The organism is Nocardia sp. bgisy134 (genome assembly GCF_965341865.1).
Lineage (GTDB): Bacteria > Actinomycetota > Actinomycetes > Mycobacteriales > Mycobacteriaceae > Nocardia.
Genome location: NZ_CBDQZP010000014.1, coordinates 112,819 through 170,489 on the forward strand (window position 1 = coordinate 112,819; position 57,671 = coordinate 170,489).

Genomic DNA, 57,671 nt, shown 5'->3' on the forward strand with positions numbered 1-57,671 from the left:
AGGACCACGCCGAGCGGGACACCCATCTGCCCGAAAGTCCCTGCGAATCCTCGCTTTTTCGGACTCGCGGATTCGGTGAGCAGCAGCACGATCCCACCCCACTGCCCGCCACATGCCATACCCTGCACGAAGCGCATCGCGACCAGCAGTATCGGTGCGGCGACGCCGATGGAGTGCGCACCGGGCAGACAGCCGATGAGGAAGGTCGCGAATCCCATCGCGAGCAGGCAGACGACCACGGCGGGCTTGCGGCCGTACTTGTCGCCGAAGTGTCCGGCCAGCACGCCGCCGAGCGGGCGAGCCACGAATCCCGCCCAGAAGGTGCTGAACGAGAGCAATGTGCCCATCAGCGCCGAGCTGTCCGGGAAGAACACCTTCGGAAAGACCAGTGCGGCGGCTGTTCCGTACAGGAAGAAGTCGTACCACTCGATCGAGCTGCCGACGAGTCCTGCGGCAAGGAGTCTGCGATGCCCGCGACTTCTTTCCTGTTCTGGTGTCGATGCCTTTTCGGTGGCGGGGCCTACCGGTTCCAGTGGCGGTGCGGTCATGCGCATACTCCTCGAGCTGGGGTGGATCACTCACAGACACGCAGAAAACAAACTTGACGTCAGATTCATGTGAGTGCGCCCAGTGTGGAGCAGCGAGAAAGTAATGTCAATCACACTTGTCAAGCAGCGCCTACGGCCGCCCACATAGAACCTGACGCCTTCCCGCGCCGCCGAGCAGAGCCGCCGATACCACCGCATTCCGAACGGCCGGTAGGCGCAATCCATCCCCCTTTCGCCGCAAAACGCCAGCTCATCGACATCATTGGGGCCAGTTCCGCAGAAAACATAATCTTGACGTCAGTTTCATATACGCTGACCGCGGTCCCCGCACAGTTCGTCTCGAAGGATCCGCCGATGGTCAATGTCGTCGACCCCGTCCGCCGTCACGCCGTAGCCACTCCCGACGCCGTCGCGCTCCGATCCGAGCGAGGCGAATGGAGCTACCGGCAGCTGTATTCGCTGAGTGCGCGGTACGCGGGCGCGCTCACGGCCGCGGGCCTGCGCGCGGGCGATCGAGCCCTGCTCGCCGCGCCATCGGTGCCGGAGTTCGTTGTGGCGTATTTGGGGATCCAGGCAGCGGGATGCGTTGTCGTGCCGGTGAACACGATGTCGACCCGCGCCGAAGTCGAATACGTCCTCACCGATGCGGGATGTTCGCTGGCCATCGGCTGGCACGGTCTCGGCCCGGCCGTCGCGGAAGCCGCGGAGAGCATCGGCATACCGTTCTGGTCTCTGACGGACGGTGCGCGCGTGGCCGCGCCTGCCGGCCCGTGTGTAGACCGCGACGCGGAGGAGACCGCGGCCATCCTCTACACCTCGGGGACCACAGGCCGCCCCAAGGGCGCCCAGCTCACCGTCGGAAACCTCTTGGCGGGCGGCGAGATCGGCGTGGCCTCCAGTCGCGGGACAGCGGCCGATCGCACCGGGACCGGGCTACCCCTGTTCCACGTGTTCGGGCAGTCCGCGGTGATGATGCCCTGCTTCACCGGCGGTGGATCGCTGTCGTTGCTCGGCCGGTTCGATCCGGTCGCGATGCTCGGGATGCTGCGTCGTGATCGACTGACCATCATGGCCGGCGTGCCGACCATGTGGAATGCCATGCTGCATGCGGCCGAGGCCGCGGACCCGGACGATTTCCGGCAGTTGCGGGTCGCCATCTCCGGGGGCGCGTCCTTGCCCGGCGAGATCGCGCGCCAGTTCGAGAAGACCTTCGGCTGCACGATCCTCGAGGGGTACGGGCTCACCGAGACCACCGCGTTCGGCACCTTCAACGATCTCGACCGCGGCGCGAAGATCGGCTACACCGGTCGTGCCGTCCCCCGGCTCCGCGTCGAGGTCCGAGACCCGGAGGGGAACGCATGTCCGCCCGGCCACATCGGCGAGGTGTTCATTCAGGGCGACACCGTGATGAAGGGCTACTGGGGCAGGCCAGAGGCCACCGCCGAGGCGCTCTCCCCCGACGGCTGGTTCCGCACCGGAGATCTGGGCGAATTCGATGAAGACGGCGATCTGCGCATCGTCGACCGCGTCAAGGACCTGATCATTCGCGGCGGCTACAACGTGTATCCGGGTGAAGTGGAGGAGGTCCTCTACCAACATCCCGACGTGATCGAAGCCGCCGTGGTCGGCGTGCCCGATCCGCATTACGGCGAGGAGGTCGCCGCGGTCATCGTCACTGTCCCCGATTCACCGTTGGACGCCGACGGCATCGATAGCTGGACCCGGGAACGCTTGTCCGCCTACAAGATTCCGCGGATCGTGAAGTTCACCGACGCCCTTCCGAAGGGCGCGACGGGCAAGATCCTCAAGCGATCCATCGACCGCGAATCGCTGCGAGGCGAATCTCGTCGGTGATCGCGCGCCTCGTTCACACCGGCGGCGCGCCGTGGACCAGGCCGATGCCACGCACCCACAGCGTGGACAGGGTGGCCGCGGCCGCGTCGGTGTCGATCTCGGCGTCGGTCTTGGCCCACTGGGCACAGAACTCGCGGACCATGCCGCACAGCGCCGTCGCCGCGTAGGCGGCGTCGATATCGACTGCGGCGAGACGGCTTTCCTGCAGCCGGGTGATCATCTGTGTGGCCCGGTCGATGAACAGTGCGATCTCGGCTTGGAGCAGTTCGTCGATCTCGGGGTTGAGCCCGGCGACCTCACCCCACATGAGCATCAGGCGGGCATGATCGCGGAACGCGAGCACGTAGGCGCGCACCGCCGCTTCGATCGCCTCGACGGCCGTGCGGGGCTCGGTGCCCAGCCGTGAGCGCACCTTCTGGCGCATGTCGGCGATGAGATTCAGCACCACCGCCTGAAAGATCGCTTCCTTGGAGTCGAAGTAGACGTAGAAGGTCCCGTGCGCGACGCCGGCCTCGGTGACGACATCGGCGACCCGCGTTTCCACGAACCCGAGCCGCGCGAAGACCAACTCGGCGGCCTCGATCAGTTTCGTGCGGGTCCGCTCCCCGCGGGCCGTCAATGCCGGCGCATGCTTGCCGGTCCGCGCGTTCACCGATTGCGACACGAGATCATCGTCCCAAACAGGTGCGGACGCCGATGACTACGGGCCCCGCGACCGGCCCCCGCCCGTATCCCCGGGGTCAGTCGAATTCGGCCCGGAGCAGATCGGTGAACACGCCGATCGGATCGTGCCAGCACGCGCTCACCCTCATCGCCGCGCTCGTGCACGCGGGCACGCCGCTCACCCCAGAGCACCTTGCCGTCGCGCTGGATCGGCCCCTCGACCAAGTGACTTCGGCGCTGCACGAAGCCGACCGCCACCCCGACCTCGCGGACCCGGTCGCAGTGCGCGGCAACAAGTCCGGCGCCTTCTATGTGGCCGCACGGCCCGATCGCCTCACCACCGCCCAGCGGCGAAGGCTTGCCCGGAACGCTTCGTAGATCGCGGGGCCCATGCTGTTACCGCAGAGGGGCGCACCACTCGCGGCGGTAGATGGCCCAATCTTCCGGTGTCGCAGCGAAATCGACGTACAGCGCCACACCGAAGGCCGGTCGCCGAGAGTCATTTCGGCTCAATGCCAATCGGATTGCGCGCACCGCGTTGGCAACCGTCTCCGCCGCGCCGTGATGCCCTGGATCGTCCGCCCAGAAAGCGGGCAGCCCCATCAGCAGGTCGACACTCGCCGGGGTGACCTCGAGCGCGAGCGCGGTCTGCTGAGCGACGTACCCGCCATACAGGGAACCCCACGGCATAGAGGTGTCATACGACATCAGCGCTATCTGATCTACGCGGCGCGCCACGTCGGCGAAATACCCTTGCGACCACCACTTTCCGTGATCGAACACAGTGATTCCGACCGAGTGCAGCCCCGGCAGTGGGTCGATCTGCGGAGCCGACACCGACAGCGGTGCGCCTCGGCTCGCGGTGACGGCGCGCACCTGGTCCAGCAATGTCAGGTAGCCGGACGTGCCCGACCGCACCGGCTCCAGATCGAGGTGGACACCGTCGAAACCGAGGTCGACAACCCTGGTGGCGGAGGCGGTGATGCGGTCGCGGACGGCGGCTTCGTCCAGATGCAGACCGTCGAATTCGGGGGCGACGACGTCGCCGAGCCAGGACTGCACCCGTATCCCGGGCAGTGCACGATGTACCGCATCGACGAACCACTGTGCCCGCGGGTGTAATTCGCCGCGCAGACTGCCGTTGTGCTCGAGCGGGCCGGTGTGCACGTAAAGGTCCTTGATGCCGGTGGCGGCCAACGTGGTCACCAATCCAGCCACGTCGGTGTCGGTTTTTCGGCTGTCGACCCAGGCGTGGCCGAGCCACACCGCGTCCCGCCCTCTGGTGCGCGCGTCCGCGCTGGGTTCACCGGCGAACTCGAATCGCAGTGCGACCGCGGCCGCTCCCACCGGAAGCAGCAGCATCGCAAGCACCAGCCCCGCGGCTACCGTGGCGCGGCGCCGCCGCGACCAACCCCGCCACCGAATCCCCGCGCTCAGCAACCAGCCCCGCACTTTTGTCCCTCCCCGAGCCACGACCCGAGCCGCCTGTCTTGCCTGCCGCTCGCCTCGGTCGATCCCGACACTACCAATTCGCGTCAGCCACAACGCAGACCCACGACCGACGGCTGCGGGCTTGTCTCACCGCACAAGAGAGGCACCACTCCACTTCCCTCCGACGACAAAGTCGGTAGCCCCCTTAACATCGAGAGCTGTCCCAGTAGACGAGACTGTCGGTAACAATCAACGCTCCCAGCCACGGCAGCCCGGGGTCTGTCGTGCAGCTGCCATACAGCGCAATTCTTCACCAAGAGCACCGGCGGGACCAGCGCCAACCCCGTCGACAGCCGCGTACGAGCACTCGTCGACGCGGACGGAAAACCGCTGAGATCAGCCACACCCCGAGCAGCGGGAAAACGCAAGCAACAAACCGAACATTTGGGATTTCTCCAGAACCCGTTCCGCAAGTTACTCCCCATTACTACCATTCAGTCAGATCGTGTCACTGTCCCAGTCAGCGACGCGCTATGACCGCGAACAAGGAAGTGGGGGATCGCAACGATGCACTCTCTGTCACGATTGCGCCGCATCAGACCGGTCGCACTGCTCACCGCTGCGGTGATCACCGCGATGATGGTGCCCGGCAGCGCCTCGGCCGATCTGCAATCCGATATCGCCACCGCCGTCCAGGAATTCCTGGATGTCGGGCGCAAATCGGTGCCACGCGCGGATTGCGGACCGGGCTCGATGCCGGAACCCGGTCTCCAGGGCGACGTGCCCGCTGCCGATCGCGACAGCGGACGCAGCACGCAGGGCTACCGGTGCAACATGTCGATGATCGGCCAATTCGCCGGGCGCGGAGCGAGTATCATATCCGCCAGCTTCGACCACTGCGCCTACATGGGCTCGTTCTTTCCCGGCGACCTGATCGGCGAGGGCCGCGGCGTCCAGGTGCTCGACGTCTCGGATCCGGCCAACCCGCGCCCCACGGTCACCCTCGCCGAACCCGCCATGCTCGCGGGCACGTGGGAGAGCCTGAAGGTCAACGCCGAGCGAAAACTGCTGGTAGGAACCGGCGTCCCGGTCGGCACCGGCGTAGGCTACCTGTCCGTCTACGACATCTCCGACTGTGCGCACCCGCGCCTGCTCAACCCGGGCCCCGGCACCAATCTGCTGATGCCCCTGCCGATCACGACCCACGAGGGCGGCTTCTCCCCCGACGGCCGAACCTACTGGGCATCCGGCATCGCCCCCGGTTTCGTCAGCGCGGTCGACCTCACCGATCCGGCGAGTCCGCGCGTCGTCTGGCAGGGCCTCACCGGCATCGAGGCCCACGGCTTCGGCATCAGCCCCGACGGCAATCGCATGTACCTGTCCGCGCTCGGCGGTTTCACCGTGCTCGACATCAGCGCCGTGCAGCGCCGCGACCCGAACCCGCAGGTGCACCACCTCGGCCGCACCTTCTGGACCGACGGCTGGGCGACCCAGCACAGCATCCCCGTCAGCTACGACGGCAAGCCGTACCTGTTCACTGTCGACGAAGGCGGTTCCGGCGGGGTGAAACTCATCGACGTCGCGAACGACAGCGCACCGAAGGTGGCCAACAAGCTGAAGCTCGAGATCAACCTGCCCCAGCACATCGACGCCAATATCGGCTCTTCGATGGGCGGTTCGGCCTTCTCCTACGAATCGCACTACTGCGCCGCCGACCGGCAGGACGATCCCACGGCGCTCGCCTGCGGCTGGACCTCCTCCGGCATCAGGGTCTTCGACGTGCGCGATCCGTTCGCGGTCCGCGAGATCGCCTACTTCAACCCGCCCGCGCGCACCGGACGCAATCTCGAGCTCTGGAACTCCCCGCACGCGCTGTCCTCGATCATCGGCGTTCCGCTGATGAGCGCACCGCCCGCGGCGCGCGCGGTGCTGGAGGGACAGTTCAACCCGGCCGACGCGCTCACCCCGCGCACCGGACGGCTCGCCTTCGGCGACGTCTCCACCGACTGGTGTTTCTCCCCGCCGGAATGGCGCGGCAACGAGCTCTACGTCGCGTGCTCGGACAACGGGTTCATGGTGCTGCGGCTGGACGACGTGGTGTACACCCCGCCCGCCGACCAGCGTTCGATCGTCGGCTCGTGAGAGTGCCGCGCGGGGCGCGGATCGCCGCGTTCGCCTCGGTCGCCCTGCTCCTGCTGGCGATCGGGGCGGCGCTGCGGCCCCTGGCATTGCCCGAGAAACACACCGCCGCACCGGTACTCGACATCGTCGAGATCGGTTTCGCCCAGGACATGACGGCCCATCACCAGCAGGCGCTGCTGATGACCCAGCGCCTCGATCCGGATGCGGGGCCAACCGTCCGCCGCGTCGCCGAGCAGCTGGCCGACACCCAACGGATCGAGATCGGCACCATGCTGGGCTGGTTGCGCTTGGCCGACGCGTCACCCCTGTCGTCGCGACCGATGACGTGGATGACGAATACCACTGCGGCGCATCAGCATTCGACGTACCCATCGGACGCGCCGATGCTGGGGACGGCGAGCACATCCGAACTCGACGCACTGGCCACGGCGCGGGGCCGTGAGGCCGAGATCCTGTTCCTGCAACTCATGATTCGCCATCACCAGGGCGGGATCACGATGGCCATGGCCGCCGATCGGCAGCTCGACGGCGGGCCGGTCAAAGAGACGGCGCGATCGATGGTGCAGTCCCAGGGCCAAGAGGTCGGCGTGATGAGCCTGCTGCTGACCCAGCTCGGGGGTGAGCTGCTTCCGCAGTGATCGCGCGGCCGCCGTCGGCGCCGTTCGGACCCGCCGGTATCGTCGGTGCCGATAGGGCCGGGAGAGGGTTTGGTGCGGTAGATGATTCAGGTGGACGAGATCACTGTTCCCGAGCACGTCCAAGGCTATCCGGACGTCGCCTTCGGCGGGTTCGTCGCCGGCGTCCTCGCGACTCGCTGCTCCGCTCCCACCGCGCGGGTCGACTTCCGCGCCAAGGTGCCGGTCGGCACACCACTCGCGCTGACGCGCACCGCCGTGAACGGCACCTCCCTCACCGACGCGGAGGGGAAGGTCCTCGCCGAGATCGGCGCGGCGACGCTGTCGCTCGACATTCCGCCCGCGCCGAGCTGGGCCGACACCGAGGCCCTCACGGCGGGCGTCCTCGCGTCGGGCGAACGCCCCGTCACCAACTGCTACGGCTGCGGCGCGGCGTGCGCCCCAGGCCGAGGCCTGCGCTTGTTCCCCTGGGTGCTGCCCGGCCGTGATCTCGTTGCCGCCGCGTGGGTCCCAGACCCGGCGCTGGGCGCGGCGGACGGCAGCGTCACCACCGAGAACGTGTGGGCCGCGCTCGACTGCCCCGGCGGCCATGCGGGATTCCTGCTGTCCGGCATGCGCCGCGGCGCGGTCACCGCCGCCCTCACCGCGACGCTGCTGCGGCCCATCCGCGCGGGCGAACCACACATCGCCCACGCCTGGCCGATCGAGCAGGACGGCCGCAAATACACCGTGGGCATCGCCCTCTCGACCGCGGCGGGCGAACTGTGCGCGATCTCCGAAGCACTCTGGATCGAGCCGCGCGACCGGTAGTCGACACCGCGCGCGAAAAGGAAAACCCCCGGCCGCGGGGGCCAGGGGTTATCGAACTCGATCAGCGCCGAATCACAGCGGAGGAAAACCCGCCGAGCCGGTGGCCAGCCAGTTCCAGAAGGCCGCGGCGCGGTTGGTGATCAGGGCGACAATGTCGAGAACGGTGCTTCCCATACTTTCCTTACCTCTCACATTTGTAAATGCTCGCCGACCCGGTTCCGTCGAGCCAGGTCAGAAGTAGTTTTCCCACTCCATGCTGAGCGGCGAGCACTGCCAGTGTGCCAACAGTGTGCCAACGTGCGGGAACCCGCCCCCTTCCCCGGGTCGCGACAGCGCTCTACCCGGCCGGTGCCGATTCTCCACCCATACCGTCGGTTTCGGCCACCAAACCGGCGCCTGCCTCCGCTCACCTCATGCGCAGTGGCGCGTGATACCAACGACCCCAGGTGCCCTAATCGGTCACGCCGCGCCATCGGGGCGCAGGCTGATCGGATCCATCTCCGACGGAACTGCCGCCGTCGGCGCGGGGTGAAGCACGGCCGTTCGCTGACCGACCACGGCCGCGGCTCGGCTTGCTGGTGCGGTTCGGTCCGTTCCGACCGAGGCCAGGCTCTATGGCGGTGCCGAGGTAATCGTTTGCGCGGGGCCAGTTCGGATCTAGTCGAAGGATCGGATGACGCGACCTGGACCACCCGCCCCACAGCACCTCCACACAACACCCACGGAGCCCCCACGACCGCGAACTATCGTGAGTCGTCATGATCAAGATCCGCCCAATCCCCGCGGCGCTTCTCTATATCCTCGGCTCAGTCCTCCTCGGCCCCACCATCTTCCTGGCCGGCTACCTCATCACCCCCGCAAACGGCGACTTCTGCGACGTAGGGGTCCATGGCTCTCGTGAACAACGCGATCGCGACTACACCCTGATCGACACAATCCAAACCACCGGCGCGATTGTCATGCTCCTGCTCGGCGCGCTCGCGCTCACCTACTTGTGGCTCAACCTCCGAAGGGTAGGCCCGCTCCCCATCGCAGTGCTCAGCGCTGGGATCGTGATCATCGCGTCCGGCTACCTCCTGATCCTGAGCGCCGCGCAATACGGAAACCCGAGCTGCTCCTGACCGCTCGGCCGATAGCCCCACGCGCCCCTATGGACCACCGGCGTAACCCCATCAACGACTCCGCCGTCCAGCTATCCTTGGTCAAAGGCTAGGGGGTTCAGGTGGCCGAGCGGGATTCTCTTGCCGAAACCATCAGGCGCCGTATCGATTACGGCCCACAAGGCGCGATCGGATATCTCGATGTAGGCACCGTCGTCGACGGGCTTCGATACGCCGAGATCCTTCGGAGCGAGGGCGGCACAACTGAGGAGTGGGGGCTGCTCGGTACTCTGCACTGGCAGCGGTTCCAGCATCCCGACGGTGGGCTTCAGCACGATCTCGTCAACGCGATTTGGGCGTTCGCCCACTGTTTCGTATGGGGCGCAGTCGATCTGCCCGAGCAACTGCTTCCGATCCTGGCCGATCAGGTCGAGGGTGAGGCACTCGCGTTCCTCGAGTCGGTCATCGGGTCGGCCGCTGATTCCTCCGATTTCACTGAGGCGGTCGAACTTTGGGAACGCATCCTGAGCGCGACGCCGATCGATCACCCAAACCGAGCTGCGCGGCTGAACAGCATGGGTGGCCTGATGCTGACACGATCAAAGCGGACCGGATCCGAGGAAGACTTCCTTCGTGCGCGCACGCTGTTCGAGGAGGCGATCTCGACACTCTCCCCGGACGATCCGCAGCGCGCCTTCATCCGCAACAACCTCGGCGTGGCACTCCACGACAAATTCGAGCTAACTGGATCGCCGGCCGATCTGGAGCTCGCCATCGAATCCCTGCACGAGGCCGAGACAGTCCTCCCGCTCGACGATCCGTATCGCGCCAGGGTCGTTCCCAACCTGGTGGACGCGCTCGACGCACGGTTCGTCCTGCTCGGCGACGAACGAGATCTGGACGCGGCTATCGAGTTCCGGCGGGAGCGGATCGATCGAACAGATCCTGGTGATCCGGACCGATACCGTCAGTTGGGGAATCTGGGTGCCGCGCTGAATCGCCGGTCCATGATCTCCGGGAGCAGCGCCGACCTCGATGAAGCGATCGACCTGCTGAGTACCGTGATGGCGAATTCCGCCCCGAACCCCCGTGCCGCGGGCAGAAGCGCCCTGCTCAACGATCTCGGAGCCGCGCTCGCGACGCGTGCTAGCCGGATCGACGCTCCAGGAGATCTCGATAGGGCCATCGCACTGTTCGACGAGGCCGCCGCGAGCGCCGACTCCGGACAGTTCCAGACTCTCTGCAATATAGGTGAAGCGCGGACCGATCGCTTTCTGAACCGCGGCGAGATCGATGACATCGACACCGCGGTGCGAGCCTTTCGAGACGCCTTCGCGCTGGACCCGGATCCGTTGTCGCACGCGAGCATTGGTTTGTCCATCGCGCTCTGGCACCGTTACGAACGCCTGGGCGCACTGGACGACCTGAACGCCAGCATCGATCTGCTCGATTCTCGGCTCGACAGCCTCCCCGACGACAACTTCCCACCGGTCGAGGAGCTGGCCAATCTGGGCACGATCCTCACAGCGCGGTTCGAGCACTTGGGCACAGTCCCCGACCTCGATCGTGCGATTCGAATCCACCGACAAGCCGAAACCCTTGCACCCATTGGCCATCCCGCGCGACCGAATGTTCTCAACAGCCTCGGAACAGCTCTCAGAGTGCGGCATCGACGGTTGGCTGTCCGATCCGACCTGGACGAAGCGATTCGATATCTCGTCGAGGCGGTGACCCTTGACACCGGATTCTTGAAGGGACAGATACTGCACAATCTCGCCACGGCACTCGTGTCGCGGTTCACGGTCACAGGCGAGATCGCCGACCTCGACGACTCGATCCGCGGCTATCGGGAAGCTCTGCATTCGGTCGCCGACCGGGACAGACCTGGGATTCTGAGCAGTCTGGGACAAGCCCTCGGCGACCGGTTCAAGCACCTGGGCAATCCCGAGGATTTGGATGCGGCGCTGGCCGCTGGCGCCGACGCCTTGGCCGAAGTGCCCGAAGACCATCCGGAACGATCACGCTTCCTCAACCATCTGGGAAATCTCTTCGAGATCCGATTCGAACGACTGCGCGATCTGGCCGACGCGGATGCCGCGATCCTTCGGCACCGGGAGGCGGTCGCCACCACACCCGACGATCATTTCGAGCGCGCGGGATATCTATTGAGCCTCGGGAATGTGCTCCTGAAGCGATATCAAGTGGCACACAATCGCGCCGACCTGGACGCCGCTGTGCGTACCGCGCGCGAGGCTGTCGACCTGGTGCCCGAGGACAGCGCCGAGCGCGCAGCTGTACTGAATCTGCTGTGCAGCACCCTGACCAAACAATTCCAGGAGTCGCACCACCGTAAGGACATCGACGAAGCGGTCACCGCCGCCAGCACCGCAGTGGACGGCACTCCACTCGGCCACTACAACCTCACCGCAGAACTCAATACCTATGCCACTGCTCTTCACGCCCGGTTCCAGCAATTCGGTAATCCCGACGACGCTGCGGCTGCGATGACCGCACTCGAGCGGGCCGTCGCGGAACCCTCCGCGGGTACTTGGGTGCGTATTCAGGTGGCCCACACTGGAGCCGATCTCCTTGCTGTGCACGAACCCGCCCGCGCCGCAGAACTTTTGGCCACCGCGGTAAGTCTCCTGACTGACGTCGCACCGCGTCGATTGAAGCGCGCCCATCAGCAACAGCAGATGGCGGAATTCACCTTCGTGGCCTCGGATGCGGCCGCGCTGCTGCTCGCCGACACCTCCCGTCCCGCCCACGAAAGGGCCAGCCGAGCCCTGGAGACGCTGGAGGCCGGCCGGGGTGTACTACTCAGCCAGACCCTCGAGACGCGCAGCGACATCACCGAACTGCGCGCGGCACCCAACTTTGGCTGCCCGGTTCGAGGAGATGCGGGACGCGCTGGACACACCCGCCGACCCGACCGCGCCCGCGGAGTACCGCGAGTCGCTAGCGTCCGATTTCGCTCTGCTGCTCAACCAGATTCGCGGACTACCACGCTTCGGCTCGTTCGGGCTTCCTCCGACTGCTGCACAACTGATCCGCGAGGCAGATCACGGCTCGGTAGTGACGATCAATGTGAGCAGATACCGCAGCGACGCCATACTGCTGACCGGTCACGGTATTCACTCACTCGAATTGCCCGCTCTCACACTGGAGGCGGTCTTCGAGCAGGTACGTGCCTTCCATACGGCTCTGGCTGATTCGCTGGAGGCCGAGTCGTCGATCACGGTCCGGCGCACTGCAGAAGCACGGCTACACGAGGTGCTCGCATGGCTGTGGGATGTCGCCGCCGAGCCGATCATGAATGCGCTGGATCTGACGTCCGCCGGCGAACCGCTTCCCCGTCTCTGGTGGGCACTGAGCGGGCTGCTCGGTCTCCTACCCATGCACGCTGCAGGACATCATGGCGAAGGTGACAATCGCACGGTCCTGGATCGGGCTGTCTCGTCCTACATTCCGACGATTCGCGCGCTCGGCTACGCCCGCCGGATGGTGAAACCTGGCACGAACTCCGACCAGTCACTGATCGTGGCCATGCCGAGCACGCCAGGCACCCTCGACGGCGATCTCCCCTCGGCGCTCGACGAGGCAGCCAAGATAGAGCAGTTGCTACCGCTGCCGATCACCCTGTTCGAATCGAACGAGCCCGCCGATCACCAGGATCGGACCCCGACGGTATCGACAGTCCTCCAGCACTTGACGGACTCTGCATACACCCACTTCATCTGCCACGGCTTCAGCAGCCCCGACGATCCGTCACAGAGCGGCCTGCTGCTCCACGACCACCAAGAGCAGCTGCTCACAGTCGGCAGCCTGGCGGGAACCAGACTCGCCAAGGCCCGGCTGGCCTATCTGTCCGCATGCGACACCGCGCTCAACAGCAATCTGAAGCTCCTCGACGAATCGATACATTTGGCCGGCGCCTTCCAACTCGCCGGATTCCCCCATGTCATCGGGGCATTCTGGGCGATCTCGGACGAGTACTCCGTGGCGGTGGCCGAATCCTTCTACCGCGCCTTGTCCACTGGTGAGGCCGGTCGATTGAATGCTGATCACGCCGCCAGGGCGCTACATCGAGTTGTACGCACCGCCCGTGATCGTTCACCGATGGCTGCCTCGAAGTGGGCCGCATACCTCCACACCGGCGCATGAGCTGTAACTGATACTGCGCGAGCGCGATTCGCGCAGCGCAAGCCAGACCGGTCGACGATACTGGTGCCATCGGATCGGGCGAATCGGAGGGCCGGTGGGGGTCGACATCAGAGTCAAGATCTCGGCCTTCTGCCTTCAACTGGCGGACCCGAGTTTGGAGTCACTGGCGCGTGACGCCGGTCAGTTGGAGATATACATGCGTGCGCGCACAGCCTTGGAATCCGGCACCATCGAGCCGACGCTCGAAGCCGATCTCGATGCTCTGCAAGCGATCGTGCTCGCAGCCACCGGACACGGCCTGTACCCAACCACGCAGCGTGGCTTCGGCTTCCTGCCTGGTGCCGCCCGTGGCCACTCGGCGCAGATATGGGTCTGTCCTCGTGCTGCCTGCGCCGGACGCGGACGAGTTCGCCCCGGCCAACACACTCCCACCTGCAATGCCAGCGGAGAGCCCTTGCAGCCGGAACAACTTGCGCCATGAACGGATTCCTCACCGAGGTGGCCAAACGACTGGCCGAGCGATGGGCTGTTCTCCTGGCCTTCCCCGGGCTCCTCTACCTGGCCACCGTCGCGATCGCGTACACGCTGGGTTGGGGGCACGCGCTGGATATGCGCCGATTGAATGATCAGATCGTCAGGTGGGCACAGGATCCCACCCTACGGTCGGTCGGCGGAAGCATCCTCATCATCGTCGCTACTCTGCTCGGCTCTGTCGCCCTCGGGCTTGCCGCGGCGACGCTGGGACGCGCGGTCTCCTTCGTCTGGACCATGCCGGGGCAACGCCCGCCAGCAGTGTGGCTGACCAGATGGCGACGAAATCGGTCCCAACAGGCCAAACGAGATGCCGACGAGCCATTTTCCAACGCCGACCAGATCCGCGCCGCCATCAGCCGAGCCGATCGCATCAGCCCCTTCGAAGCCGACCGGCCGACCTGGATCGGCGACCGGCTGCTGGCCAGTCGCCTCCGCATCGACCGCGTCTACGGCCTCGATCTCGACGCGATCTGGCCGAGGCTCTGGCTGATCGTCCCCGAAACGACCCGAACCGAACTGAACGGAGCACGCGACGCCTACACAGCATCTGCCCGTCTCATGGGTTGGGCGTTGCTCTACGCGGTGTTGACGTTCCGATGGTGGCCCGCGGCCCCACTGGCCCTGATCATTTCGATCACCGCCCAGGTGCGCGCTCGCGAGGCAACCGCGATGCTGGCCGATCTGCTCGAGTCCACAGTCGACCTGCACGCCCGCGAACTAACTACCCAACTCGGCTTCCCCGACCCCGGCGGGCCAGTGACCACAGACGAGGGCCGAACAATCACATTCCACACTCGAAAATCTCGGTGGGACCCTAATTCACCTGTGTCAGAGTAATCTTCGTATCGGCTCCGTCGCCGGGCAGTCCTCAAGCAGGTAACGATCTTGCCCACGGAGACCTCGATCATCGCGATGATCGAGGCGATGAAAGGGCTGTGCGGTCCGAAGATCAAGAAGTGGTTCGGGAAGCCTGCCAAACCAACGACGACCAGGGCCGCCGCACGGATCATCCGGTGGGTGCGCAGGTCGCGGTGTCCTTTTATCTACGCGCTGTGACGCGCTGCGCCGAGGACCTGGTGGACTTCGACCAATTCATGGCCGACTTCGCCGTGCCGACGGAGGTCGGCCAGGACCTGACACTACTCAGCGTCGAGTATCTCCGTGGCGACACCAGCTTCGACGACGAGATCGCCGAGTTTCTCGACGTTGTGGATGCGCGACTCTAACCAGGGCTGGTGTCGTGGCGTAGTACGACCCGGTATTCCCAGGCATCCCATAGCGGGTGAGTCGCTGAATGTCGTTGATCGATTAGGATTTCCTGGCCGTCGATTTTCTATGCGCTCGGCGGCGAGGCCGGTGCCTTCGAGCAACAGCAGAAGATCCGCGGGGGTGTAGCAACGTCCGAACTGGTCCAGCGCCCGCTGGTCCGACTCCCGCATCTGCGGACGGCCCCACCAACCCGACGCGGTGTCGAAGAAGGGCTTCACCCACTCCACGGGCGACCTCCGACACGTTCGGACGCCAGCTGCGGGCGCCAGGAGAATACGGACACAAACCGAGATTCTGTGCTGAATTCGATAACAGCGCTGGCGAATTTCGATGTCGTATGAGCTGGCTGGTGTGTGCGTGGAACCTCGCCCGGCCATCGGCAACAGTGCCGTGCCACCCGAACCGGTCTCGCCCGGTACCTACTCCTGTGCCGGGTTCAGGTGTCGTGTCCGGCGCTGTTCGGCACGGTGGGCGAGCGCGTTGACGATGCGTTGCCAGGCCGGTGAGGCCTCGGAGATCCTGGAAGAGATCAGCTTTCGGGTCGTCGGCAGGCCGGTGTGTTGTTCGTGTTCGATCTCCCAGGCGTCGAGGTCGTCGATGAGCTGGTTCAGGCGGGGATCGTGCGGGTCCCAGTCGACGGAGTGATCGACCGCGAGATACAGGCGCGTCGTCTCGGGGTCGTCGAAGTCGGCGTTCTTGTCGCGGATCCGCTGGGGCATCGAGTTCGGGTCGAGTGCTTGCCGCAGGATCCAGGAGTCGCGCTCGAGTCGTACCCGCTGTTCGCTGATCCCGAGACCGCGCATGCGGTTCAGGATGGCGACCACCTCGGGCGGCAGGACAAGCCCTTCGCCGCTTGCCAATTCGGAGATCCGGCCGCGGTATTCGGTGAGCTGGTCGATCTTGCGCTGCAATTCGGCGTCGATATCGGTGATGGCCGTGGCGAATTCGGTGGGCTGCGCGTGCAGCAGCGCGTCGATTCGGGCCAGCGGAACACCGGCGTCGGCGAGGGTTCTGATCCGGATGAGATCCACCGCCGCTTGGGCGCTGTAGCGGCGGTAGCCGGAGGCATCGCGCTCGGGCTCGGGCAACAGGCCGACGTGGTGGTAGTGGCGAACGGTGCGCACTGTCACGCCTGCGGTCGCGGCGAGTTGGCCGATCGTGAGCACCGTCCTCCTCGGGTCTACGCCGAACATGATCGCGTCGAGTCTAGGGGCCGGCAGTGCGGGTGAGCTCAGCGGCGAGTCGCCCGGTCGACGACGTCGCGGATCGCCTGGACCACGGCATCGGGGCGGTCGAAGCAGAGCCGATGGTGCACGGTGTCGGAGAGAATGCGTTGTTCCCCGTGCGAGACCGCGCTCACCAGCGCCGCGTCCATTCGCCTCCTGCCGTCATGCATCAACTGCCGCGCCTCCGCCTGCTGGGCGGGGTCGGTGCCCAGCACGCTGAGCGCGATCACCGGAACATCGGGAAGGTTCGGCCCCGCCCGCAGCTCGGTGGCCAGTCCGGTCACATTGCTGCGCTCGGCGATGCCGACCCGGATCCATTCGTCACTTTCCTTGGCATCGATCAGCGAGTGCCGGATGTGCTCCGGGTAATCCGCGAGCAACTCGGCGCGCATTTCGCGCAGGGCCGGGCGCAGCTGTTCGAGTTGTTCCAGATCAGGCCCCATCTGCTCGGCCGCGGCCAGCTGCATCGCGGGCGGCATGAAGTCGTCCCAGTCGCGGTGCAGGCCGTCCAACCAGACCAGTCCGGCCACGTCCCGCGGGTACAGCTGCGCGAACCGATGCGCGTAGAAGCCGCCGAGAGAGTGTGGCGCGAGAACGTATGGGGCGGGGATGTGCTGGGCGCGCAGCAGCTCGCGCAGTTCCGTGGCGACCGCGGCGGCAGTCCGCGGCAACGGGAGGGGGTCGCTGTAGCCGGTGCCGCCGCGGTCGTACACCACCGCGGTCGTGAATTGCGAAACCTGTTGCTGGACACCGAGATAGTCCAGACCGACCGCGCTCGCGCCCGGCAGGAACACGACGGCAGGTCCGCCGCTGCCCAACCGATGCACGAACATGCGGCGGCCTTCGACTTCCTGGAACCCACCGACCGGCGGAGCGAGCCGAGCCGAGGGAGTGCTGTTGTTCGTCATGCGACAAGCCTCCAACCCTGACGCACGGTCAAGGTCAACCCTCGCCCAACCAGGTCTACACCGCGAACGCGGGTGCCGCGACATGCCTGTCCGGTGGACAGTAGGTACGCCATGCTTCGGCCGGACGATCGACCGTGGCGCCGACCCAGGCCTTCGACGACGCCGAGGCGGAGGAGCTCTGGCGCTTGCGGATCCGGGAGGGAGTCCTCCTCGCCGACACCCCACTGCTTGCCGTGCAACTCGCCTTCGAGGCAGGCAGCCGACTCGTCGACGTAGCATTCCGCCGCGCCCGCACCGGCGACGAGACCACCATCGCGGAAGCGAGTCGCCTCGTCACCGCGTACCTCGCGACCCACTCGGAAGACGGCAAGGCAGACGCCTGACCTCGTTGCGGGCCAGATCGGCAGTGTGGAACCGTCGGAGTGCGGCCGTCAAGCCGGACAGTCCGGCGCCCACGACGACCGCGTCCACGCTCTCGGGGTTGCCTGCCACGACCATCTCCGTCCTCGAGTCGATCCGCTGGGAATCCGCCTCGCCCTCGTTGCGTGAATTCGAACTCAAATCGAAATCGCAATTGAGATCTACGTCACACTGGCGCGGCGCATGATGTCTTCGCCGATGATCGCAAGTTTCCGCAGGTCGAGGACGTGGCACGGCCCCCGAATCCGCGCCGCTGCGTCGGAGCCAGGCAAGCGGATACCCGCGGAGCCGACGACGCCGAGCACTCCACACGGGACGCGCTATAAACACTGACCCGCCAAAAATAGGTATGCCCCGGGCCGATCGACCGTCGCGAAAACACCCCCGCGCAGAAGACGCTGGAGAAACCGTCAGCACCATTTCGCGGAGGTCGCCATGTACTCACCTGATCCGGAGAACACCGGCAGCGTCGGCGACGCCAACGGACCGCGCGTGGCGGACACATTGATGATCCGCCGGTGTACGCGCTGCGAGAAGCTGTTCGCGCCGCTGACCGCCGACTGCTCGTTCTGCGCGGCCGACAGTCTCGAGTGGGTGCCATCGTCGGGCGCCGGGTCGATCGTGTCCTGGCGCGTGGTGGAACGCGCCGCCACCGGAGTGCCTGGCGGACTGATGCCGCTGACGATCGCCATAGTCGAACTCGAAGAGGGGCCGTGGGTCTACACCTCCATCGAGGGAGAAGTCCCGGCGCTCGCGAGTCGCCCGGTGCGTGTGCAATTCCAGCCGTGCCCCTGGGAGGACAGGTTCCCGGTCTTCACCGTCGATGCCGATTCCCGAAGCTCCGGGGACCAACGCAGGTCCCATGACCGCATCGGCGCCCGATCGGAGAAGCATGCGCTCGCCTGACCAACCGCACGCAAAGGTTGGCCATAACGCCTCATGGGTTCGCACCGCGTTGCACCAATGCCACACTCTCGAGACCGGCAAGTCGTTCGATCCGCATTCGAAGTCGGTAGTCGTTTTCGCGATCCGATGGGCCCCGTTCGGCGGCGCCACCACCGAGGAAGTGTTCTTGAATTTCGGCGTCAGCCGTCAGCGGTTCCTGCACATGGTGAGCGATGCGCTCAGCCCGCGACGGTCGGACAATCAAAGGAACCGTCAGCTGAAGAAGTATCTACTGCAATCGCTGAACCTGGCGTGGGGCGCCAATCCCATCCTTCCGCCGCCGTCGCGTATCACCACATAGCGACCCGGAAGGACGGCCCGAGCGAGACCGCAGCCGATTCGCGGCGAGCAGGTTCGCCGCTCAACCACATGTGGTGGCGAATCGGCGTCCCGGTAGTCGTTCGAACAGCCGCGAGCTCGAGTGGGGGACGCACAGTTGCCCCGCAGATCCCGGGAATCTGCGGGGCAACCGGTGCGATGTCAGGCCAGGTCGAACCGGTCCAGGTTCATGACCTTGTCCCACGCGGCGACGAAGTCGCGCACGAACTTCGCTTTCGCGTCGTCGGTGGCGTACACCTCGGCCAGCGAGCGCAGTACCGAGTTCGACCCGAAGAGCAGGTCGACGCGGCTGCCCGTCCACTTGGTCTGGCCGGTGGCGGTGTCCTTGCCGACGTACGTGCCGTCGTCGGCGGGGCTCGGCTCCCAGCTCACGCCCATGTCCAGCAGGTTCACGAAGAAGTCGTTGGTCAGCGACTCCGGTGCGTCGGTGAAGACTCCCAGCGGGGACTGCTGGTAGTTGGCATCGAGGACGCGCAGGCCGCCGACCAGGACCGTCATCTCCGGGGCGGTCAGCGTCAGCAGGTTCGCCTTGTCGACCAGCAGGTACTCCGCAGGAAGCTGCGGCGCCTTGCCGAGGTAGTTGCGGAACCCGTCGGCCTTCGGCTCGAGCGCGGCGAAAGACTCGGTGTCGGTCCACTCCTGGGTCGCGTCGGTGCGGCCCGGGGTGAACGGCACCTCGATCTCGACACCGGCGTTCGCGGCGGCCCGCTCGACCGCCGCGACACCGCCGAGCACGACCAGATCGGCGAAGGACACCTTCTTGGTTCCGGTCTGCGCCGAATTGAACTGCTCCTGGACGCTCTCCAGCGCGCGGATGACCCGGATCAGCTCGTCGGGCTCGTTGACCTCCCAGCCGAGCTGCGGCTGCAGACGGATGCGGCCGCCGTTGGCGCCGCCGCGCTTGTCGCTGCCGCGGAACGAGGAGGCCGCGGCCCACGCGGTCTTGACCAGCTGCGCGATCGGCACGCCCGTGGCCAGGATCCGGCTCTTGAGGTCGGTGATGTCGGCGGCGTCGACGAGGTCGTGATCGACGGCCGGGATCGGGTCCTGCCACAGCAGTTGCTCGGCGGGTACCTCGGGACCGAGGTAGCGGGCCACCGGGCCCATGTCGCGGTGGGTCAGCTTGAACCAGGCGCGGGCGAAGGCATCGGCGAACTCGGCCGGGTTGTCCTTGAACCGGCGCGAGATGACCTCGAATTCGGGGTCGAAGCGCAGCGACAGGTCAGTGGTGAGCATGGTGGGCAGACGCTTCTTCGACGAGTCGAAGGCGTCGGGGATGATCGCCTCGGCGTCCTTGGCGACCCACTGGTGCGCGCCCGCGGGGCTCTTGGTGAGCTCCCACTCGTAGCCGAAGAGGATCTCGAAGAAGTCGTTGGTCCACTGGGTCGGCTTGGTGGTCCAGGTGACCTCGAGGCCGCTGGTGATCGCGTCGGCGCCCTTACCGGAGCCGAAGGAGCTCTTCCAGCCCAGGCCCTGCTGTTCGATCGTGCCGGCTTCGGGCTCCGCGCCGACCAGGCTCGCGTCGCCCGCGCCGTGGGCCTTGCCGAAGGTGTGGCCGCCCGCGATGAGCGCGACGGTCTCCTCGTGGTTCATCGCCATCCGGCCGAAGGTGTCCTTGATGTCGACCGCGGCCTTGATGGGGTCCGGCTCGCCGTTGGGGCCTTCGGGATTGACGTAGATCAGGCCCATCTGGACCGCACCGAGGGGCTGCTCGAGCTCACGCGCGCCGCTGTATCGCTGGTTGCCACCGAGCCATTCGGCTTCCGGGCCCCAGTACACATCTTCCTCGGGCGCCCACACGTCCTCGCGGCCGCCCGCGAAGCCGAAGGTCTCGAATCCCATCGACTCGAGGGCGACATTGCCTGTCAGGATGAACAGGTCGGCCCAGGAGATGGCCTGGCCGTACTTCTTCTTGACCGGCCACAGCAGGCGGCGGGCCTTGTCGAGGTTGCCGTTGTCGGGCCAGCTGTTGAGCGGAGCGAAGCGCTGCTGTCCGCTGCCCGCGCCGCCGCGGCCGTCGTGGATGCGGTAGGTGCCCGCGCTGTGCCAGGCCATGCGGATCATCAAAGGGCCGTAGTTGCCGAAATCGGCGGGCCACCAGTCCTGCGACGAGGTCAGGAGGTCGGCGATATCGCTCTTGACCGCCGCCAGATCCAGTGCGGAGAAGGCGGCCTTGTAGTCGAAGCCCGAGTCGAGCGGGTTGCCTTCCACGGTGTTCTGCGCCAGCACCTTCAGGTTGAGCTGGTTGGGCCACCATTCGTGGTTTCCGCCGCCTTGCAGCGGGTGCCGCAGACGTCCGGTGACGGGGCAGCCGCTTGCGGTGGGTTCGGTGTTGGCCTCACCGATGGGCGGGTGTTCTACAGACATGCCGGTCCTTTCGGGGATATGGGGTGAGCAGGCTGTACTCGTTCAGGCGGTACGGCCATCGGCCGTCGAACATGCGGGGCAGCGGCCCCAGTAGATGACCTCCGCCTCGTCCAGGACGAAGCCGTGGGCGTCGGACGCGTCGAGGCAGGGCGCCTCGCCGATCGCGCAGTCGACGTCGACGACCACTCCGCAACCGCGACAGACCAGGTGGTGGTGGTTGTCGCCGACCCGGGTCTCGTACCGGGCGACCGAACCCATCGGCTGGATGCGCCGCAGCAGATCCGCTGCGGTCAGCGCCCGCAGGACGTCGTAGACGGCCTGATGCGAAACGGCACCGACGTTTTCGCGCACCCGGAGGAGAATCGAGTCCGTGTCCGAGTGCGGATGGTCGTGCACCACTCGCAGCACCGCGAGGCGCTGCATGGTGACCCGAAGCGAGGCGTCGCGCAGCATGCGCTCGAAGTCAGGTTTTCTGGACACATTCAAAAACTTTACACACTCAAGATATGACAGCGTTTCGAACGAGCGAAATGTGACCTGCGCCACAGAATTCGACCAAGTCGCAACGAGTGAACGTTCGAAGATGCGGCTGGGCGCGCGGCCTTCCGCCGCGGGCCCGGCCGATCCCTGTTACTCACCCCAAGAGCGTCGTCACCCGAGACCGAAGGGCTGACCCCACAGCGTCACCCAGCTGGTGACGCTCTCGGTCACGATCTCGACGCTGACGAAAGCACGCGCCTGCGCGTAACCACCACAACCGGTCAGGCCGATCGTCTGATCCGCCCAGGACACCGACCCGTTTCCGCCGGAGAACACGTTGTAGACCTTGCGATCTTCGGCGCCGAAGTCGTCGGCCTTCTCTCGGTCGAGGATGTAGAACGACTTCGCCTGCCCCGGGCCGAGCGAAAAGCTCACCGCTCGCGCTCGCGCCGACGCTCGCGTTGCCCTCCCAATCGGAGGCGCCTTCCACGCCACCGCCTGCGCCGCCACCGGCGATATCGACCTGACAACCCACGACGTACCCGGGAACGATGAGACCACCGGCTTCCGCGCCGGTGCCTGTGAGCTCGACCTGGGCGGTGGCCGACACCCAAGCATTGCGGTGCACGGGAGTGGAACCCCGGGAAGGATTGATATCGGCCGACTCACCGACGAGCCGCACCGTCACCACGGTGCCGTCGGAAAGCGTCTTCACCACTTCCCACCGGGCAGCGGAACGAAAGTATCGGCCTCGGCCGTGCTGGTGGCGAACAGGCTGAGCGCGAGACTTGCAGCCGCGCCGAAACTTACCCGCGCAACTGAAAGACCTGATCATCCGCGGCGGCTACAACGTCTACGCCGGCGAGGTGGAGGAGGTTCTGTACGAGCACCCCGATATCGTCGAGGCCGCCGTCGTCGGCGTTCCCGATGATCACTACGGCGAAGAGGTCGCCGCACTCGTCGCCGTGCGGCCCGGGACCGTGGTCACCGTGGACGAGATCTCCGCATGGAGCAGGGCGCGGTTGTCCGCGTACAAGATTCCGCGCATCATCCGGTTCGTCGACGAGCTCCCGAAAGGCCCCACCGGCAAGATCCTCGAGCGCGGTATCGACCGAGATGCTCTGCGCAACGCACCCGCATGACAAAGGACCTCGAGACACAACTCGGTGGCCGCTGAACCCCCGACCAGACTGGTCGGCAACAACCGATCGGCATCGTGTCCGATGCCGATCGGTTGCGCAGGCTGCTGATCATCTCAGGCTATATCGGAGGCATCTGCGTTGTCTTACAGCGCCTTTCGAAGGCTCACAGCGCCTTCAAGATGTCCTCGACCCGGTCCTTCGCATCGCCGAAGATCATCGCGGAGTTCTCCCGGAAGAACAGCGGATTCTGAACACCGGCGTAACCTGCGGCCATCGATCGCTTGAACACGACGACATTGTCGGCCTTCCAGACCGTGAGGACGGGCATACCGGCGATCGGGCTCTGCGGGTCCTCCGACGCGGCCGGGTTGACGGTGTCGTTGGCCCCGATGACCAGCACGACATCGGTGTCGTCGAAGTCGTCGTTGATCTCGTCCATCTCCAGGACGATCTCGTAGGGCACCTTCGCCTCGGCCAGCAGTACGTTCATGTGGCCAGGAAGACGGCCCGCAACGGGATGAACACCGAAACGCACGTTCACGTCGCGCTCGCGCAGCTTGCGGGTGAGTTCGGCGACGCCGTACTGGGCTTGGGCAACAGCCATACCGTAGCCGGGGGTGATGACCACGGAGCCGGCCTCGGCAAGCAGTTTCGCGACACCCCCTGCGGTGATCTCACGGTGCTCGCCGTAGTCGGTGTCGCCTGCCGGGCCCGCCGCGATGCCGAAGCCGCCTGCGATCACCGAGAGGAAGGACCGGTTCATCGCCTTGCACATGATGTAGGACAGGTAGGCACCCGACGAGCCGACCAGGGCGCCGGTGATGATGAGCAGGTCGTTGCCGAGCAGAAAGCCGGACGCGGCGGCCGCCCAGCCGGAGTAGCTGTTCAACATCGACACCACGACCGGCATGTCGCCACCGCCGATCGAGGCGACCAGATGCCAGCCGAGCAGCAGTGCGAGCACGGTGATCGCGACGAGCGTCCACAGCTGTGGCTCGATGACGAACCACACGACAAGCGCGGCGAACAGCACCAGCGCACCGACATTCAGAATGTTCTTGCCCGGCAGCATCATCGGATTGGACTTCATTCGTGCCGAGAGCTTGAGATTCGCCACGATCGAGCCGGTGAACGTCACCGCGCCGATGAACACGCCGATCGCGACTTCGGCCGAGTGGATGCCCAGAAGCCCGTCGACGCGAAGGAGATCGGCATCGGCGCCCTGTGGATGGCGCTCGATGTGAAGGTAGCCGTTCCAGCCGACCAGGACCGCGGCCAGACCCACGAAGGAGTGCAGCAGGGCGATCAGTTCGGGCATCCCGGTCATCTCGACGATCCGGGCGCGCCACAGACCGATCACTGCGCCCAGCGCCGTGGCGCCGACCAGCAGAACCAGGCCCACCGGCTCGATATCTCGGCTGATCGCGAGCACAACGGTCGCTGTCAGTGCCACCGCCATGCCGACGATGCCGAAGGTGTTGCCTGCCTTGGCCGTCTCGTGTTTGGCCAATCCGGCCAGCGCCAGGATGAACAGCAACGCTGCGACGATATAGGCCGAGGTGGCAACGGTCTCAACGGAAATCATGGGGATCCATTCCGACTTCGTGGGCAGGCTCAGCTGCGGGAGAACATGGCGAGCATGCGGCGGGTCACCGCGAAGCCGCCGAAGACATTGATGCTTGCGAGCAAGATCGCCGCGCAGGACATCACCGTGATCCACCGATCGCCGTGCCCGATCTGGAGCAGCGCGCCGACCACGATGATTCCGGAGATCGCGTTGGTGACCGACATCAGCGGGGTGTGCAGCGCGTGGTGCACATGGCCGATCACGTAGTAGCCGATCACGATCGCCAAGGCGAATACGGTCAGATGTCCCTGCAGCGCTGCCGGGGAAATCGCGACCAAGCCGAACAGCGCCGCCGCAGCGACCAGAGCGATACCCAGTCGGCGGCCTGCCGACATCGGCTGCTTCGTCGGCGCCGCCTCGATCTGTGCGGTGGGCTCGGTGACGGCGGGCTTGGCGGAGACCGACACCGGCGGTGGCGGCCAGGTGATTTCACCGTCACGAACGACGGTGATGGACCGCTGGATCACGTCGTCGAAATCCAGGACGAGCTGCCCGTCTTTCGCCGGCGTCAGCAACGCGAGCAGATTCACCAGATTGGTGCCGTACAGCTGGGACGCCTGAGCGGGCAGTCGCCCGGCCAGGTCCGTGAACCCGATGATCGTGACGCCGTTGTCCGTCACGATCGCCTGGTCCTTGACGGTGCCTTCGACGTTGCCGCCGTTCTGTGCCGCCATGTCGACGATCACGCTGCCCGGCCGCATCGACGCGACCATGTCCGCGGTGATGATCCGCGGCGCTGGACGGCCCGGGATCAGCGCGGTGGTGATGATGATGTCCACGTCCGTGCACTGGTCGGCGTACAGCTGCGTCTCGCGGGCCTTGTAGTCGTCGCTCATTTCCTTGGCGTAGCCGGTGCTCGACACTTCCGCCTCTGCGGACTCGATCGAAAGGTACTCCCCGCCCAAGGATTTGACCTGGTCGGCGACCTCCGGCCGCGGGTCGGTCGCGCGGACCACCGCACCCAGGCTGCCTGCCGCGCCGATCGCCGCCAGGCCGGCCACACCTGCGCCGACCACGAGAACCTTGGCCGGCGGCACCTTCCCGGCGGCGGTGACCTGTCCGGTGAAGAACCGGCCGAAGGCGTGGGCAGCCTCCACGACCGCGCGGTAGCCCGCGATGTTGGCCATCGACGACAGGACGTCCATCGATTGCGCACGTGAGATCCGCGGCACAGCCTCCATCGCCAGTGCGGTGATCGGCCGCTTGCCGAGGTCTTCGACGAGCTCCGGATCGAGTGCGGCCGACAGGATGCCGATCACCGTGGCGCCACGGTTCATCTCGTCGAGCTGGTAGGTCGCGGGCGCATTGACACCGAGGACGATGTCGGCGCCGCGGGCGTTCCCGATGGAGGCCCCCGCCTCGACGTATGCGTCGTCGGAGAAGGACGCCGCTGCTCCGGCGCCGGCGTCGACGACTACGTCGTATCCGAGCCCGATCAGCCGAGCGACGGTCTCCGGCGTCGCAGACACGCGTGTTTCGCGCGGGCGAGCTTCCCGCAGAACACCGATGATCACCTTGTCAGCTCCCGTCGTGTGCAGGTGAAGAAAGAGAGTGCGGCCCCGGTACCGCGACCAGTTCGGCCAGGCGCGATCGGTGATCGCCACCGGTGCCGAAGGCGAGTTGGTCGGCTTTCGCTCGCTTGAGGTACAGATGCGCAGGGTGCTCCCAGGTCATCCCCATACCGCCGTGCAGCTGGATCGCCTCTTCAGCCGCGTGCACTGCCGCGTCGCTGCAGAACGCTTGCGCCACACTCGCGGCAACAGGTGCGTCGCTGTCTGCCGCGGCGAGCGTGGCGGCGGCGTATCGCGCGGCGGCGTTGGCGGACTCGACCTCCGTGTAGAGATCGGCGAGCCGGTGCTTGAGCGCTTGGAAGCCGCCGACGACGCGACCGAACTGGCGCCGCTCCTTCAGGTAGGCCACGGTCTCGTCGAGGCACCAACGGGCGATGCCGTATTGCTCGGAGGCGAGCAGGGCGGCGCCTGCCGCGAGACCCCGGCGGATCGCCGGTTCGCCGTCGGCGACGACCAACTCGCCACGGACGCCGTCCACTGTGACGTCGGCGAGCTGCCTGGTCATGTCGAGCGAGATCACCGGAGCGATGTCGGCTTCCTCGGCCGAGACCGCATAGACGGCAATGCCATGGGGGCCGGCGGCCGGAACCAGCAGGACATCGGCTTCCAACGCTCCGGCGACACTGGTGATGGTTCCGCTGAGCCGGCCGTCGGCCCCCAGAGCCACCGTGCGTAGCTTCCCGTGCGGAGCCGTGGAGAACGGGAGCACGAGCGCGGCGGTGCGCTCCCCTGCCGCGAGTCCGCCGAGCAGCGAGCTGTCGGTGCCGAGCAGGACGGTGGTGGCAACCACCGCGCTGGTCAGGAAGGGCACCGGCGCGACGAAGCGCCCGAGCTCTTCGAGGACGACCGCGGCCTCGCGGGCCGAAGCCCCCGCCCCACCGCGCTCCTCGGGCACGAGCAGACCGGCCAGACCGAGATCGACGGCGATCTGCTTCCACAGGCTGGCGACCGGCGACCGGTCGCCGTCGTAGAGCGCGGTCACCTCGGCCGAGTCGCAGTGGGAGTCGAGAACTGCACGGACAGCGTTGCGCAGGTCGTCCTCGATATCGGTGTAGAGCAGATCCAGGTCGGTCATCGGGCGACCTCCTTCCAGGGACGGTCCTTGTCCGTTCGAGGCTCGGGAGGCAGCCCGAGAACTCGCTCGGAGACGATGTTGCGCAGGATCTCGGAGGTACCGCCTTCGATGGAATTGCCCTTGGCACGCAGGTATCGGTAGCCGGCGTCACGGCCGTTGAAGTCGACCCGGCCCGGCCGCACGAGGGTCCACTCCGAGTAACGCAAACCGTCCTCGCCGAGAATCTCCAGTTCCAGTCCGGAGAGCTGCTGGGCGACCCGGGCGAAGGTGAGCTTCATCGCCGCGCCCTCCGGGCCGGCCTGCCCCCTGGCCAATTTCTGCCGCAGCCGCACGGCGGCGAGGCGACCGACCTCGGCATCGACCCACAGCCGCAGCAGCCGGTCGTGCAGCTCGGCGGTGCGCCGTTCGGGATGCGTACGCCAGGTCTGCGCGACCACACCGATGATCCCGGACTCGCGGGCGCTGGCTTTGCCGCCGATCGCGACCCGCTCGGTGTTGAGCGTCGCGTTGGCCACCTTCCACCCGTCGCCTTCTCCGCCGAGTCGCTGAGCGTCGGGGATGCGGACGTCGGTGAGGAACACCTCGTTGAATTCGGCCTCCCCGGTGATCTGGCGCAGTGGCCGCACCTCGACACCCGGATCGGTCATGTCGCACAGGAAGTACGTCATGCCACGGTGTTTGGGCACTCCCGCGTCGGTGCGGGCGAGCAGGATGGCGAACTGCGCCAGGTGCGCGCCGGAGGTCCAGACCTTCTGTCCGTTGACAACCCAGCCCTCGCCGTCGCGCACCGCGCGGGTGCTGACGTTGGCCAGATCGGAGCCGGCGCCAGGCTCACTGAAGAGCTGGCACCAGATCTCCTCGCCGGTCCACAGTGGCCGCAGGAAACGGCGCTTCTGTTCCGCTGTCCCGTAGGCGAGGATCGTCGGCGCTGCCATGCCGAGGCCGATGGAGTTGGCCATGGGGTTGTTGTCAGGCGCTCCCGCCTGCTCGAGCATCCTGTCCACCTCGAGCTGCCACGCATGGGGCAGATCGAGCCCACCGTGGCCTTCCGGGAAATACACCCAGGCCAGGCCGGCGTCGTAGCGAGCGCGGAGGAAATCCAGTCGCTCGGTCGTGGCGGGATCGTGGTCGGCGAGGAACTCTTCGACTCTGCGCCTCAGATCGTCGAGCGTCATCGCGCCTCCCGCTGCGTGCGCGAGGTTCTCGGTACCTCGGTACGGGCGTCGTAGGCGAAGTCCATCAGCGATGCTCCTTCAGTGCGGTGAGGCCGGTTTCGAGCAGGGGATGGATCGCGGAGCCGAGGCCGGCGAAGCCCTCGCCCACGGTCTGGTTGTGCAGATAGCGGTAGTGCACTCCCTCGAGGATCGCCGCGAGTTTGAATGCCGCGAGTCCGAGGTAGAACCCGAAGTCGGACATATCGCGGTCACTACCCGCGGAGTACCGGGCGATGATCTCGGCCTCGGTCAAGAAGCCGGGCGCAACGGAGGCATCCGCCACCGTCGCGCTGCTGTCGAGTTCGGCGGCCAGACGCCCGTAGACGAGCATCAACGCCAAGTCGGTCAGCGGGTCGCCGAGCGTGGCCATCTCCCAGTCGATGACTGCCGCGGGGCGGTCGTCGTCATCGGTCAGCACATTGTCCAGCCGGAAGTCGCCGTGCACGATGCCTGCGGCGGACTCCGGCGGGACAAGGGCGGCAAGACGCGAGTGGAGTTCGACAGCCGCGGGCAGGTCGCGCGTGTGAGACGCATCCAGTTGCTTCTTCCACCGGCCCACCTGACGCGCCAGGAAACCTTCCGGCCGACCGAAATCCGCCAGCCCGACCGCCGCCGGATCGACCGCGTGCAGTGCGGCAAGGGTGTCGACGAGACCGGTCGAGATCGCCCGGGTCCGTTCAGGTCCCAGCTCCGTCAGCTCGGTGGCGTAGCGGTACGGCCGGCCCTCGACTCGCTCCATCACGTAGAACGGTGCGCCGAGGACGTCCTCGTCACGGCACATCGCGTACATGGCGGGCACCGGGACGGCAGTCTGCTCGAGGGCCGCCATCACCCGGTACTCCCGCGCCATGTCATGGGCCGTTGCCAGCACATGCCCCAGCGGCGGACGACGGACGATCCACGTCGTGGCGCCGTCGGTCACCTCATAGGTCAGATTGCTCTTCCCTCCGGCGATCACTCGGCCGGTGAGCTCCGAGCCGACGCCGGGAACGGCCGCACGCAGCCATGGCGTGAAGCGCCCGAAGTCGAGCCCGGGGAGTTCCGTCGCGGTTCCCATCACGCCACCACGAACGAGACGCACACCAGCTTGTCGCCGCCCTCGCGCTCGAGTTCGGCGACGCCCTGGAAGACCCTCACGCCTTCGGCCCTCCCGCTATGTAGAGCACCTGTCCGGAGACGAATCCGGCGCCCTCGCTGACGAAGAACGACACGGCGTGCGCGATGTCGTCCGGCACGCCGGTCCGTGCCACCGGGATCTGAGCCGCCGCACCGGCTTTGAAGTCCTCGAACGGGATCCCGACACGTGCCGCGGTCGCGGCCGTCATCTCGGTCTCGATGAAGCCGGGCGCGATCGCGTTGGCGGTGACGCCGAACTTGCCGAGCTCCAAGGCCAGGGTCTTGGTGAAACCCTGCAGGCCGGCCTTCGCCGCCGCGTAGTTGGCCTGGCCGCGGTTGCCCAGTGCCGAGGTACTGGACAGGTTGACGATGCGGCCGAATCCGGCTTGGGTCATGTGCTTCTGGACTGCCCGGCTCATCAGGAACGAGCCGCGCAGATGCACGTTCATCACCGTGTCCCAGTCGTCGGCGGTCATCCGGAAGATCAGGTTGTCGCGGAGGACACCGGCGTTGTTGACCAGCACAGTGGGAGCGCCGAGTTCGGCGGCGACCCGGTCGACCGTGGTCTGCACGGCAGCCTCGTCCGACACATCGGCGCCGATCGCGATCGCCCGGCCTCCGGCGGCCTCGATCTCCTCGACCACTGGCTTGCCTGCGGCCTCGTCGAGGTCGACCACGGCGACGGCCAAGCCGTCCGCGGCCAGGCGGCGGGCGACGGCGGCGCCGATGCCCCGGGCCGCTCCGGTGACGATCGCGGTGGTGGTGGCGGTCACGGGGTTGCCGGTCACGACAGACGCTCCAGAACCATGGCCATCCCCTGACCGCCGCCGACACACATGGTCTCCAGCCCGAACTGCTTGTCGTGGAACCGCAGCGAGTTGATCAACGTGCTGGTGATCCGAGCGCCGGTCATCCCGAACGGATGACCCACCGCGATCGCGCCGCCGTTGATGTTGAGCTTGTCCTCGGGGATGCCGAGTTCACGGGCCGAGCCGATCACCTGCACCGCAAAGGCCTCGTTGATTTCCACCAGGTCGATGTCGTCGATGGTGAGGCCAGCTCGGCGGAGCGCTTGCTTGGACGCTTCGATCGGACCGAGGCCCATGATTTCGGGCGAGAGCCCGGAGACACCGGTGCTGACGATCCGGGCCAGCGGCGTGATTCCCAGCTGCGCGGCCTTGGTGTCGGACATGATCACCAGCGCGGCCGCGCCGTCGTTGAGTGCACAGCAGTTGCCCGCGGTGACGGTGCCGTCGGGGCGGAACACCGGCTTCAGCGCCGACACCGCCTCCAGCGTGACTCCCGCACGGGGACCGTCGTCCGCGCTGACAACCGTGCCGTCGGGCAACGTCACCGGCGTGATGTCGCGAGCCCAGAAGCCATCGGCGATCGCCTTCTCCGCCAGATTCTGCGACCGCACACCGAAGGCGTCCTGCTCCGCACGAGTGATGCCGGTGAGCTGCGCGACGTTCTCCGCGGTCTGCCCCATCGCGATGTACACGTCGGGCAGCAGTCCTTCGGCGCGCGGGTCGGCCCAGGTCGAACCACCGGCAGCGCGCTTCGCCGTGCGGGCCACGGCCTCGGCGAAGAGCGGATTCTCGGTATCCGGCAGACCATCGGCATTGCCCTTGGCGAAGCGGCTCACGGTCTCGACACCGGCCGAGATGAAGACGTCGCCCTCACCGGCCTTGATGGCGTGCAGCGCCATTCGGGTGCTCTGCAGGCTCGAGGAACAGTACCGGTTGACAGTCGTGCCGGGGACCCCGTCGAGACCGGCCAGCACCGCGACGACCCGGGCCATGTTGAAGCCCGACTCCCCGGCCGGCTGGCCGCAGCCGAGCACGAGGTCCTCGACTTCGGCGGGGTCGAGCGCGGGTACCTGAGCCAGCGCCGCGCGAACCATCTGGACAGTCAGGTCATCGGGACGCATCTCCTTGAGCGACCCCTTGCCTGCCCGGCCGATGGGAGAGCGAGCGGCGGCGACGATCACGGCTTCCGGCATCTAGACTCCTTAGATAAATAAGCGCTTGCTTAGCAGCAAGAGTGCAGGAGCCGGAGGCGACCGTCAATAGGAGGTTGCCGATGGACTGCGTTAGCCACCTCACACCACCTCCTCGGTGACATGCGGAATCGAGACGCGATAATGAGCCCGAAATGACCGATACGACCGAACCCCGCGGCGATGCGACTCGCGCTCGGCTACTGGATGCGGCCATCGCCGCGTTCGCCGAGAAGGGCTTCAACGGCACCACCACGCGCGACATCGCCGCAGCAGCGGGAATGAGCCCGGCCGCGGTGTATGTGCATCACAAGTCCAAGGAAGAGCTCCTGTACTTGATCTCGCGGTCAGGTCACGAGGAGACGCTGGACCTGGTGACGAAGGCGGTCGACTCGTCCAGCGACCCAACCACCGCGCTGCACAATGTGATTCACGACTTCGCCGTCCACCATGCCCGCGGACGCACCGGCGCCCGGATCGTGAACTACGAATTGGCGGCACTCACGCCCGAGCACCATGCCGAGATCCGCGGCATTCGCCAGCAGATCGACAAGGAGATTCGCGAGCTCGTCGAGCGCGGTGTCGCGGCAGGCGTCTTCGACACACCCGACCCGCGCATGGCCAGTGTCGCGCTGCTGTCGCTGGGGATCGACATCGCCCGCTGGTACCGCGACGGGGGCGACTGGAGCCCCGACGACATCGCCGACGGCTACGCCGACATGGCCCTGCGCATCGTCGGCGCGACGGACGCTGCGTCAGATCTTCGATGACCGCGACGATGCCGCGCTGGCTCGGCGGGGTCGTGTTCACCCCCGGCCTGATGGCCTTCAGCGGCGACATCGGCGACACCGCGGCCCATTCCCATGCCGCCGTGCAAGTTTTGCTCGTCACCGCGGGCGAGGCGACCTTGGTCGACGCCGCCGGGCGCACCGCGGCCGCCGAGCTGGCGATCATCCCGCCAGGGGTGCGTCACGAAGTGCGCGCCGCCCCGGCCACCAAGGGTTTCATCGCCTACCTCGACTCCGGTAGCGGCGTCGGCCGCGCCGCCCTCGCTCGGCTCCGCGGCCTGCCTGCCGATCGCGTCACCAGCTGGATCACCGCGGCGAACCCGCGCACCACAGTGGTTGCGCCGCAGCAGAACTCGGCGATACGGCCGTCGCCCAGGTCCCCGCACCCGGTGGTGGCCGAGGCGCTGCGGGTGGCCGCGGCGTCCGCAGGCGGGCCACCGTCGTTGGGCGATCTCGCTGCCGCCGTGGCGATGTCGCCGAGTCGACTGTCGCATCTGTTCACCGAGCATGTGGGGCTGCCGTACGCGGCGTGGCGACGTTGGACTCGACTGCATCTCGCGGTCGGCACCGTGCGCGCGGGCGGGTCGCTGACCGAGGCCGCGCACGCCGCGGGTTTCACCGACAGCGCTCACTTGACCAAGACGTGCCGCGACCTGTTCGGCATCACCCCCACCGAAGCTCTGGTCGCGACCGGCTGGCGAGCTCCACCCGCCACGCAGCTCAGCTGATTTCTACAAGTCTCCACCGGGATGCGGCGGCGAGGCTGAGTACATGTCCACAATCGCTCGACCCCTCATCCGCTACGGCTACGCACCGCTCCTGCTGCTGGGTATCAACGGCACTGGAATCGCCTTGGCCGCAAGCGGAGCCAACAAGGCCTGGCTGCTTGCTCTGCTGGTCACCGCTATCGCGTTGTCGTTCGCCGCCGAACGCCTGCTGCCGTATCGGAGCGCCTGGAACAGCTCCCACGGTGACGTCGGACGCGATACCGCGCATACCTTCGTCAACGAAACGCTCATCCTCGCCAGTGTCGCCGCCATCCCGGCCCTGGCCGCGCTCGTCCCCGGTGACGGGATCTGGCCTACCAGTTGGCCGTTCGCCGTTCAGGTGCTGATCGCGATTCTGGTCGCCGACCTCGGGATCACTCTGACGCACTACGCCAGTCACAAGGTCGGGGTGTTGTGGCGGTTTCACGCGGTGCACCACAGCGTCACTCGTTTCTACGGTCTCAATGGCCTGATGAAACACCCTCTGCACCAAACCCTCGAGATGACCGCGGGCGTCACCCCGCTGTTGCTGGCCGGGATCCCGGTGCCGGTCGCGTCGGCGTTGTCCCTGGCGGTCGCGGTGCAGCTGCTGCTCCAGCACTCCAACGCCGACTACCGCGTCGGCCCGTTGAAATACGTCTTGGCGCTCAACGAAGGCCACCGCTTCCACCACTTGAAATGGGCGGGCATCGGCGACGTCAATTTCGGGTTGTTCACGCTCATCTGGGATCACCTGCTGCGCACCCACACCTACGACCCCTCCCGCCAATTCAGCAGCGCCGACCTCGGGATGGCCGCCAAACCCGACTATCCCGTCGGCTACCTGGCTCAGCTCGCCGAACCCTTCACTCGTCACGGCGCCTGCACGTCACCTCCGGCGACCCCACCGACGCCTCGGCGATCGACCGTGGCGAGGACACCGTCCAGCTGATCAGCTGAAAGCGACCTCGGATGCCGAGCCCCGTTCTCGGGCTCGGCTTTTCGCAGTCCTGGAAATCCTCATCCTGGCCGCACCCAGTCCGGGATCCATACGTCCTCGGTGGATGTCGTCCGGTACCCGGCCTGAAGGTACTCGAGGAAGTGCGCGAGGACGGGGTGCGGATTGTCCGCTCGCCAGATCACGGAGAGCGGATAGACCGGGGTCGGGTCGACGACGGGGATTCGGCGCAGGCCATAGCTTTCCGGCCAGAGGTATCGGGAGCCTTCGCCGACGAAGGTGGCGAGCTGGGCCGACTCGGCGATTTCGGCTAGGAGCGGTTCGACGCCGAAGCTCGGCCCGATCGTGTCGATGGTGAGCCCGAACGCCGTCGCCAGATCGTGGTAGTAGCCGACCGGCTCGGGGTCGGACATGCCGGGCATCCAGATGCGGTGATCGGTGAGCTCGGCCAAGGTCACGGTCTCGGCGTTCGCCAACGGATGTCGCGGGCCGACCAGCAGCTCGTGCCGGTCGTCGATCACTCGCGAGGACCGCAGTCCGTGCGGAAGGTCAAGGCCTCGTAGGGATCTGAAGGTGGCGTCGAGAGTGCCCGCATCGATCTCGGCCAGCGCCGATGCCGCATCGGCGTGGGTCAGGGTGACGACATCGAGCTCGATGTCGGGATGCTGCTGGTAGAAGGCGTAAAGAACGTTGGAGGGCGCGATCCTGCGGCCGACGACGTCGATCCGAAGAGCCCTTCGCCCCGGCGTCACGGCCGCTGTGACGCGTTCGGCAGCGCGGAGAAGCGCACGCGCATGAGACAGCACCGCTTGCCCGTCGACAGTGAGCCGCGCACCCCGGGCGGTCCGCGCGAAGAGCTGTACGCCGAGCTCCCGCTCCAGGCTCGCCACTCGCCTCGAGGCTCCCTGCTGGGTGATCCCCAGATCGTCGGCAGCGGCTTGGAACTGGCCGGTCTCGGCAACAGCGACGAAAGTACGAACCGCATCGAGATCCACGACGGGAGAACCTACTCCCACAACGACGAGTTGTGGCTCGCCGCTCGCTCTGTTGTTGGTGGCAGCGCCCATCGACCGGCTTCGATCTCCCTGGCAACAAAGCGTTGTCGCACGAGGTGTGAAGCGGAGCGAAGCGAGTGCCGTATATCGGGCGGAAGGCGAAACTGGGCGAGGCCTTCGGGTGGTTGTGGGCCGCCTACGCGGTCAGCGCCTACGGGACCGGGCTCGGGTTCGGAGCCTTCTCCGTCGTTGCCATCACGGTCCTGCACGCAGGCTCGGCGGAAGTGGCGGCCTTGTCGTCGGCCGGGCTCGCGATCGGGGCGCTGCTTGCGGTCCCGCTCGGGCCGTGGATGGAGTTTCGCGCCAAGCGGCCGATCATGATCGCCACGGATGTCATTCGATTCGCGGCGCTGGCATCCATACCACTCGCCTACTGGCTGGGCGTGTTGTCCTTCGCGCAGCTCTTGGTGGTCGCCATCGTCGCCGCGGCGGCGAAAATCGCGTTCGCGGCCGCCAGCGGCGCGTACCTCAGGACCATCGTTGCCGCCGACGGAATTCTGGTGGCCACCAGTCGTTTCGAGTCCACCACCTGGTCGGCCACGATCATCGGACCGCCCGTGGGCGGCGCGGCCATCGGGGTGCTGGGGCCGGTGACCACGCTCGTCATCGATGCGACGAGCTACCTCCTCTCGGCGCTCGGCATCACCGCGATCAGACAACCCGAGCAGCCCCCGAATCCGCGCAAGACCGCGACGCGCCGATGGAGCGACATCGTGGAGGGCTGGCGATACATCCTCGCCCACCGCACGTTGCGGGGATTCTTCTTCAACACGGTATCGGTCAACGGGCTGATCATGGCTACCGAGCCGCTGTTGTCGGTGCTGATGCTCTCCCACCTTCGGTTCCCGGTCTGGCAGTACGGTCTGGCATTCGCTGTTCCGTGTGTCGGTGGCCTGATCGGGTCACGACTCGCCCGCCATATCGCTTCCCGCTGTGGCGAACGGACGGTGTTGCGGGTCTTCGGCACGCTACGTGCCTGCTGGCCACTCGGGCTGGCGTTCATCCAGCCAGGCCTGACCGGGCTTGTGCTCGTGATGGTCACCGAGTTCGGGCTGATCCTCTGCGCGAGCATCTTCAACCCTGTCTTGGCCGCTCATCGGTTGAACAACACCGATACCGGTCGCCACGCCCGGGTGCTGGCCGCGTGGTCGATCACCACCAGCCTCGGCATCGCCGTGGTCACCGTGCTGTGGGGTCTGCTGGCGCAACTCACCGGGCCACGTCCAGCGATCGCTCTGGCGGGGGTTCTGCTCCTCGGCACGCCGTTCCTGCTGCCGCGGCAGTTCACCTTCACCCCGCCGGAACCGGCCGACCCCACTCCGCCGAGTGAACAGCCGGTCAGCGAGGGGGCGCGAGCATGACTCACGACGACCGGCCGGTGCCGGTGGCCATCACCTCCTCCGGGACGACCGCGTCGCGCCGGAGCGAGATACATAGAATGATCGGGTGACGACTTCTCGTCGCGATGGCGCAGTCGAGCTCGGTCACCCTCTTGTTCGGGTCGCCGCCCGGATGAACGAGCGGGTGACCGAAATCGGCGCGACCATCCGGCGCGAACTCGAGAAAGAAATAGCCGAGCTGCGCGACGACACGCATTCTCTGGGGCTGCTCGGCGCCAGCGTGGAAGCCAATGTCGAAACACTGGTGCATGCGCTGCGCCACGATATTCCGGTCGCGCGCGTCCAGGCGCCCACCGCCGCGATCGAGTACGCCAAACGCCTTGCCCAGCACGATGTTCCGGTCAACGCCTTGATTCGCTCCTACTGGGTCGGGCAGCGCCGGATGAGCGAACTGGTCTTCGCGGAGGTGCGCGCCGCCGACATCGCGGCGCAGCAGCGCCTCGACGTCCTGGAGACCATCACCACGACGCTGCTCGATTACATCGACGCGATCACCCTGCAGGTCGTCGCCGCCTACCAGGGTGAGCGGGAACAGTGGCTGGAGAGCCAGAACAGCCTCCGTGCTCTGGAGGTCCGCGAAGTGCTGACCGGGATGAGCGCCATCGATATCGACGCGGCGACCGTGTCGATCCGCTATCCGCTGCGCTGGCATCACCTCGCGCTGGTGTTGTGGTACCCGGAGCTGAGCACCGACGGTGACGAGCTCCCCCGGATGCGGCGGTTTGTGCAGGAGCTGGCCGAAGCGGCGAACACCGAGGCGCGTCCGCTGTTCGCCGCCGCCGATCGGGTCAGCGCCTGGGCCTGGCTGCCCTACCGATCGCTTCCCGCCGACCTGGTCGGCACCGTCCGCAGGTTCGCACGCGACCGGGCGGACGTTCCCTGCTTCGCGATCGGCACGCCCGGCGCCGGGGTCGCGGGTTTCCGCCGGTCACATCGACACGCTCAGGCCGCGCGCGCGGTCGCGCTCGCACGCGGCACGGACCATCCGGCGGTGTTCTCCGCGACCGATCCGGGACTGTCGGCCGCGGCCCTGCTGTGCGGCGACATCGCGGAAGCGCGGGAATGGGTGAGCGACGTACTCGGCGATCTGGCCGCCGACAACGACAACGACGAGCGGTTACGGGAGACCTTGCGGGTGTTCCTGCGCACCGGATCGAGCTACAAGGCGGCTGCCGCGGAGTTGAACCTGCACTCCAATTCCGTGAAATACCGGGTAGCGCGAGCGGTGGCGCGACGGGGTCGACCGATGGACGAGGACCGGCTCGAGGTCGAGATGGCGTTGCTGGCGTGCCAGTGGTACGGGGCGGCGGCATTGCGCCGGGACCCGGCATAGCGCTGTCGCCGGTGACAAACATCCGCATGGACTTCGTTGCCTCGAGACTATGGCGCGAGCTGCGCGCAGGTCTACCGTTCCGGCATCGACTCTGATCGTAGGCGTCGGCGAAGGAGCCCACGCCCTCTGCCGATCCGATGGCCATCGACAACGCAGCCACGACTCGAAGGCCCGCCATCCGTGACCGCCGCCACGCAACCCGGGCGCCGGGCATCCGCCGCGTACGGAGGAAAGAAATGACGACGACAATCGAGATCGCCGACGAGCTCGCGACTCCCCTGGATCTGCTGCCTGCGACTTCCGAGATCGGCGTCGGCTGGCGCACGCTGCCCGATACGTCGTGGACCCGCACGGCGCTGAGCCTGGCCGAGCAGCCGCGGACTGTCGCCGAACAGGGCGCGCTCGGCCACGAGTCGATGACCATCGCCCCCGGCCGCTCCGCTCGCGCGCCCGCCGCAAGCGACTGGCGCTTCGACGATCCGGTCGGTCGGGACAATCCGCTGTTCGATGTCGAAGGATCCGGAAAGAGTTGATCGTGTCGAATCCGACGAAATCATTTCCCCCGCAATCGAATACGCCTGCCGCCACCGATCTCCGCCAGGAAAAGAAGGGCGACGGAAACTTCCCCGCGCCGAATTCGCGCGGCTGCAAGGACGATATCGCCCCGCTCGGAGCACCCGCGCTCGTTCTGGGCGTCCTGCTGATCGGCGCGGGGATCGCCGCGCTGCTGAGGGTGCGGAGCTGGTCACGCGACTACGGCTCGTTGGTCTACGTCGCCCACTTCCTCTACCTGAGTCTCGCCGGTTCGTTGAGCGTGTGGGGTTTCCGCTTGCGCCGCAGCTCGAATATGCCGAATCCACCGGCAATTCGCCACCGCGCCGTCCACCAGAGCTGCACGGCGAGTGCCGGGGGGCGATCACCATCGAAATGCGCAGCCGACACCACCGTCACCGTCGTTTGGTGACCACACCTGCGACAGATCTGCGTCAGGTCTCGGCGGTGATCGAGATCGTGACGTTGCCGCGTTTGTGCCCGGTCTCGACGTATCGGTGAGCTTCGACGACCTGATCCCACCGATAGTTGCGGTCGATGACGATGCGCAGCTGTTCGTCTTCGATGAGCTCTTTGACGAAGGCCAGAGCAGCGCGCTTCTCGATCGACATGCCAGGCCGTACCTTCCGGCCGCCACGCAACGCGGTCCATCCGGCGAGCACCCAGTTCCGCAGTCGGGTTGTCGGGACGTAGCAGCCGGTGCGCGTCAAGGCGTCTCGGCATCGTCCGAACGAGCTCGCGGTCACCGTGTCGAAGATGACGTCGTAGGTGTTGCGCCGCGTCGTGAAATCATCTGTGGCATAGTCGATCACGTGGTCGGCGCCCAACGACGCGACCAGCTCCGCGTTCTTGGCGCTGCAGACCGCGGTGACTTCGGCGCCGAAGCGCTTCGCCAGCTGCACCGCATAGGTCCCGATGCTTCCCGATGCACCGTTGATCAGAACGTGCTGCCCCATTCGGACGCGCGCGATATCGCGAAGGAAGTACAACGCCGTCGTCGCACCGTCGACCGCGGCGGCGGCCTGCTCGTAGGTCGTGTTGGCCGGTTTGAGTTCCAAGGATGCCGTTTCCGGCATGCATTTGTACTCCGCGCATGCCCCGGCGCCGAAGCCGGTGAATCCGAATACCTGGTCGCCCGGCACGAATCGTTCGACGTCCGCGCCGACGGCCACGATCTCTCCGGACAGTTCCAACCCCGGTATCCGGAGCTTCCTGCGTGGGCGGCTCAGTCCCAGGACGACCCGGCCCCACAGTGGTCGTCCCCGCCGCATCAGAATCTCGGCCGCGGTCACCGTCGTGGCATGCACCTCGATCAGGACATCACCCCGTCCCGGTACTGGTCGATCGACCTCGCGAAGGGACAGCACGTCCGGGGGTCCGAACTTCTCGTGAACTGTCGCTCGCATTCGCTTCGCCTCATGGCTCGTCAGGGGATGCGCGCTCGAGCAGTACCCGAGCGCTCCGAAATGGTCGAATTCTTACACATGAATCATCTGCACAAATGCCATCGCGTCACGCCGAATATGAGAAGTTCGCTTGCACCGCCGAATGGAGTACATCGGACCGCGGGGTCGACGACGAAGCCGTTTCGCCGTGATCGAATTCGAACAGCGAAGACGCATTTCGCCCGACCGCGGCAGAGCGGCCCTGTCGAGGCGCCGACCGCCGGGTTCCACCGGTCCTGACGCGCTTGCCGTTGCACGATGGGGGCCTATTTGCGCTGGTAAACACGTCTTTGATCGGTCGGCGAGTACGGGCGCACGAGACCGGCGGCCGCGAGATCACGGGTCGATCGACTCTTGCGGCGGCCCTGCGGGTCCGTCGTATACTCCCTTCATGGCGGATGACCAGTCCTCCATCGAATTCCCCGACGCACCCGTTCTGGTGGTGCAGACGAGGGAACGCGTCTATCGGCTGCGCGCCGGAGGCGCATACAATGTCGGTCGCGATCCGACGGCCGACATTGTTGTGACCGATCCGCGCGTATCTTCGTTGCACGCCGTTCTGGAGCGGGGCTCGGACGGTTGGGAAATAGAGGACGCGGGCAGCCTCAACGGCACCTTTTTCGACGGTCACCGCGTCGAGCGAATGGTGATCGACCGAGACGAGACGTTCCAGCTGGGCCACGCCAAGGATGGGGAGCAGCTGACCTGCTCGGTGGAAGCGCCACCCGCTCACGAATCCGATGGCGATGGTGGTGGCGACACGATGGTCGTCCCCGATCCCGGCTACCGGCTCCACGACGAACCAACCGTCACGAAGTTCGAACCGGGCCTGCCCCGGCGAGTCTCGCGATCGGCACCTCCGGCGGCCCACCCCAGCGCGGTAGTCCAGATCACGTCGGGCTCGCTTCGGATCGGCCGCGCTGCCGACAACGACATCGTCGTGCCCGACCTCATGGTCTCGCGTCACCACGCCGAGCTGCAGGTGATCGGCGAAGGCAAGTACCGGATCGTCGACCTCGACAGCCACAACGGCACCTACGTCAACGGCGCCAGGGTCGAGATCGCCGAGCTTGTCGAAGCCGATTCGATCGGCATGGGACACACCACGTTCCGGCTGGTCGGCGACGAACTGCGCGAGTTCGTCGACACCGGTGACGTGTCGGTCTCGGTGCAGAACCTCATCGTGCGGACGCCGGAGGGCAAGGTGATCATGGACGGGGTGGGCTTCCCCATCCCGCATCGCTCGCTCGTCGGCGTCATCGGGCCTTCTGGGGCGGGTAAGTCGACGCTGCTCGGCGCGATCACCGGGTTGCGGCCTGCGACCGAGGGGACGGTCCGCTACGACGGACGCGACCTGTACACCAATTACGACGAGCTCCGGCATCGAATCGGGCTGGTCCCTCAGGAGGACATCCTGCACAACCAGCTGCAGACCCGGCGCGCGCTGCTCTACGCGGCCGAACTGCGCTTCCCCGGCGACACGCGTAAGGAGGAGCGCGAGCAGCGGGTCGACGAGGTCCTCGAGGAACTCGGCTTGGCGCAACATGCCGAGACCCGCATCGACAGGCTCTCGGGCGGACAGCGCAAACGCGTGAACGTCGCGCTGGAGTTGCTGACCAAGCCGTCGCTGTTGTTCCTCGACGAACCGACCTCCGGCCTCGACCCGGGCCTGGACAAAACGGTCATGGAAATGCTGTCCGAACTCGCGCACGACGGGCGGACCGTCATCGTGGTGACGCACAGCGTGGCCAATCTCGATTCCTGCGACCGCCTGCTGGTCCTGGTGCCCGGCGGCAAGCTGGCCTACTACGGTCCACCCGCGCAGGGGTTGCGGCACTTCGGGCAGCGCACCTGGGCCGAGGTGTTCCAGGCATTCGATCGCGAGGCCGACCGCGACTGGGCCGGCGAGTTCCGGGAGTCGTCGTATTTCCAGCAGTACGTGGCGGTCGGACTGACCGACGAGATCGGCCCGGCGCAGGTGCGCCCACCGGTGCCGCCGCCCGCGCCGCAGTCCAAGCTCAGTCAGCTCAGTACGTTGTGCCGTCGATACCTGGCGGTCATCGCCTCGGACCGAAGTTATCTGGCGCTGCTCGGCGTGATGCCCGTGCTGCTGGGTGGCTTGATCGCCGCGGTGCCGCCGGGCCAGGGGTTCGCCGGGGAGCCGGGAACCAACATCGACGCACCGACCAAGCTCATGATCTTGGCGTTCGCCGCATGCTTCGTCGGCACCGGCAACTCGATTCGCGAGATCGTCAAGGAGCAGACGATCTACCGAAGAGAACGCGCGGCAGGCCTGTCGGCGGGCGTCTATCTGATGTCGAAAATGCTGGTGCTGGGGGTGATCACCACCATTCAGGCGGTGGTGTTGGTCTTGATCGGCACCATTGGCGTGGATATGCCGCCCACAGGGCTGTTCACCTCGGTCGAGGTGGAGCTGATCCTGGCGATGGCGCTGCTCGGTATCACGTCGCTGGCGCTGGGCTTGCTGGTCTCGGTCTCGGTGAACACCTCGGAGAAGACGCTGCCGCTGCTGATCGTGCTGTCGATGGCGCAACTGGTGCTCACTGGCGGGCTGGTGCGGCTCCCCGGCACATTCTTCCTGGAACAACTGTCCTACATATCGCCGTCTCGGTGGGGGTTCGCCGCGGGAGCAGCCACGCTCGACCTCGACACCCTCTCACCGCATGACGGCGCCGCCGACCCGCTGTGGAAACATTCCCTCGGAACGTGGTTCGCCGACATGGGAATCGTCGCTGTCCTGGGCATCGTCTTCCTGGCACTGGCCTGGTACCGCCTGTACCAGCTGCGCCCACGGCGCCGCGGCGCCCCCGCCGCGAGGCTGTGAATCGGGGGAATTCGTCACTCGGCTGTGTCCAACGCAGGAGAGTCGAGGTTCCGATACAGCCGGGTGGGGTCGATGTTCGCCGTCCTCGACAGCCGTTCGCAATTATGGACGAACTCGTCGACGTCATCGACCGGCCGGTTGTCGTCAGCGCTCGGGCGAGCCCGACCGCTCGGTGCTGCCCGAAGCAAGGCTCTCGCACCGGCTCTGTAACGCACGAATCCCCCGGCCGACTCGGTCGACCGGGGGATTCGTTCGTCGCTCAGCGTATTACACGCAAGCCAGCGCCTTGGCCTCGCGGCGGCGGCGGTGCAGGATGGGCTCGGTGTAGCCGTTGGGCTGCTTGGTGCCCTCCAGGATCAGTTCCTTGGCGGCCTGGAAGGCGATGCTGCCCGCGAAGTCCGCGGCCATCGCGCGGTAGTTCGGGTCGCCCGCGTTCTGGCGGTCGACGACCGGGGCCATCCGCTCCAGGCTGGCCACCACCTCGTCGGCGGTGACGATGCCGTGGCGCAGCCAGTTCGCCATCAGCTGGCTCGAGATGCGCAGGGTCGCGCGGTCTTCCATGAGCCCGACGTCCTTGATGTCGGGCACCTTGGAGCAGCCGACGCCCTGGTCGATCCAGCGCACCACGTAGCCGAGGATGGACTGCGAGTTGTTGTCGAGCTCCTGCTGCTTCTCCTCGGCGGTCCAGGTGGGCTCGGCGGCCACGGGGATCTCCAGGATCTGGTCGACGGTGGCGCGGCGACCGCCCTTGGCGATCTCGGCCTGCCGCTTGAACACGTCCACCAGGTGGTAGTGGGTGGCGTGCAGGGTGGCGGCGGTCGGCGAGGGCACCCACGCGGTGTTGGCGCCCGCCTTCGGGTGGCCGATCTTCTGAACCAGCATGTCGGCCATCAGGTCCGGCATGGCCCACATGCCCTTGCCGATCTGCGCCTTGCCGGGCAGGCCCGCGGTCAGGCCGGTGTCGACGTTCCAGTCCTCGTAGGACAGGATCCACTGCTGGGCCTTCATGTCGGCCTTGCGGACCATCGGCCCGGCCTCCATGGAGGTGTGGATCTCGTCGCCGGTGCGGTCGAGGAAGCCGGTGTTGATGAACACGACCCGCTCCTTGGCCGCCTGGATGCAGGCCTTGAGGTTCACCGTGGTGCGGCGCTCCTCGTCCATGATGCCGACCTTGAGGGTGTTGCGGTCCAGGCCGATGACGTCCTCGACGCGGCCGAACAGCTCGTTGGCGAAGGCGACCTCGTCGGGGCCGTGCATCTTCGGCTTCACGATGTAGACCGAGCCGGTGCGGCTGTTCTTCAGCTCGGTGTCGCCGTTGAGCGAGTGCTTGGCGATCAGCGAGGTGATCAGGCCGTCCATGATGCCCTCGGGCACCTCGTTGCCCTCGGCGTCGAGGATGGCGTCGGAGGTCATCAGGTGGCCGACGTTGCGTACGAACAGCAGCGAACGGCCGTGCAGCGCCAGCTCGGAACCGTCCAGCGCGGTGTAGACGCGGTCCGGGTTCATGGTGCGGGTGAAGGTCTTGTCGCCCTTGGTGACCTTCTCGGCGAGCGTGCCCTTCATCAGGCCGAGCCAGTTGTGGTAGCAGAGGACCTTGTCCTCGGCGTCGACCGCGGCGACCGAGTCCTCGAAGTCCATGATCGTGGTGACCGCGGACTCCAGCACGACGTCCTTGACGCCCGCGGTGTCGGTGCTGCCGATGGGCGAGCTCGGGTCGATCTGGATCTCGATGTGCAGGCCGTTGTGCTTCAACAGCACCGAGCTCGGCGAAGCCGGGTCACCGAGGTAGCCGACCAGCTGCGAGGGGTCGGCCAGACCGATCTCGGTGCCGTCCTCGAGACCGACCTCCAGCTCGCCGTCGACGATCTTGTAGGAGGTGGAGCCGATGTGCGAACCGGTGATCAGGGTGACGGAGTCGTCGAGGAAGTTGCGCGCCCACTCGATGACCTTGTCGCCGCGCACCTTGTTGTAGCCGGTGCCCTTCTCCGCGCCGTTCGCCTCGGAGATGGCGTCGGTGCCGTAGAGCGCATCGTAGAGCGAGCCCCAGCGGGCGTTGGCGGCGTTGATCGCGAAGCGCGCGTTCATGACCGGGACCACCAGCTGCGGACCGGCGGTGACCGCGATCTCCGCGTCCACGTTCTCGGTCTCGATCTGGAAGTCGGCAGGCTCGGGGCGCAGGTAGCCGATGTCGGTCAGGTAGCTCTTGTAGGCGGCCTTGTCGTAGTTCGCGCCGGGGTGCTCCGCGTGCCAGGCGTCGAGCTTGCCCTGGATCGCGTCGCGCTCGGCCAGCAGGGCGCGGTTGCGCGGAGCGAGGTCGTTGATCACCTGCTCGGCGCCCGCCCAGAACGCGGCGGAATCTACGCCGGTACCGGGAAGCGCCTCGTTCTCGACGAACTCGTGGAGAACGCTGGCCACCTGGAGCCCGCCGACCTGAATCCGCTCTGTCATCTACTGCCTCACTTCTGAGAAAGCCGGGTGGAAAAGACGGGTTTTAGGTTACCCGCCGGTAGGCCCATTCCCTGCGGAGGGCCAGCGCACGCCGAGTGCGTCGGGTGAACGCCAGGGCTGCTCGCGATATTTCGCCACGCCGTGGATCGGGGTCGATCGATCGGCGCGTCACGCGGTGTCGGCGGTCGGCCGAACAACCCCTTGATCCTAACGCTCACCGCAATTAATGTACTGATCGGAACATTTCAGCTGCGAGAGGGGCGCCCATGTCGCTCACCGACAAGGTCGTTCTGGTCACCGGCGGCAGCCGGGGTCTGGGCCGGGAGATGGTGCTCGCCTTCGCCGCCGCGGGAGCAGACGTCGTCATCGCGGGCCGTCGACTGGAGGGCTGCGTCGCGCTGGCCGACGAGGTGCAGAACGCGCACGGCCGCCGGGCGCTCCCGGTCGCCTGCAACGTCAGCGAGTGGGACCGGTGCGACGCGCTCGTCGAGTCCGCCTACGCGGAGTTCGGCCGGGTCGACGTGCTGGTGAACAACGCGGGCATGTCCCTGCTGTATCCCAGCCTCGACCAGGTGAGCGAGGCGATGTTCGACAAGATCATCGGCGTCAACCTCAAGGGCCCGTTCCGGCTCTCCGCGCTCGTCGCGACCAGGATGGCGGCGGGCGAGGGCGGCAGCATCGTCAACATCTCCTCCATCGAGGCCGCGCGGCCGGAACCGCTCGCAGTGCCCTATGCGGCGGCCAAGGCCGGACTCAACGCGCTCACCGCGGGTCTGGCGCAGACCTACGGGCCGAAGGTGCGGGTGAACGCGATCCAGTGCGGACCGTTCGAGACCGACATCGCCAAGGCCTGGCCCGACGAGCTGCGCGCCGCGCTCACCGAGCACAACGCCTTGGGCCGGGTCGGCAGGCCGAACGAAATCGTCGGCGCCGCACTGTACTTCGCCACCGACGCGTCGTCCTTCTGCACCGGGGCCACCCTCGCGCTCGACGGCGGCTGGCGATGACCGACACAGCGCACACGCTCACCATCGAAGGGACACACCTGTGAAAGCACTCACCTACGCCGGGCCGCACGCGATCTCGTTCGGCGAGACCGACGACCCGACGCTGCCCGGCCGGGACGGGGCGATCGTGCGAGTCACCGCGGCCGGAATCTGCGGCAGCGACCTGCACATCTACGCGGGCCACGGATTCACGCCCGGCACCGGCTACGGCGTCGGCCACGAGGCGGTCGGCGAGATCGTGGAGCTCGGCCCCGAGGCGCACGGTCTCGCGGTCGGCGACCGGGTGCTCGTACCCGCTTCGGCGGGCTGCGACCGCTGCGGGCGCTGCCGGGCGGGCATCGTCGCGGCGTGCGAGCGGCAGCCGCTTCCGGTCGACGCCTGCTACGGGCTCGGCGGTTCGCTGCCGGGGGCGCAGGCGCAGCTGCTCGCGGTACCGCACGCCACGGGGAATCTGGTGCGGCTGCCCGACGCGATCGGCGACGAAGCGGCGATCGTGTTGACCGACAACGCCCCCACCGCCTGGTACGCCGCCCGGCGGGCGCGCGTCGCGCCGGGCGACACCGTGGTGGTGATCGGATTGGGCCCGGTCGGATTGATGGCGGTGCAGTCCGCCTTCGCCATGGGCGCCGCCCGGGTGCTCGGCATCGACCTGGTCTCGGACCGGCGCGCCAGGGCGGCCGAGCTGGGCGCGGAACCGGTCGAATCCGATGATCCGAAGCAGGCCGTGCGCGAGATGCTCGGCGGCGGAGCCGATGTCGCGCTCGAGGCGGTCGGCGCCGACGCGACCATCGCACTGGCGACGAGCGTGGTCGGGCACCGCGGGCGGGTCAGCGTCGTCGGTGTCAGCCAGAATCGGGCCTACCCGTTCCACCTGCCGCTCGCGCAGGTCAAGGAACTCGAGTTCCACATCGGGCTGTGCTCGGTCCAGTACGAACTGCCGGCGCTGCTGAAACTCACCGCCGCGGGCAGACTGCGCCCGGAAGCGGTGGTCTCGCACCGGTTGCCGATGTCGGAGGGGCCCGCCGCCTACCGCATGTTCGCCGACCGCGCCGACAAGGTCTGCAAGACCATCCTGGATCCGTGGCGATGAGCGGCCTCACGCGTCGTCGCGGACGCCCGCCCGCCTCGGAATCGACGGCCGGCGACACACGCGATCGCATCGTTCGCGCCGCCGTGGAACTGTTCGCGGAGAAGGGTTTTCACGGGACGGGCGTCGCCGAGATCGGCGACCGCGCCGATGTGCAACGCGGGGCGCTGTACTACCACATCGGGTCCAAGGAGGAGCTGCTCTGGCAGATCCTGCGCGACTACACCCAGCTCATGCTCGCCGAGGCCGAGCGCATCACGGGCGGCGACGACGACCCGATCACCAAGCTGCGCGAGCTGATGCACAGTCACGTCGAACTGATCGTCGAACACCGCCGCGAGGTCGCCATCCAGTTGCGCGATGTGAGCGCGCTGACCGGTGAGCGGGGCGCGCAGCTTCAGGAGCTGCGCGACCGGATTCAGTCGCACTGGCAGCAGGTGCTCGACGCGGGATACTCCGCGGGCCTGCTGCGCACCGCCGACCACGTGATCACCAACAGCGTGCTCGGCATGCTGAACATGGTGACCTTCTGGTATCGCCCGCACGGCGGCCGCTCCCCCGGCGAGATCGCGGAACTGCTCGCCACCACCGTCCTGGACGGTGTCGTCACCGATCACAACACGAAAGGCTGATCATGGCTTGGGATTTCGAAACCGACCCGGAGTTCCAGCACAAGCTGGACTGGGCCGCCGAGTTCGTCCGCACCGAGGTGGAGCCGCTCGACCTGCTCTACCCGAATCCCTACGACCGCAGCAACACCGAAGCCATGGCGCTGATGCGGCCGCTCAAGGAGAAGGTGAAGGAACAGGGCCTGTGGGCCTGCCACCTCGGCCCCGAACTCGGCGGCCAGGGCTACGGTCAGATGAAGCTGGCGCTGCTCAACGAGGTGCTCGGCACCTCGGTCTGGGCACCGTCGGTATTCGGTTGCCAGGCACCGGATTCCGGTAACGCCGAGATCCTGGCGCACTACGGCACCCCGGAGCAGAAGGCGAAGTACCTGGAGCCGCTGCTGGCCGGTGAGATCGGCTCCTGTTACGTGATGACCGAACCCACTGGTGGCTCGGACCCGACGCTCTTCCGTACCCGCGCGGTGCGCGACGGCGACCACTGGGTGATCAACGGCGAGAAGTGGTTCAACTCCAACGCGCAGTTCGCGAGCTTCCACATCGTCATGGTCGTCACCAACCCGGACGTCAGCCCGTACCAGGGCATGTCGATGTTCATCGTGCCCGCGGACGCGCCCGGCCTCGAGATCGTCAAGAACTTCCACGTGCACGGCTTCAGCGAGCACGAGGGCCATCTGCGCTTCACCGACGTGCGAGTCCCCGCCGACCACCTGCTCGGCGCCGAGGGCCAGGGTTTCATCGTCGCCCAGACCCGCCTCGGCGGCGGCCGGGTGCATCACGCCATGCGCACGGTCGCGTTGGTGCGCAAGGCTTTCGACATGATGTGCGAGCGCGCGGTGTCACGGCAGATGCGCAAGGGTCCGCTCGGCGGCTTGCAGATGACCCAGGAGCGCATCGCCGACAGCTGGATCGAGATGGAACAGTTCCGGCTGCTGGTGCTGCGCACCGCCTGGCGCATCGACAAGGAACAGGACTATCTGAAGGTGCGCAAGGACATCGCCGCCATCAAGGTGGCCATGCCCAAGGTCATGCACGACATCGCCCAGCGCGCGCTGCACCTGCACGGCGCCATCGGCGTCAGCGAGGACCTGCCGTTCGTCGACATGATGAACTACGCCGAGGTCATGGCGATCGCCGACGGGCCCACCGAGGTCCACAAGATCACCCTCGCCAAGGAAGTGCTGAAGAACTACGCCCCCGGCGATCCCGTCTACCCGAGCGGGTACCGGCCCGCCCTGCGTGAGCAGGCGCGGGAACTGGTCGCGCGGCGACTGGAGCACGTGGTCGGCAACCTGTAGCCGGACGGCCCGCCGGGACCGTCGTGTCGTGGTCCCGGCGGGATTCGATCTTGGCGAACGGTCCCGGACGGGTCGGGTGCCGTGCCACAATTTCGGAGCAGGTTGTGGGTCGGACGACGAGGGGATTTCCGATCGTGCGTACCGGATATGGCATCGCTGTGGCGCTGCTGGCGCTGGCTCTCGGCGCGAGCGGGTGTGCGGACGAGGACACCGGAGACCGTGACACGACCACGTCGCGGACGACGGCCGTCTCCCCCGAACAGACAGTCACGACCGTTCCCGCGCCGACGCCGCCCGCGACCGCGTCGACGGGCCTGATTCCGAACACCGCCCCACCCATCGTTCGACCGACGACGACCGTCCCCACCGTCGGACCACCGACGACGGTCCAGCCGTCTCCCCCAGGAAAGACGACCGATAAGGTCGCGCCCCCTACCACGCTCATACCCCAGCCAACCCAGTGACCGCGGCGAGCGACGCGCGCGCCTTCGCGCTGCTTCCCCTGCTCGGCGCCATCGCCTCGCAGGTGGCATTCGTCACCGGCGTGCTCTATTACTTCGGCTGGGCGTACAGCCGGGCTTTCTTCGGACACTTCGGCGTATCCGCAGGAACGCTCGGATTCACGACACAGGACTACGTCCTGTTCAGCGTCGGAGCGATGTTCCTGCCGCTGCTGTCCACCCTGTTCTGGATCCTCGCCTTGCTCGCCGTCCGGAAGCTGCCGGTCTGGCACGCCCTCAAAAGTGGACGTCCGCGCACCACCCTGCGGTGGTACGTCCGCTTGTCCGCCGCGGCGGGCACGCTGTTCGTCGCCGCGGTCGCCGTACTCACCTCGATACCGACACGGTTCGCCGGCCCGCTCGCGGAAGAGGCTCCGTTCTTGCTGATCGCGGGCGCGGCGATGATCGGCTATGCGACCTGGCTGCTGTGGCGGTACCCGGCCGCGCTCGGCATCCGGCGGCCGAGCCGGACGGTGATGCAGGTCAGAACAATCGCGCTCGTCGCGGTCGCCATGATCGGCTACGTCTGGGCCGCCGCCGCCTTCGCGGAGCGCAAAGGCACGGACGACGCTCTGCACCAGGAAGCAGCGCATTTCATCGACCGCCCCGCCATCGTCGTGTTCAGCGTCGACCGTCTCGGCATCGAAGGCGCGGGCACCCAGGTCGGCGAGATGACCGCGCCCAACGAGAAATACCGATACGTCTACAGCGGACTGTGGCTGCTCATCCGCACCTCGGACCGCTATTACCTGCTCCCGCAGCAGTGGAAAGCCAAGCAGGATCGGGTGTTCGTCATCAAGGACAGCGATTCCATCCGCGTCGATATCGCGCGGAATCCCTAGCCCACCGCGCTCCCCGTTCAGGCCGACATCGAGGACAATTCGGCGCGCGAATCCGAGTACGGCGCAACGGGGCTCAGTTGCAGGACGGCAGGCATCCGGCGGGTCAGCACCGTCGGGCCGGTGAATTCGAGCCGACCGGTGCGCAGCGCGTGCAAGACCGGGATGCGGCCGAGCCACACCTGGTAGAGCGAGCTGACGTCGGAGCGAATGGTGACATCGACCGGATAGCCGGGATCGGTGAAGCACACCGAGGGCGCCCCGCGTTCGACAACGATCCAGTAGCGGCGCGGATCGTCGTCGAACCGCACCGCGAGCACCTGCCGGACCCCGGGGAACGAGGAGGTGTCCAGGCGGGTGTGCATCCACCAGACGAGCAGGTCGGCGTCGAGTTCGTCCGGGTCGGGTTCGCCGAAGGTCCAGCGCGCGCCCCAGGCGCCGAGGCCGAACAGGATCGGCTCCAGGTCGCGTCCCGCCTCGGTCATCAGATACCGGCCGCCGATCTTCTCGATCAGGCCCGCGCGCTCGAACTGGCGCAGCCGCTTGGTGAGCAGGGTGCGCGACAGCCCGGGCAGGCCGCGGGCGAGGTCGTTGAAGCGGGTGCTGCCGAGCAGCAGGTCGCGCAGGATGAGCAGCGACCATCGCTCACCGATCAGGTCGAGGGCCCGAGCTATCGGGCAGTACTGGCCGTAGCCCGCCGTCGTTGTCGTCACGCCGCACCTCGCGATTCCGTGGTCCTTCTCGTGGACCGGGTCAGTCCACTTTCTGCACTATTCGGTTATCGCGTGGCTTCGTAGCTTCGAAACATGACCACTACCGCTACCCCCGATGTCATGACGACCGCCGACTGGATCGAGCGCACCCGTTCGATCGGCGAGACCCTGCGCGCCGAGGTCGCCGACCGCGACCGCACCGGCGAGATCTCCGTGGCCGCCTTCGACCTGTTGCGCAGCGCGGGCCTCTCGGCCGCCTTGGTGCCCACCGAGCACGGCGGCGGAGGCGCCACGCACCGCGACATGGGCGAGATATTGCGCGAGCTCGGCCGCCACGATCCGTCCACCGCGGTGGCGTTCGCCATGCACGCGCACCTGGTCGCCACCCAGGTGTGGCGGCACAAGCACGGCGCCGACGCCACCGCGCTGTTCCAGAAGGTGGTCGACGGCGCGCTGCTGGTCAGCACCGGCGCCTCGGACTGGGTGGGCTCCAACGGCCGCGCCGAGCGGGTCGACGGCGGCTATCTGGTGCACGCCCGCAAGGCGCCCGCCAGCGGCTGCGAGGTCGGCACCGTGCTCGTCACCAGCGTGCGCTACGAGGACGGACCGGAAGGCCCGCAGGTGCTGCACTGCGCGATACCGATGCAGGCGCCCGGGGTGAACATCGAGAAGACCTGGGACACTTTGGGTTTGCGTGCGACCGGCTCGCACACGGTGGTGCTGGACGGCGTGTTCGTGCCGGATGCCGCCATCTCCCTGATCCGGCCCGCCGAGGTCTGGCCGCCGCTGCTGAACGTGGTGATCGGCGCGGCGATGCCGCTGGTCCTCGCCGCGTACCTCGGCATCGCCGACGGCGCGGTGCGCACCGCGCTCGATCTGGTGGCCGGGCGCGGCGATCCGCACATCGTGCAGCTGGCCGGTGAGCTGTCCAATGCCCACACCACCGCGGCCGATCTGGTGGAGGCCATGTTCGCCGGCTCGGAGAACCTCGGGTTCGCCAACACCGACGCCTACGCGGCGCGCACCCTCAGCCGCAAAACCGTCGCGGCGGACGCGGTGATCGAGACCGTGCGACTGGCCATCGAGACGGTCGGCGGCGTCGGCTACTCGCGCAGCAGCGAGCTGGAGATGCGCTACCGCGACGTGCACGGCTGCCTGTTCCATCCGCTGCCGCGGGCCAAGCAGACCCTGTTCAGCGGACACGTTCTGCTCGGACACACTCCGCTCGGGTGAAACCGGTCAACGACGCGCCCCTGTTCGGTGATGATGAACAGGGGCGCGATTCGGCTGCGTTCTCGAGATGGAAGCAGGGCGCCATGCCGCGCCCGCACGACAGGAAGGACAGTCATGGCGTCGATGCGCGCGATCGCCCGCTCCCCGCTCACCTGGGTGCTCACGGTCCTGATCGTGCTCGTGCTCGGCGCGGCGCTCGCCTTCTTCGAGCCATGGCGGCTCGTCACGGACACCACCGTCGACGAGGCGGCCCCTACCGTGGTCGCGCCACCCGGCAGCATGCCCCAGATCGACCCGGGGTCGCAGCCGCCGCGCGCACTTGCCACGGGCACCTTCATCTCCCATGAGCACGGCACGTCGGGCACCGTCAGCGTCCTCCAGCTGGCCGACGGCAGCCGGGTGTTGCGCCTGGCGGATCTGGACACCTCCGACGGACCCGACCTGCACGTCTGGCTCACCGACGCACCGGTGCTGGAAGGCAGGGCGGGCTGGGGCGTCTTCGACGACGGTCGCCACACCGATCTCGGCCAGCTCAAAGGCAACAGGGGCAGCCAGAATTACGCCATACCGGCCGATGTCGATCTCACCGTCCTGACCAGCGTCTCGATCTGGTGCGACCGGTTCGACGTGTCCTTCGGCGCGGCCGCGTTGCACGCGGTCTGAAGGCTCGCACCGCCCGAAAAAAATGACCCGACAAACGCGGGTTCCCTGTGCCACCATGTGATTCCACGATGATCGCCCCGATCGGCGGGGCGATCCGACGAGTACCTGGAAGGAGGAGGTGGCCCGTGCATCCGATGATCGGGTATTCGGCGAACAGCAAAGCCGTACAGCGGTTCTCGATCGTCGAGAACGAACAGCCGTCGCGCGGCGACGGCGGCGCGGCAGGCCACCTCCCGGCCGGTCGCTGACCCCACCGGTTCCCGCATCGAGAGCGCCGCGCCGCGCTCCGCCGAATCTTCCACTTCCTCCACGAAACATGGTGATCCCCATGATGTTCCGCCGTGCCGCCGATCCGGCGGCGGTGACCGCCGACAACTGGATACACACGGGCGTCCTCGTCCTCAACGCCTCCTACGATGCGCTCGACGAGGTCGCCGCCGAACGCGCCGTGGTGCTGCTGATCAGCGGCGCCGCCGAATCTGTCGCCGACAGGGAGCCGTACTTCCCGGTCCGGTCGCGGCATATGGAGATCGCGCTGCCGGAGACCATCCGCTTGCTGCGCTACGTGTACATCGAGCACACCACCCGGGTGCACGACGAGAGTCGCGCCACCCTGGCGGGCGTGCTGCGACGCGACGCGCAGCGGTGCGGCTACTGCGCCGGGTGGGCCCGCACCGTCGACCACATCCGGCCGCGCAGCCGCGGCGGGCCCAACACCTGGAGCAACCTGATCGCGGCCTGCGCCCCGTGCAACACGCTCAAGGCCGACCGCACGCCCGAAGAGGCGGGCATGCGACTGCTGTGGGAGCCGAAGGCGCCCGATCACCTGGCCAAACGGCAGCGCCAGATCTGGAAGCAACTGGCGAGCGCCTGAGAACCGAGAGAGGAGTAAGGATCAATGACCGTCCGAACAGCACCGACCGGGACCGAGTCGACGCTCGCCGACCTGCTGCCGCTCTCGGACACCCGAGGGTGGCACCGGGCCGCGTGCCGTGGTGACCCGAATCACGAAGCCTGGTTCCCCTACCCGTCCCAGGACTTCGACTACGCGCGGGCCATCTGCGCGAGCTGCCCCATCCGAGTGGCCTGCGCCGATTTCGCCGCGGAGACCGGCCAGTCCGGCGTGTGGGGTGGGCACGAGTTCGACCGCGGGCGGATGATCCGCGAATGACCGCCGCGAGCCGCCGACGTACGACAGCGTCGGCGGCTCGCGTGCGTCGCCCGCCGAACTGGTGGACTCGCCGGGCGGGCGAACTGGCGGTGACCATACACTGATCCGCCGTGGGCACTCATCGCAGCGGGACCAGATCTCGAGGTATCAGCAAAGGTCCGGTTATTGCGGTGGTCGCTCTGCTGTTACTCGGGGCCGCGGTTTTCGCCTGGTTCCAGTTCAGTGACCGGGCCGCGGACCGGGACAACGCGGCGGCCGCCGACTGCGTCGAGGGACCCGCGACGCTGTTCGTCACCGTCGATCCCGACCTCGAGGCGCCGGTGCGCGCCATCGCCGACAAGTACAACGCGACCGAGCCGCAGGTGCGCGATCACTGCGCGCGCGTCACAGTGACCGCTCGGCCCTCGGCCGAGATCGCCGAGGCATTCCGCGCGGGCGGCCAATGGAACCCGGCGCTGGGACCGCAACCCGCGCTGTGGATTCCGGATTCCTCGCGCGCCGTCGAGACCATGCGCGTGCCGGGACTCGTTGCGGGCGAACCGAGTCCGATCGCGGGCACCCCGGTCGCGCTCGGCGTGCCCGAGCAAGTGCGCGCCGCACTGGAGAGCGCGCGGATCGCGTGGGGCGATCTGCCTCGCCTGCAACAGGGTTCGCTCGACGAGATCGGCCTGCCCGGCTGGGGTGGATTGCGGCTTGCGCTGCCCCCGGGCGATGCCAGGGTGGCCGCCGCTGTCGCGGTCGGGTCCGCCATAGCCGGTGAGGAGCCGCTGTCCGATGCCGGCGCGCAGTCCGGCCAGGCGGTCGCGGCGATCTCCGGTTTGGCGTCCGGAGCGCCGGAGGCCGCGGATACCGCCACCGCCCTCGCCGCGGTCGCCGATCCGGCTCAGGGCGCGAAGTCCGCCATCCACGCGGTAGTCGCTACCGAGCAGCAAATAGCGGGGCGTCCCGGCGTCGCCGTCTTCCGGCCCGTGGGCACCGCGCCGGTGGCCGATCACCCCGCCGCGCTCATGTCCGGGCCGTGGGTGGATCAGACGCAGAACCTGATCGCCGGACTCTTCGTCGACTATCTGCGCAACCCCGAACAGTCGCCGTTCTTCACCACCGCGGGGTTCACCGCGGTGCCGCCGCCGACCGGTCCCGGCGCGTCCCGCGCCGCGCTGGACAAGGTGCGGGCCACCCTCGCGCACCCGGTGCTCGGTGTGCAGTCCACGGTGTTGCTCGATGTCTCGTCGTCCATGTCGACGGCCGAGGGCACGAGCACCCGGCTGGCGAACGCGCTCGGCGCGCTGCGCTCCACCATGAACGTCATGCCGCCGGACTTCGGCCTCGGCGTCTGGACCTTCGGCAAGAGCCTCGACGGCGTCAACCCGTACCGGGTGCAGGCTCGCACGGGCGCGCTCGCCGACGGCCAGCGCGCGACGATCGATGCCGCGCTGACCGCCGTCCGCGCCACCGAGACCAAGACCGATCAGGCCTACCCCGCGCTGCTCGCCGCCTACCGCAGCGCGGTGGCCGGCTACGCCGAGGGCCGGACCAACTCGGTGCTGCTGATCACCGACGGCCCTGACGACGACTCCGCGCTGACTGGCGCGCAGCTGCTCGCCGATATAGCGGCGGCCGCCGATCCGGACCGCCCGGTGCGCGTCGATGTCATCGTGATCGGCGGCAGCGGCACCGAGACGCTGCAGACCGCCGCCCAGCGCACCGGCGGCAGCTACGTCCGACTGGCCACGTCGAACGATCTGAGCTTCGGCAGCGCGGTGGTCCAAGCCCTGACCACCCCGTAGGGCTCGGTCCGTTCCGACTTGGACGAGCGCGCCGGACGCCATGGCCGAATGGTCCGCATCGGCGCATGCGGTCCGGCGCCGAGCAGATCGAGTACGCCGATCTCCCCGGTCGTAGTGCCCCTCCCTTGTGGCGCAGCCTTTCGATGAGAGCGCGCGCCAGGCCGGATGACTATTCCCGTCCGTCCGGTTCGACACAGACGAGCGCGCCCGACTCCATCGCGACCCAGATCGCGCCGTCGGGGCCGAGCGCCAGACCGTGCGGTTCCGCGCCGGGCAGGTCGAGTTCGCTGATCTCCCCGGCGGTGGTGATCCGCCCGAGCCGGGAGCTCCCCCATTGCGTGAACCACAGCGCCCCATCGGGTCCCGCGATGATCGCGTGCGGACGCGCACCGCGATCCGGCAGCGGGAACTCCTCGATGGTGCCGTCGACCGTGATGCGGCCGATCTGTCCCGCGCCGATCTCGACGAACCACAGCGCGCCGTCCGGGCCCGCGGCCATGCCGACTGGGTTCGCCTGCTCGGTCGGCAGCGGATACGTGGTGATCGCACCGTTCGAGGTGACGCGGCCGATCGCGTTGGCCTGATTCAAGGTGAACCAGAGCGCACCGTCGGGCCCCGCGGTGATCATCGAGGGCATGCCGTCGACCGGGTAGCGGACGATCGAGCCGTCCTCGGCCAGCCGCCCGATATGGCCTGTTTGGAGTTCGGTGCACCACAGCGCGCCGTCCGGTCCGGCGCACAGACCGTACGGCGCGTCGGCGGCGATGAACGACAGCGCGCCGTCCGCGCCGATCCGGCCGATGCGGTTGCCGCGGAACTCGGTGAACCACACCGCGTCGTCGGGACCGGTGACGATCACGGTCGGCTGCCCGTCGGCCGGGTCGAGGTCGACGGTCTCGACCCGCTCGCCCGTCCATAGGCCGATCGCACCCTGCGCGGCCATCGTGAACCACAGCGCGCCCGCCTTGTCGACGGTCACACCGTACGGCGCACCCGGCGCCTCGATCGTCGTGCGGATCTCAGGCAAATTCGTGCACTCCCTTCTGTTCTCCCTGGAACCGGCGGCGCAACGCGCGGTCGTGACTGACCACGACCACCGCGCCCGGATACTCACCGAGCGCCTGCTCCAGTTCTTCCACCAACGCCAGTGACAGGTGGTTGGTCGGCTCGTCGAGCAGCAGCAAATCGTGCTCGCCCGCGAGGACCCTGGCCAGCGCGAGCCTGCGTCGCTGCCCTTCCGACAGCGCAGCGACGGGCACGTCCAGCGCGCTCCGGTGGAACAGACCTGTCGCCACCAGCGCATCCCGGCCGTGGCCGTAGGCCTGCGCGACCGTCTGCGCCGAATCGAACGCGACTTCTTGGCGCAGGTAGCCGACCCGGCCCTGGGTGCTGCCGTATATCCGGTCCAGCAGCGTCGACTTGCCCGAGCCGTTGGGTCCGTCGATGAGCAGCCGGTCGCGCGGGCCGAGGGTGAGCTCGCCGATCGCGAACGACTTCGCCTGTGCCGCACCGAATCTGCCGCGCAAGCGCAGCGGCTTCGGTGGCGCAGGCACCGGATCGTCGGTCAATCTGCGCAACCGTTCGGCGGTCTGGCGCAC

53 protein-coding genes and 2 pseudogenes (2 of these 55 only partly in view) are annotated in these 57,671 nt (G+C 67.3%); 33 read left to right on the top strand and 22 right to left on the bottom strand.

The window, feature by feature from the left end; all coding sequences use genetic code 11:
- On the bottom strand, positions 1-548 hold the 5' end (the start) of the coding sequence (locus tag ACRWNM_RS24025; protein WP_431970332.1) for an MFS transporter. Its footprint begins 844 nt before the window's first position; only the first 548 of its 1,392 coding nucleotides appear in the window; the start codon lies at positions 546-548; its stop codon lies off the left edge, out of view.
- A gap of 354 nt (positions 549-902) precedes the next feature.
- Here ACRWNM_RS24025 and ACRWNM_RS24030 point away from each other — a divergent pair, with 354 nt between their 5' ends.
- Positions 903-2,402: a class I adenylate-forming enzyme family protein gene (locus tag ACRWNM_RS24030; protein WP_431970333.1), complete on the top strand. Its 1,500-nt coding sequence runs from the start codon at positions 903-905 to the stop codon at positions 2,400-2,402.
- A gap of 13 nt (positions 2,403-2,415) precedes the next feature.
- Here ACRWNM_RS24030 and ACRWNM_RS24035 read toward each other — a convergent pair whose 3' ends face one another.
- Positions 2,416-3,066: a TetR/AcrR family transcriptional regulator gene (locus tag ACRWNM_RS24035; RefSeq protein WP_431970334.1), complete on the bottom strand. Its 651-nt coding sequence runs from the start codon at positions 3,064-3,066 to the stop codon at positions 2,416-2,418.
- Between the two features lie 104 nt (positions 3,067-3,170).
- Here ACRWNM_RS24035 and ACRWNM_RS24040 point away from each other — a divergent pair, with 104 nt between their 5' ends.
- Positions 3,171-3,443 carry a hypothetical protein gene (locus ACRWNM_RS24040; protein ID WP_431970335.1) on the top strand — a complete coding sequence of 91 codons (273 nt, stop codon included), beginning with the start codon at positions 3,171-3,173 and terminating at the stop codon, positions 3,441-3,443.
- Between the two features lie 18 nt (positions 3,444-3,461).
- On the opposite strand, the gene ACRWNM_RS24045 is transcribed toward ACRWNM_RS24040, so the two are convergent.
- On the bottom strand, positions 3,462-4,517 hold the full coding sequence (locus tag ACRWNM_RS24045) for a hypothetical protein (RefSeq protein ID WP_431970336.1): 1,056 nt from the start codon (positions 4,515-4,517) through the stop codon (positions 3,462-3,464).
- A 546-nt stretch (positions 4,518-5,063) separates the two neighbouring features.
- Between ACRWNM_RS24045 and ACRWNM_RS24050 the strand changes: the two genes are divergently transcribed.
- The 6 genes from ACRWNM_RS24050 to ACRWNM_RS24075 all read left to right on the top strand — a co-directional run bounded on the left by ACRWNM_RS24050 (position 5,064) and on the right by ACRWNM_RS24075 (position 13,347).
- On the top strand, positions 5,064-6,638 hold the full coding sequence (locus tag ACRWNM_RS24050) for an LVIVD repeat-containing protein (protein ID WP_431970337.1): 1,575 nt from the start codon (positions 5,064-5,066) through the stop codon (positions 6,636-6,638).
- Between the two features lie 2 nt (positions 6,639-6,640).
- Entirely contained in the window at positions 6,641-7,276 is a 636-nt protein-coding gene (locus tag ACRWNM_RS24055; protein WP_431970428.1) for a DUF305 domain-containing protein, read from the top strand.
- Between the two features lie 81 nt (positions 7,277-7,357).
- Entirely contained in the window at positions 7,358-8,083 is a 726-nt protein-coding gene (locus ACRWNM_RS24060) for a PaaI family thioesterase (RefSeq protein ID WP_431970338.1), read from the top strand.
- A gap of 758 nt (positions 8,084-8,841) precedes the next feature.
- Positions 8,842-9,204, top strand: coding sequence for a hypothetical protein (locus ACRWNM_RS24065; protein WP_431970339.1), 363 nt, complete (start codon positions 8,842-8,844; stop codon positions 9,202-9,204).
- A gap of 101 nt (positions 9,205-9,305) precedes the next feature.
- The gene (locus ACRWNM_RS24070) at positions 9,306-12,395 is read left to right on the top strand and encodes a hypothetical protein (RefSeq protein ID WP_431970340.1); all 3,090 of its coding nucleotides are present in this window, start codon (positions 9,306-9,308) and stop codon (positions 12,393-12,395) included.
- Between the two features lie 61 nt (positions 12,396-12,456).
- Entirely contained in the window at positions 12,457-13,347 is an 891-nt protein-coding gene (locus ACRWNM_RS24075; RefSeq protein WP_431970429.1) for a CHAT domain-containing protein, read from the top strand.
- A gap of 160 nt (positions 13,348-13,507) precedes the next feature.
- On the opposite strand, the gene ACRWNM_RS24080 is transcribed toward ACRWNM_RS24075, so the two are convergent.
- Positions 13,508-13,702: a hypothetical protein gene (locus tag ACRWNM_RS24080; RefSeq protein ID WP_431970341.1), complete on the bottom strand. Its 195-nt coding sequence runs from the start codon at positions 13,700-13,702 to the stop codon at positions 13,508-13,510.
- 122 nt (positions 13,703-13,824) lie between these two features.
- Between ACRWNM_RS24080 and ACRWNM_RS24085 the strand changes: the two genes are divergently transcribed.
- Positions 13,825-14,718 (top strand): hypothetical protein, encoded by an 894-nt coding sequence (locus ACRWNM_RS24085; protein WP_431970342.1) that lies wholly within the window; start codon positions 13,825-13,827, stop codon positions 14,716-14,718.
- 98 nt (positions 14,719-14,816) lie between these two features.
- Complete coding sequence (locus ACRWNM_RS24090) at positions 14,817-15,107, top strand: hypothetical protein (RefSeq protein ID WP_431970343.1); 291 nt, start codon at positions 14,817-14,819, stop codon at positions 15,105-15,107.
- Positions 15,108-15,569: 462 nt separating this feature from the next.
- On the opposite strand, the gene ACRWNM_RS24095 is transcribed toward ACRWNM_RS24090, so the two are convergent.
- Entirely contained in the window at positions 15,570-16,343 is a 774-nt protein-coding gene (locus ACRWNM_RS24095; RefSeq protein WP_431970344.1) for a MerR family transcriptional regulator, read from the bottom strand.
- 38 nt (positions 16,344-16,381) lie between these two features.
- Positions 16,382-17,284 (bottom strand): alpha/beta fold hydrolase, encoded by a 903-nt coding sequence (locus ACRWNM_RS24100; RefSeq protein ID WP_431970345.1) that lies wholly within the window; start codon positions 17,282-17,284, stop codon positions 16,382-16,384.
- Between the two features lie 134 nt (positions 17,285-17,418).
- Here ACRWNM_RS24100 and ACRWNM_RS24105 point away from each other — a divergent pair, with 134 nt between their 5' ends.
- The 3 genes from ACRWNM_RS24105 (at position 17,419) to ACRWNM_RS24115 (ending at position 18,950) form a co-directional block, all read left to right on the top strand.
- Positions 17,419-17,667, top strand: coding sequence for a hypothetical protein (locus ACRWNM_RS24105; RefSeq protein WP_431970346.1), 249 nt, complete (start codon positions 17,419-17,421; stop codon positions 17,665-17,667).
- 472 nt (positions 17,668-18,139) lie between these two features.
- Positions 18,140-18,610, top strand: coding sequence for a Zn-ribbon domain-containing OB-fold protein (locus ACRWNM_RS24110; RefSeq protein ID WP_431970347.1), 471 nt, complete (start codon positions 18,140-18,142; stop codon positions 18,608-18,610).
- Positions 18,597-18,950 carry a hypothetical protein gene (locus ACRWNM_RS24115; protein WP_431970348.1) on the top strand — a complete coding sequence of 118 codons (354 nt, stop codon included), beginning with the start codon at positions 18,597-18,599 and terminating at the stop codon, positions 18,948-18,950. Before ACRWNM_RS24110 ends, ACRWNM_RS24115 begins: the two co-directional genes overlap by 14 nt.
- 179 nt (positions 18,951-19,129) lie before the next feature.
- Here ACRWNM_RS24115 and katG read toward each other — a convergent pair whose 3' ends face one another.
- The 3 genes and pseudogenes from katG to ACRWNM_RS24130 form a co-directional block, all read right to left on the bottom strand.
- Positions 19,130-21,355: a catalase/peroxidase HPI gene (gene katG, locus ACRWNM_RS24120; protein WP_431970349.1), complete on the bottom strand. Its 2,226-nt coding sequence runs from the start codon at positions 21,353-21,355 to the stop codon at positions 19,130-19,132.
- A 42-nt stretch (positions 21,356-21,397) separates the two neighbouring features.
- A complete protein-coding gene (locus ACRWNM_RS24125) occupies positions 21,398-21,808 on the bottom strand; it encodes a Fur family transcriptional regulator (RefSeq protein WP_431970430.1) in 411 nt (136 codons plus the stop codon).
- 198 nt (positions 21,809-22,006) lie between these two features.
- Positions 22,007-22,609 (bottom strand): annotated as a pseudogene (locus ACRWNM_RS24130) (MspA family porin).
- Between the two features lie 41 nt (positions 22,610-22,650).
- Between ACRWNM_RS24130 and ACRWNM_RS24135 the strand changes: the two are divergent.
- Positions 22,651-22,977 (top strand): annotated as a pseudogene (locus ACRWNM_RS24135) (AMP-binding enzyme); the annotation flags it as partial.
- 163 nt (positions 22,978-23,140) lie between these two features.
- Here ACRWNM_RS24135 and pntB read toward each other — a convergent pair.
- The 7 genes from pntB to ACRWNM_RS24170 form a co-directional block, all read right to left on the bottom strand.
- Entirely contained in the window at positions 23,141-24,562 is a 1,422-nt protein-coding gene (gene pntB / locus ACRWNM_RS24140) for a Re/Si-specific NAD(P)(+) transhydrogenase subunit beta (RefSeq protein WP_431970350.1), read from the bottom strand.
- A gap of 29 nt (positions 24,563-24,591) precedes the next feature.
- Complete coding sequence (locus ACRWNM_RS24145; protein ID WP_431970351.1) at positions 24,592-26,118, bottom strand: Re/Si-specific NAD(P)(+) transhydrogenase subunit alpha; 1,527 nt, start codon at positions 26,116-26,118, stop codon at positions 24,592-24,594.
- 4 nt (positions 26,119-26,122) lie between these two features.
- Entirely contained in the window at positions 26,123-27,250 is a 1,128-nt protein-coding gene (locus tag ACRWNM_RS24150; RefSeq protein WP_431970352.1) for an acyl-CoA dehydrogenase family protein, read from the bottom strand.
- Positions 27,247-28,425, bottom strand: a complete 1,179-nt coding sequence (locus ACRWNM_RS24155) for an acyl-CoA dehydrogenase family protein (protein ID WP_431970353.1) — start codon at positions 28,423-28,425, stop codon at positions 27,247-27,249. Before ACRWNM_RS24155 ends, ACRWNM_RS24150 begins: the two co-directional genes overlap by 4 nt.
- Before the next feature lie 64 nt (positions 28,426-28,489).
- Positions 28,490-29,521 carry a phosphotransferase family protein gene (locus ACRWNM_RS24160; RefSeq protein ID WP_431970354.1) on the bottom strand — a complete coding sequence of 344 codons (1,032 nt, stop codon included), beginning with the start codon at positions 29,519-29,521 and terminating at the stop codon, positions 28,490-28,492.
- Positions 29,522-29,597: 76 nt separating this feature from the next.
- A complete protein-coding gene (gene fabG, locus ACRWNM_RS24165; RefSeq protein ID WP_431970355.1) occupies positions 29,598-30,368 on the bottom strand; it encodes a 3-oxoacyl-ACP reductase FabG in 771 nt (256 codons plus the stop codon).
- Positions 30,365-31,582: an acetyl-CoA C-acetyltransferase gene (locus ACRWNM_RS24170; RefSeq protein ID WP_431970356.1), complete on the bottom strand. Its 1,218-nt coding sequence runs from the start codon at positions 31,580-31,582 to the stop codon at positions 30,365-30,367. Before ACRWNM_RS24170 ends, fabG begins: the two co-directional genes overlap by 4 nt.
- Positions 31,583-31,734: 152 nt before the next feature.
- Between ACRWNM_RS24170 and ACRWNM_RS24175 the strand changes: the two genes are divergently transcribed.
- From ACRWNM_RS24175 to ACRWNM_RS24185, 3 genes are read left to right on the top strand one after another with little or no spacing between them, the layout of a single operon-like run.
- The gene (locus ACRWNM_RS24175) at positions 31,735-32,349 is read left to right on the top strand and encodes a TetR/AcrR family transcriptional regulator (protein WP_431970357.1); all 615 of its coding nucleotides are present in this window, start codon (positions 31,735-31,737) and stop codon (positions 32,347-32,349) included.
- Entirely contained in the window at positions 32,346-33,095 is a 750-nt protein-coding gene (locus ACRWNM_RS24180) for a helix-turn-helix domain-containing protein (protein ID WP_431970358.1), read from the top strand. Before ACRWNM_RS24175 ends, ACRWNM_RS24180 begins: the two co-directional genes overlap by 4 nt.
- A 43-nt stretch (positions 33,096-33,138) precedes the next feature.
- Positions 33,139-34,065 carry a sterol desaturase family protein gene (locus tag ACRWNM_RS24185; protein WP_431970359.1) on the top strand — a complete coding sequence of 309 codons (927 nt, stop codon included), beginning with the start codon at positions 33,139-33,141 and terminating at the stop codon, positions 34,063-34,065.
- A gap of 68 nt (positions 34,066-34,133) precedes the next feature.
- Here the strand turns inward: ACRWNM_RS24185 and ACRWNM_RS24190 are convergent, their stop codons facing one another.
- Positions 34,134-35,066 carry a LysR family transcriptional regulator gene (locus tag ACRWNM_RS24190; RefSeq protein WP_431970360.1) on the bottom strand — a complete coding sequence of 311 codons (933 nt, stop codon included), beginning with the start codon at positions 35,064-35,066 and terminating at the stop codon, positions 34,134-34,136.
- A 137-nt stretch (positions 35,067-35,203) separates the two neighbouring features.
- On the opposite strand from ACRWNM_RS24190, the gene ACRWNM_RS24195 reads away from it, so the two are divergent.
- The 4 genes from ACRWNM_RS24195 to ACRWNM_RS24210 all read left to right on the top strand — a co-directional run bounded on the left by ACRWNM_RS24195 (position 35,204) and on the right by ACRWNM_RS24210 (position 38,823).
- Positions 35,204-36,487: an MFS transporter gene (locus tag ACRWNM_RS24195; protein WP_431970361.1), complete on the top strand. Its 1,284-nt coding sequence runs from the start codon at positions 35,204-35,206 to the stop codon at positions 36,485-36,487.
- Positions 36,488-36,572: 85 nt separating this feature from the next.
- On the top strand, positions 36,573-37,859 hold the full coding sequence (locus ACRWNM_RS24200) for a PucR family transcriptional regulator (protein WP_431970362.1): 1,287 nt from the start codon (positions 36,573-36,575) through the stop codon (positions 37,857-37,859).
- Positions 37,860-38,095: 236 nt separating this feature from the next.
- Positions 38,096-38,392 carry a hypothetical protein gene (locus tag ACRWNM_RS24205; protein ID WP_431970363.1) on the top strand — a complete coding sequence of 99 codons (297 nt, stop codon included), beginning with the start codon at positions 38,096-38,098 and terminating at the stop codon, positions 38,390-38,392.
- A gap of 2 nt (positions 38,393-38,394) precedes the next feature.
- Entirely contained in the window at positions 38,395-38,823 is a 429-nt protein-coding gene (locus ACRWNM_RS24210; protein WP_431970364.1) for a hypothetical protein, read from the top strand.
- A 22-nt stretch (positions 38,824-38,845) separates the two neighbouring features.
- Here ACRWNM_RS24210 and ACRWNM_RS24215 read toward each other — a convergent pair whose 3' ends face one another.
- Positions 38,846-39,817, bottom strand: coding sequence for an NAD(P)-dependent alcohol dehydrogenase (locus tag ACRWNM_RS24215; protein WP_431970365.1), 972 nt, complete (start codon positions 39,815-39,817; stop codon positions 38,846-38,848).
- Between the two features lie 430 nt (positions 39,818-40,247).
- Between ACRWNM_RS24215 and ACRWNM_RS24220 the strand changes: the two genes are divergently transcribed.
- Positions 40,248-42,701: an FHA domain-containing protein gene (locus tag ACRWNM_RS24220; protein WP_431970366.1), complete on the top strand. Its 2,454-nt coding sequence runs from the start codon at positions 40,248-40,250 to the stop codon at positions 42,699-42,701.
- A gap of 267 nt (positions 42,702-42,968) precedes the next feature.
- On the opposite strand, the gene ACRWNM_RS24225 is transcribed toward ACRWNM_RS24220, so the two are convergent.
- Positions 42,969-45,149 carry a malate synthase G gene (locus ACRWNM_RS24225; protein ID WP_431970367.1) on the bottom strand — a complete coding sequence of 727 codons (2,181 nt, stop codon included), beginning with the start codon at positions 45,147-45,149 and terminating at the stop codon, positions 42,969-42,971.
- 266 nt (positions 45,150-45,415) lie between these two features.
- Here ACRWNM_RS24225 and ACRWNM_RS24230 point away from each other — a divergent pair, with 266 nt between their 5' ends.
- The 5 genes from ACRWNM_RS24230 (at position 45,416) to ACRWNM_RS24250 (ending at position 50,509) form a co-directional block, all read left to right on the top strand.
- A complete protein-coding gene (locus ACRWNM_RS24230) occupies positions 45,416-46,156 on the top strand; it encodes an SDR family NAD(P)-dependent oxidoreductase (RefSeq protein ID WP_431970368.1) in 741 nt (246 codons plus the stop codon).
- 40 nt (positions 46,157-46,196) lie between these two features.
- Positions 46,197-47,246, top strand: a complete 1,050-nt coding sequence (locus tag ACRWNM_RS24235; protein ID WP_431970369.1) for a zinc-binding dehydrogenase — start codon at positions 46,197-46,199, stop codon at positions 47,244-47,246.
- Positions 47,237-47,875 (top strand): TetR/AcrR family transcriptional regulator, encoded by a 639-nt coding sequence (locus ACRWNM_RS24240; RefSeq protein ID WP_431970370.1) that lies wholly within the window; start codon positions 47,237-47,239, stop codon positions 47,873-47,875. Before ACRWNM_RS24235 ends, ACRWNM_RS24240 begins: the two co-directional genes overlap by 10 nt.
- 2 nt (positions 47,876-47,877) lie before the next feature.
- Entirely contained in the window at positions 47,878-49,167 is a 1,290-nt protein-coding gene (locus tag ACRWNM_RS24245; RefSeq protein WP_431970371.1) for an acyl-CoA dehydrogenase family protein, read from the top strand.
- A gap of 460 nt (positions 49,168-49,627) precedes the next feature.
- Complete coding sequence (locus ACRWNM_RS24250; RefSeq protein ID WP_431970372.1) at positions 49,628-50,509, top strand: hypothetical protein; 882 nt, start codon at positions 49,628-49,630, stop codon at positions 50,507-50,509.
- A gap of 17 nt (positions 50,510-50,526) precedes the next feature.
- Here ACRWNM_RS24250 and ACRWNM_RS24255 read toward each other — a convergent pair whose 3' ends face one another.
- Positions 50,527-51,219 (bottom strand): winged helix-turn-helix transcriptional regulator, encoded by a 693-nt coding sequence (locus ACRWNM_RS24255; RefSeq protein ID WP_431970373.1) that lies wholly within the window; start codon positions 51,217-51,219, stop codon positions 50,527-50,529.
- A 93-nt stretch (positions 51,220-51,312) separates the two neighbouring features.
- On the opposite strand from ACRWNM_RS24255, the gene ACRWNM_RS24260 reads away from it, so the two are divergent.
- From ACRWNM_RS24260 to ACRWNM_RS24285, 6 genes are all read left to right on the top strand, one after another.
- Complete coding sequence (locus ACRWNM_RS24260) at positions 51,313-52,452, top strand: acyl-CoA dehydrogenase family protein (protein WP_431970374.1); 1,140 nt, start codon at positions 51,313-51,315, stop codon at positions 52,450-52,452.
- 114 nt (positions 52,453-52,566) lie between these two features.
- Positions 52,567-53,115, top strand: a complete 549-nt coding sequence (locus ACRWNM_RS24265) for a DM13 domain-containing protein (protein WP_431970375.1) — start codon at positions 52,567-52,569, stop codon at positions 53,113-53,115.
- A 125-nt stretch (positions 53,116-53,240) separates the two neighbouring features.
- The gene (locus ACRWNM_RS24270; RefSeq protein ID WP_431970376.1) at positions 53,241-53,363 is read left to right on the top strand and encodes a hypothetical protein; all 123 of its coding nucleotides are present in this window, start codon (positions 53,241-53,243) and stop codon (positions 53,361-53,363) included.
- Between the two features lie 80 nt (positions 53,364-53,443).
- Positions 53,444-53,989: an HNH endonuclease gene (locus tag ACRWNM_RS24275; RefSeq protein ID WP_431970377.1), complete on the top strand. Its 546-nt coding sequence runs from the start codon at positions 53,444-53,446 to the stop codon at positions 53,987-53,989.
- Positions 53,990-54,013: 24 nt separating this feature from the next.
- The gene (locus tag ACRWNM_RS24280) at positions 54,014-54,286 is read left to right on the top strand and encodes a WhiB family transcriptional regulator (protein WP_431970378.1); all 273 of its coding nucleotides are present in this window, start codon (positions 54,014-54,016) and stop codon (positions 54,284-54,286) included.
- Between the two features lie 170 nt (positions 54,287-54,456).
- The gene (locus tag ACRWNM_RS24285) at positions 54,457-56,073 is read left to right on the top strand and encodes a VWA domain-containing protein (RefSeq protein WP_431970379.1); all 1,617 of its coding nucleotides are present in this window, start codon (positions 54,457-54,459) and stop codon (positions 56,071-56,073) included.
- A 169-nt stretch (positions 56,074-56,242) separates the two neighbouring features.
- On the opposite strand, the gene ACRWNM_RS24290 is transcribed toward ACRWNM_RS24285, so the two are convergent.
- Entirely contained in the window at positions 56,243-57,100 is an 858-nt protein-coding gene (locus ACRWNM_RS24290; RefSeq protein WP_431970380.1) for a Vgb family protein, read from the bottom strand.
- Positions 57,093-57,671, bottom strand: partial view of an ABC-F family ATP-binding cassette domain-containing protein gene (locus ACRWNM_RS24295; RefSeq protein WP_431970431.1) — the final stretch only. The gene runs 897 nt beyond the window's last position; the window shows 579 of its 1,476 coding nt (coding positions 898-1,476); its start codon lies off the right edge, out of view — the gene reads right to left on this strand; its stop codon occupies positions 57,093-57,095. The genes ACRWNM_RS24290 and ACRWNM_RS24295 overlap by 8 nt, the downstream gene beginning before the upstream one ends.

Bases quoted from the DNA above. Each gene is read 5' to 3' on its own strand.
- ACRWNM_RS24030 (WP_431970333.1), top strand. From the start codon at position 903: ATGGTCAATGTCGTCGACCCCGTCCGCCGTCACGCCGTAGCCACTCCC.
- ACRWNM_RS24050 (WP_431970337.1), top strand. From the start codon at position 5,064: ATGCACTCTCTGTCACGATTGCGCCGCATCAGACCGGTCGCACTGCTC.
- ACRWNM_RS24060 (WP_431970338.1), top strand. From the start codon at position 7,358: ATGATTCAGGTGGACGAGATCACTGTTCCCGAGCACGTCCAAGGCTAT.
- ACRWNM_RS24065 (WP_431970339.1), top strand. From the start codon at position 8,842: ATGATCAAGATCCGCCCAATCCCCGCGGCGCTTCTCTATATCCTCGGC.
- ACRWNM_RS24085 (WP_431970342.1), top strand. From the start codon at position 13,825: ATGAACGGATTCCTCACCGAGGTGGCCAAACGACTGGCCGAGCGATGG.
- ACRWNM_RS24095 (WP_431970344.1), bottom strand. From the start codon at position 16,343: ATGTTCGGCGTAGACCCGAGGAGGACGGTGCTCACGATCGGCCAACTC.
- ACRWNM_RS24100 (WP_431970345.1), bottom strand. From the start codon at position 17,284: ATGACGAACAACAGCACTCCCTCGGCTCGGCTCGCTCCGCCGGTCGGT.
- ACRWNM_RS24110 (WP_431970347.1), top strand. From the start codon at position 18,140: ATGTACTCACCTGATCCGGAGAACACCGGCAGCGTCGGCGACGCCAAC.
- ACRWNM_RS24115 (WP_431970348.1), top strand. From the start codon at position 18,597: ATGCGCTCGCCTGACCAACCGCACGCAAAGGTTGGCCATAACGCCTCA.
- katG (WP_431970349.1), bottom strand. From the start codon at position 21,355: ATGTCTGTAGAACACCCGCCCATCGGTGAGGCCAACACCGAACCCACC.
- ACRWNM_RS24125 (WP_431970430.1), bottom strand. From the start codon at position 21,808: ATGCTGCGCGACGCCTCGCTTCGGGTCACCATGCAGCGCCTCGCGGTG.
- pntB (WP_431970350.1), bottom strand. From the start codon at position 24,562: ATGATTTCCGTTGAGACCGTTGCCACCTCGGCCTATATCGTCGCAGCG.
- ACRWNM_RS24150 (WP_431970352.1), bottom strand. From the start codon at position 27,250: ATGACCGACCTGGATCTGCTCTACACCGATATCGAGGACGACCTGCGC.
- ACRWNM_RS24155 (WP_431970353.1), bottom strand. From the start codon at position 28,425: ATGACGCTCGACGATCTGAGGCGCAGAGTCGAAGAGTTCCTCGCCGAC.
- ACRWNM_RS24160 (WP_431970354.1), bottom strand. From the start codon at position 29,521: ATGGGAACCGCGACGGAACTCCCCGGGCTCGACTTCGGGCGCTTCACG.
- ACRWNM_RS24170 (WP_431970356.1), bottom strand. From the start codon at position 31,582: ATGCCGGAAGCCGTGATCGTCGCCGCCGCTCGCTCTCCCATCGGCCGG.
- ACRWNM_RS24175 (WP_431970357.1), top strand. From the start codon at position 31,735: ATGACCGATACGACCGAACCCCGCGGCGATGCGACTCGCGCTCGGCTA.
- ACRWNM_RS24180 (WP_431970358.1), top strand. From the start codon at position 32,346: ATGACCGCGACGATGCCGCGCTGGCTCGGCGGGGTCGTGTTCACCCCC.
- ACRWNM_RS24185 (WP_431970359.1), top strand. From the start codon at position 33,139: ATGTCCACAATCGCTCGACCCCTCATCCGCTACGGCTACGCACCGCTC.
- ACRWNM_RS24205 (WP_431970363.1), top strand. From the start codon at position 38,096: ATGACGACGACAATCGAGATCGCCGACGAGCTCGCGACTCCCCTGGAT.
- ACRWNM_RS24215 (WP_431970365.1), bottom strand. From the start codon at position 39,817: ATGCGAGCGACAGTTCACGAGAAGTTCGGACCCCCGGACGTGCTGTCC.
- ACRWNM_RS24220 (WP_431970366.1), top strand. From the start codon at position 40,248: ATGGCGGATGACCAGTCCTCCATCGAATTCCCCGACGCACCCGTTCTG.
- ACRWNM_RS24225 (WP_431970367.1), bottom strand. From the start codon at position 45,149: ATGACAGAGCGGATTCAGGTCGGCGGGCTCCAGGTGGCCAGCGTTCTC.
- ACRWNM_RS24230 (WP_431970368.1), top strand. From the start codon at position 45,416: ATGTCGCTCACCGACAAGGTCGTTCTGGTCACCGGCGGCAGCCGGGGT.
- ACRWNM_RS24245 (WP_431970371.1), top strand. From the start codon at position 47,878: ATGGCTTGGGATTTCGAAACCGACCCGGAGTTCCAGCACAAGCTGGAC.
- ACRWNM_RS24260 (WP_431970374.1), top strand. From the start codon at position 51,313: ATGACCACTACCGCTACCCCCGATGTCATGACGACCGCCGACTGGATC.
- ACRWNM_RS24265 (WP_431970375.1), top strand. From the start codon at position 52,567: ATGGCGTCGATGCGCGCGATCGCCCGCTCCCCGCTCACCTGGGTGCTC.
- ACRWNM_RS24275 (WP_431970377.1), top strand. From the start codon at position 53,444: ATGATGTTCCGCCGTGCCGCCGATCCGGCGGCGGTGACCGCCGACAAC.
- ACRWNM_RS24280 (WP_431970378.1), top strand. From the start codon at position 54,014: ATGACCGTCCGAACAGCACCGACCGGGACCGAGTCGACGCTCGCCGAC.